This is a genomic window from Tistrella mobilis (assembly GCF_039634785.1).
Classification (GTDB): domain Bacteria; phylum Pseudomonadota; class Alphaproteobacteria; order Tistrellales; family Tistrellaceae; genus Tistrella; species Tistrella mobilis.
In genome coordinates, this window is record NZ_JBBIAB010000003.1 from 115,343 (window position 1) to 171,382 (window position 56,040).

The 56,040-nt window shown below is 67.9% G+C and carries 53 protein-coding genes (2 of these 53 only partly in view); 29 read left to right on the top strand and 24 right to left on the bottom strand.

Going from position 1 to position 56,040, the window contains the following annotated elements:
- The 6 genes from WI697_RS05275 to cyoA form a co-directional block, all read right to left on the bottom strand.
- Positions 1–533 carry the 5' portion of a FadR/GntR family transcriptional regulator gene (locus WI697_RS05275; protein ID WP_345957704.1) on the bottom strand. The gene continues 235 nt to the left of window position 1, outside the view, so the window shows 533 of its 768 coding nt (coding positions 1–533); its start codon is at positions 531–533; the stop codon falls past the left edge of the window.
- A 105-nt stretch (positions 534–638) separates the two neighbouring features.
- Positions 639–1,427 (bottom strand): SURF1 family protein, encoded by a 789-nt coding sequence (locus tag WI697_RS05280; protein ID WP_345957876.1) that lies wholly within the window; start codon positions 1,425–1,427, stop codon positions 639–641.
- Between the two features lie 2 nt (positions 1,428–1,429).
- A complete protein-coding gene (gene cyoD / locus WI697_RS05285) occupies positions 1,430–1,846 on the bottom strand; it encodes a cytochrome o ubiquinol oxidase subunit IV (RefSeq protein WP_062765569.1) in 417 nt (138 codons plus the stop codon).
- Positions 1,843–2,505 carry a cytochrome o ubiquinol oxidase subunit III gene (gene cyoC / locus WI697_RS05290; protein ID WP_345957705.1) on the bottom strand — a complete coding sequence of 221 codons (663 nt, stop codon included), beginning with the start codon at positions 2,503–2,505 and terminating at the stop codon, positions 1,843–1,845. The genes cyoD and cyoC overlap by 4 nt, the downstream gene beginning before the upstream one ends.
- 4 nt (positions 2,506–2,509) lie before the next feature.
- Positions 2,510–4,513 carry a cytochrome o ubiquinol oxidase subunit I gene (gene cyoB, locus WI697_RS05295; protein ID WP_062765572.1) on the bottom strand — a complete coding sequence of 668 codons (2,004 nt, stop codon included), beginning with the start codon at positions 4,511–4,513 and terminating at the stop codon, positions 2,510–2,512.
- Between the two features lie 18 nt (positions 4,514–4,531).
- Positions 4,532–5,707 carry a ubiquinol oxidase subunit II gene (gene cyoA / locus WI697_RS05300; protein ID WP_345957877.1) on the bottom strand — a complete coding sequence of 392 codons (1,176 nt, stop codon included), beginning with the start codon at positions 5,705–5,707 and terminating at the stop codon, positions 4,532–4,534.
- Positions 5,708–6,315: 608 nt separating this feature from the next.
- Here cyoA and WI697_RS05305 point away from each other — a divergent pair.
- Both WI697_RS05305 and WI697_RS05310 read left to right on the top strand, forming a co-directional pair.
- Positions 6,316–6,870, top strand: a complete 555-nt coding sequence (locus WI697_RS05305; RefSeq protein ID WP_345957706.1) for a type III effector protein — start codon at positions 6,316–6,318, stop codon at positions 6,868–6,870.
- Positions 6,871–6,880: 10 nt separating this feature from the next.
- Positions 6,881–7,315, top strand: a complete 435-nt coding sequence (locus tag WI697_RS05310; RefSeq protein WP_345957707.1) for a hypothetical protein — start codon at positions 6,881–6,883, stop codon at positions 7,313–7,315.
- A 122-nt stretch (positions 7,316–7,437) separates the two neighbouring features.
- On the opposite strand, the gene WI697_RS05315 is transcribed toward WI697_RS05310, so the two are convergent.
- The 5 genes from WI697_RS05315 to WI697_RS05335 form a co-directional block, all read right to left on the bottom strand.
- A complete protein-coding gene (locus WI697_RS05315) occupies positions 7,438–9,021 on the bottom strand; it encodes a Fic family protein (protein ID WP_345957708.1) in 1,584 nt (527 codons plus the stop codon).
- A 143-nt stretch (positions 9,022–9,164) separates the two neighbouring features.
- Entirely contained in the window at positions 9,165–9,917 is a 753-nt protein-coding gene (locus WI697_RS05320) for a pyridoxine 5'-phosphate synthase (protein WP_345957709.1), read from the bottom strand.
- Between the two features lie 230 nt (positions 9,918–10,147).
- Positions 10,148–11,668, bottom strand: a complete 1,521-nt coding sequence (ggpS, locus tag WI697_RS05325; protein ID WP_062765593.1) for a glucosylglycerol-phosphate synthase — start codon at positions 11,666–11,668, stop codon at positions 10,148–10,150.
- Positions 11,669–11,746: 78 nt separating this feature from the next.
- Positions 11,747–12,469, bottom strand: coding sequence for an HAD-IIB family hydrolase (locus WI697_RS05330; protein WP_296711061.1), 723 nt, complete (start codon positions 12,467–12,469; stop codon positions 11,747–11,749).
- On the bottom strand, positions 12,469–13,614 hold the full coding sequence (locus WI697_RS05335; RefSeq protein WP_345957710.1) for an NAD(P)H-dependent glycerol-3-phosphate dehydrogenase: 1,146 nt from the start codon (positions 13,612–13,614) through the stop codon (positions 12,469–12,471). Before WI697_RS05335 ends, WI697_RS05330 begins: the two co-directional genes overlap by 1 nt.
- Before the next feature lie 227 nt (positions 13,615–13,841).
- Here WI697_RS05335 and WI697_RS05340 point away from each other — a divergent pair, with 227 nt between their 5' ends.
- The 5 genes from WI697_RS05340 (at position 13,842) to WI697_RS05360 (ending at position 19,410) form a co-directional block, all read left to right on the top strand.
- Complete coding sequence (locus WI697_RS05340) at positions 13,842–15,473, top strand: alpha-amylase family glycosyl hydrolase (RefSeq protein ID WP_345957711.1); 1,632 nt, start codon at positions 13,842–13,844, stop codon at positions 15,471–15,473.
- Positions 15,474–15,508: 35 nt separating this feature from the next.
- Complete coding sequence (locus WI697_RS05345; RefSeq protein ID WP_345957712.1) at positions 15,509–15,967, top strand: GFA family protein; 459 nt, start codon at positions 15,509–15,511, stop codon at positions 15,965–15,967.
- 174 nt (positions 15,968–16,141) lie between these two features.
- The gene (locus tag WI697_RS05350) at positions 16,142–16,786 is read left to right on the top strand and encodes a TetR/AcrR family transcriptional regulator (protein ID WP_345957713.1); all 645 of its coding nucleotides are present in this window, start codon (positions 16,142–16,144) and stop codon (positions 16,784–16,786) included.
- A gap of 3 nt (positions 16,787–16,789) precedes the next feature.
- Positions 16,790–17,740 carry an aminotransferase class IV gene (locus tag WI697_RS05355; protein WP_345957714.1) on the top strand — a complete coding sequence of 317 codons (951 nt, stop codon included), beginning with the start codon at positions 16,790–16,792 and terminating at the stop codon, positions 17,738–17,740.
- On the top strand, positions 17,740–19,410 hold the full coding sequence (locus tag WI697_RS05360) for a N,N-dimethylformamidase beta subunit family domain-containing protein (RefSeq protein ID WP_345957715.1): 1,671 nt from the start codon (positions 17,740–17,742) through the stop codon (positions 19,408–19,410). The genes WI697_RS05355 and WI697_RS05360 overlap by 1 nt, the downstream gene beginning before the upstream one ends.
- Positions 19,411–19,645: 235 nt before the next feature.
- On the opposite strand, the gene WI697_RS05365 is transcribed toward WI697_RS05360, so the two are convergent.
- The gene (locus WI697_RS05365; RefSeq protein WP_345957716.1) at positions 19,646–20,440 is read right to left on the bottom strand and encodes a crotonase/enoyl-CoA hydratase family protein; all 795 of its coding nucleotides are present in this window, start codon (positions 20,438–20,440) and stop codon (positions 19,646–19,648) included.
- A 165-nt stretch (positions 20,441–20,605) separates the two neighbouring features.
- Between WI697_RS05365 and WI697_RS05370 the strand changes: the two genes are divergently transcribed.
- Positions 20,606–21,682, top strand: a complete 1,077-nt coding sequence (locus tag WI697_RS05370) for an AraC family transcriptional regulator (RefSeq protein WP_345957717.1) — start codon at positions 20,606–20,608, stop codon at positions 21,680–21,682.
- On the opposite strand, the gene WI697_RS05375 is transcribed toward WI697_RS05370, so the two are convergent.
- A complete protein-coding gene (locus WI697_RS05375; protein ID WP_345957718.1) occupies positions 21,648–23,075 on the bottom strand; it encodes an FAD-binding oxidoreductase in 1,428 nt (475 codons plus the stop codon). The genes WI697_RS05370 and WI697_RS05375 overlap by 35 nt on opposite strands.
- Positions 23,076–23,327: 252 nt before the next feature.
- Between WI697_RS05375 and WI697_RS05380 the strand changes: the two genes are divergently transcribed.
- From WI697_RS05380 to WI697_RS05400, 5 genes are all read left to right on the top strand, one after another.
- Positions 23,328–24,980: an amidohydrolase family protein gene (locus tag WI697_RS05380; protein ID WP_082828637.1), complete on the top strand. Its 1,653-nt coding sequence runs from the start codon at positions 23,328–23,330 to the stop codon at positions 24,978–24,980.
- Between the two features lie 249 nt (positions 24,981–25,229).
- Complete coding sequence (gene dctP, locus WI697_RS05385) at positions 25,230–26,225, top strand: TRAP transporter substrate-binding protein DctP (protein ID WP_062765625.1); 996 nt, start codon at positions 25,230–25,232, stop codon at positions 26,223–26,225.
- Positions 26,226–26,333: 108 nt separating this feature from the next.
- Positions 26,334–26,840, top strand: coding sequence for a TRAP transporter small permease (locus WI697_RS05390; RefSeq protein ID WP_062765628.1), 507 nt, complete (start codon positions 26,334–26,336; stop codon positions 26,838–26,840).
- Positions 26,837–28,120, top strand: coding sequence for a TRAP transporter large permease (locus WI697_RS05395; protein ID WP_062765631.1), 1,284 nt, complete (start codon positions 26,837–26,839; stop codon positions 28,118–28,120). The genes WI697_RS05390 and WI697_RS05395 overlap by 4 nt, the downstream gene beginning before the upstream one ends.
- Positions 28,121–28,251: 131 nt before the next feature.
- Positions 28,252–29,058: a polysaccharide lyase gene (locus tag WI697_RS05400; protein ID WP_345957719.1), complete on the top strand. Its 807-nt coding sequence runs from the start codon at positions 28,252–28,254 to the stop codon at positions 29,056–29,058.
- 31 nt (positions 29,059–29,089) lie between these two features.
- Here WI697_RS05400 and WI697_RS05405 read toward each other — a convergent pair whose 3' ends face one another.
- Together WI697_RS05405 and WI697_RS05410 are read right to left on the bottom strand one after the other, a co-directional pair.
- A complete protein-coding gene (locus WI697_RS05405; protein ID WP_345957720.1) occupies positions 29,090–30,703 on the bottom strand; it encodes a glycosyltransferase in 1,614 nt (537 codons plus the stop codon).
- On the bottom strand, positions 30,700–32,298 hold the full coding sequence (locus tag WI697_RS05410) for an HlyD family efflux transporter periplasmic adaptor subunit (RefSeq protein WP_345957721.1): 1,599 nt from the start codon (positions 32,296–32,298) through the stop codon (positions 30,700–30,702). The genes WI697_RS05405 and WI697_RS05410 overlap by 4 nt, the downstream gene beginning before the upstream one ends.
- Before the next feature lie 398 nt (positions 32,299–32,696).
- On the opposite strand from WI697_RS05410, the gene WI697_RS05415 reads away from it, so the two are divergent.
- The 4 genes from WI697_RS05415 to WI697_RS05430 all read left to right on the top strand — a co-directional run bounded on the left by WI697_RS05415 (position 32,697) and on the right by WI697_RS05430 (position 36,902).
- The gene (locus WI697_RS05415) at positions 32,697–32,897 is read left to right on the top strand and encodes a TRAP transporter large permease subunit (RefSeq protein WP_345957722.1); all 201 of its coding nucleotides are present in this window, start codon (positions 32,697–32,699) and stop codon (positions 32,895–32,897) included.
- Positions 32,898–33,081: 184 nt separating this feature from the next.
- Entirely contained in the window at positions 33,082–34,368 is a 1,287-nt protein-coding gene (locus WI697_RS05420; RefSeq protein ID WP_345957723.1) for an ATP-grasp domain-containing protein, read from the top strand.
- Positions 34,365–35,609: an MFS transporter gene (locus tag WI697_RS05425; RefSeq protein WP_345957724.1), complete on the top strand. Its 1,245-nt coding sequence runs from the start codon at positions 34,365–34,367 to the stop codon at positions 35,607–35,609. The genes WI697_RS05420 and WI697_RS05425 overlap by 4 nt, the downstream gene beginning before the upstream one ends.
- A 33-nt stretch (positions 35,610–35,642) precedes the next feature.
- A complete protein-coding gene (locus tag WI697_RS05430; protein ID WP_345957725.1) occupies positions 35,643–36,902 on the top strand; it encodes an MFS transporter in 1,260 nt (419 codons plus the stop codon).
- On the opposite strand, the gene WI697_RS05435 is transcribed toward WI697_RS05430, so the two are convergent.
- Entirely contained in the window at positions 36,821–37,618 is a 798-nt protein-coding gene (locus WI697_RS05435) for an SDR family NAD(P)-dependent oxidoreductase (protein ID WP_345957726.1), read from the bottom strand. The genes WI697_RS05430 and WI697_RS05435 overlap by 82 nt on opposite strands.
- Before the next feature lie 77 nt (positions 37,619–37,695).
- A complete protein-coding gene (locus tag WI697_RS05440) occupies positions 37,696–38,607 on the bottom strand; it encodes an SDR family oxidoreductase (protein WP_345957727.1) in 912 nt (303 codons plus the stop codon).
- 104 nt (positions 38,608–38,711) lie between these two features.
- Here WI697_RS05440 and WI697_RS05445 point away from each other — a divergent pair, with 104 nt between their 5' ends.
- On the top strand, positions 38,712–39,293 hold the full coding sequence (locus WI697_RS05445) for a TetR/AcrR family transcriptional regulator (RefSeq protein ID WP_345957728.1): 582 nt from the start codon (positions 38,712–38,714) through the stop codon (positions 39,291–39,293).
- Between the two features lie 58 nt (positions 39,294–39,351).
- Here the strand turns inward: WI697_RS05445 and WI697_RS05450 are convergent, their stop codons facing one another.
- Complete coding sequence (locus tag WI697_RS05450; protein WP_345957729.1) at positions 39,352–40,230, bottom strand: IclR family transcriptional regulator; 879 nt, start codon at positions 40,228–40,230, stop codon at positions 39,352–39,354.
- A gap of 195 nt (positions 40,231–40,425) precedes the next feature.
- Between WI697_RS05450 and WI697_RS05455 the strand changes: the two genes are divergently transcribed.
- From WI697_RS05455 to maiA, 6 genes are all read left to right on the top strand, one after another.
- On the top strand, positions 40,426–41,490 hold the full coding sequence (locus tag WI697_RS05455) for a cupin domain-containing protein (protein ID WP_345957730.1): 1,065 nt from the start codon (positions 40,426–40,428) through the stop codon (positions 41,488–41,490).
- The gene (locus WI697_RS05460) at positions 41,487–42,203 is read left to right on the top strand and encodes a fumarylacetoacetate hydrolase family protein (RefSeq protein WP_345957731.1); all 717 of its coding nucleotides are present in this window, start codon (positions 41,487–41,489) and stop codon (positions 42,201–42,203) included. The genes WI697_RS05455 and WI697_RS05460 overlap by 4 nt, the downstream gene beginning before the upstream one ends.
- Before the next feature lie 78 nt (positions 42,204–42,281).
- Positions 42,282–43,325: a TRAP transporter substrate-binding protein gene (locus WI697_RS05465; protein WP_062765668.1), complete on the top strand. Its 1,044-nt coding sequence runs from the start codon at positions 42,282–42,284 to the stop codon at positions 43,323–43,325.
- A complete protein-coding gene (locus tag WI697_RS05470) occupies positions 43,322–43,888 on the top strand; it encodes a TRAP transporter small permease (RefSeq protein ID WP_014748260.1) in 567 nt (188 codons plus the stop codon). The genes WI697_RS05465 and WI697_RS05470 overlap by 4 nt, the downstream gene beginning before the upstream one ends.
- Positions 43,889–43,894: 6 nt before the next feature.
- Positions 43,895–45,235 (top strand): TRAP transporter large permease, encoded by a 1,341-nt coding sequence (locus WI697_RS05475; RefSeq protein ID WP_345957732.1) that lies wholly within the window; start codon positions 43,895–43,897, stop codon positions 45,233–45,235.
- A gap of 14 nt (positions 45,236–45,249) precedes the next feature.
- Positions 45,250–45,924 (top strand): maleylacetoacetate isomerase, encoded by a 675-nt coding sequence (gene maiA, locus WI697_RS05480; protein ID WP_345957733.1) that lies wholly within the window; start codon positions 45,250–45,252, stop codon positions 45,922–45,924.
- Between the two features lie 12 nt (positions 45,925–45,936).
- On the opposite strand, the gene WI697_RS05485 is transcribed toward maiA, so the two are convergent.
- The 4 genes from WI697_RS05485 to cysE all read right to left on the bottom strand — a co-directional run bounded on the left by WI697_RS05485 (position 45,937) and on the right by cysE (position 49,733).
- A complete protein-coding gene (locus WI697_RS05485; protein WP_345957734.1) occupies positions 45,937–47,139 on the bottom strand; it encodes a cysteine desulfurase family protein in 1,203 nt (400 codons plus the stop codon).
- A gap of 118 nt (positions 47,140–47,257) precedes the next feature.
- On the bottom strand, positions 47,258–48,394 hold the full coding sequence (locus WI697_RS05490; RefSeq protein ID WP_345957735.1) for a cysteine desulfurase family protein: 1,137 nt from the start codon (positions 48,392–48,394) through the stop codon (positions 47,258–47,260).
- On the bottom strand, positions 48,391–48,912 hold the full coding sequence (locus tag WI697_RS05495) for an RrF2 family transcriptional regulator (RefSeq protein WP_345957736.1): 522 nt from the start codon (positions 48,910–48,912) through the stop codon (positions 48,391–48,393). Before WI697_RS05495 ends, WI697_RS05490 begins: the two co-directional genes overlap by 4 nt.
- A 50-nt stretch (positions 48,913–48,962) precedes the next feature.
- The gene (gene cysE, locus WI697_RS05500; RefSeq protein WP_228382373.1) at positions 48,963–49,733 is read right to left on the bottom strand and encodes a serine O-acetyltransferase; all 771 of its coding nucleotides are present in this window, start codon (positions 49,731–49,733) and stop codon (positions 48,963–48,965) included.
- A 167-nt stretch (positions 49,734–49,900) separates the two neighbouring features.
- On the opposite strand from cysE, the gene WI697_RS05505 reads away from it, so the two are divergent.
- From WI697_RS05505 to WI697_RS05515, 3 genes are all read left to right on the top strand, one after another.
- Positions 49,901–50,539: an alpha/beta hydrolase gene (locus WI697_RS05505; RefSeq protein ID WP_062763282.1), complete on the top strand. Its 639-nt coding sequence runs from the start codon at positions 49,901–49,903 to the stop codon at positions 50,537–50,539.
- Positions 50,540–50,693: 154 nt separating this feature from the next.
- Positions 50,694–50,894: a DUF5397 domain-containing protein gene (locus WI697_RS05510; RefSeq protein WP_345957737.1), complete on the top strand. Its 201-nt coding sequence runs from the start codon at positions 50,694–50,696 to the stop codon at positions 50,892–50,894.
- Positions 50,894–51,172 (top strand): virulence factor, encoded by a 279-nt coding sequence (locus tag WI697_RS05515; RefSeq protein ID WP_345957738.1) that lies wholly within the window; start codon positions 50,894–50,896, stop codon positions 51,170–51,172. The genes WI697_RS05510 and WI697_RS05515 overlap by 1 nt, the downstream gene beginning before the upstream one ends.
- 54 nt (positions 51,173–51,226) lie before the next feature.
- Here WI697_RS05515 and WI697_RS05520 read toward each other — a convergent pair whose 3' ends face one another.
- Positions 51,227–53,422, bottom strand: coding sequence for a heavy metal translocating P-type ATPase (locus WI697_RS05520; RefSeq protein WP_345957739.1), 2,196 nt, complete (start codon positions 53,420–53,422; stop codon positions 51,227–51,229).
- A gap of 138 nt (positions 53,423–53,560) precedes the next feature.
- Between WI697_RS05520 and WI697_RS05525 the strand changes: the two genes are divergently transcribed.
- Together WI697_RS05525 and WI697_RS05530 are read left to right on the top strand one after the other, a co-directional pair.
- Positions 53,561–54,061 (top strand): MerR family transcriptional regulator, encoded by a 501-nt coding sequence (locus WI697_RS05525; RefSeq protein WP_345957740.1) that lies wholly within the window; start codon positions 53,561–53,563, stop codon positions 54,059–54,061.
- Between the two features lie 148 nt (positions 54,062–54,209).
- The gene (locus tag WI697_RS05530; protein WP_385997803.1) at positions 54,210–54,845 is read left to right on the top strand and encodes a class I SAM-dependent methyltransferase; all 636 of its coding nucleotides are present in this window, start codon (positions 54,210–54,212) and stop codon (positions 54,843–54,845) included.
- Here WI697_RS05530 and WI697_RS05535 read toward each other — a convergent pair.
- Positions 54,828–56,040: the 3' portion of an anhydro-N-acetylmuramic acid kinase gene (locus tag WI697_RS05535; RefSeq protein WP_345957742.1), read on the bottom strand. The gene runs 917 nt beyond the window's last position; 1,213 of the gene's 2,130 nt are visible here — the last part of the coding sequence; its start codon lies off the right edge, out of view — the gene reads right to left on this strand; the stop codon is at positions 54,828–54,830. The genes WI697_RS05530 and WI697_RS05535 overlap by 18 nt on opposite strands.

Consider the following 56,040-nt stretch of genomic DNA (forward strand, 5'->3'; position numbering starts at 1 on the left):
CGCAGCTGGTCGGTGAACCAGCCGTAGAGCTCGGCAAGCGCCGCATTGCCGGCCGCCTCGGCCACCGAGAGGTGGAAGGCGATGTCGTGTTCCAGATAGGTCTCGAAGGCCGCAGGTTCGGTGGGGGCCGGCTCGACCAGGCCGCGGGTGGCGAGGGCGCGGTCGATGCGGGCGAGGCTGTCGGGCGTGACCCGCATCGCCGCCAGCCGCGCCGCCTCTACCTCCAGCGCCGCGCGCAGCTCCAGATGATCACGCAGCCCGGCATTGGCCACCCGGCGCAGCGCATCCGCCGGCTCGTCGAGCGCCCGGACATAGGTGCCGTCGCCCTGGCGCACCTCCAGCAGGCCGAGATAGGCGAGCGCCCGCACGGCCTCGCGCACCGTGCCGCGGCCCACACCCAGCGCCTGGGCCAGCTCGGGTTCCGGCGGAATCCGATCCCCCGCCCCCCAGCCATCCCGGCCGATCTGGGCACGCAGCCGCTCAATCGCGGCATCGACGAGACTGCGCCGGGCGACGGCGCCGAGGCTGGACATGGAGGGCAGGCTCCGCTGACATCGGTTCAGCCGATCATCCGATGTTTCGGGCCGGGATGCGAGCGGGAATGGGGGCGAAAAACCAGGCGGCCCGACGGGCCGCCCTTAAGCCCGCCGCCGCCGGATCTCGGAGCGGAGGAGAGACACCGCACCCGCCGCCGACATCAGGGCGAGCGTGAACCAGGTGAGCGCATAGACCAGATGGCTGTCGGGGAAGCTGACTTTGGTGAGCCCGCCCACGGGATAGCCGCCGGGGGCGGTTTCCGCGGCGTCCACGAAATATGGTGCGACCTCCGCCAGCCCGCGGGCCCGGGCGATCGCCGCGACGTCGCGGGAATACCAGGCCTCCGCCGCCGGGTCGTTCTCGCGCAGGAAGCCGCCGCCGGGTTCGGTGATCCGCATCAGGCCGGTGACCCTGGTGTCGGTTTCGATCTGGCCGGCGGCACGGCTGGCGGGGTCTTTCCGTTCCGGCGGAACGAAGCCGCGATTGACCAGCACGGTGAAGCCGCGATCGTCGGCGAAGGGCGTCACCACCCAATAGCCGGCGCCGAGATCGGTGGTGGCGCGGACCAGGGTCTCGCGGTCGTTCAGGAAGCGGCCGGCAAGCGCCACACGGCGATATTCGTCGCCGTCGCGGGTGATCCGGGGCCAAGCATCGGGACCCGGGGCAGCGACGGGGTCCTGATGGATGCGGGCATCGACGCGCGCGATCAGATCATGCTTCCAGGCCCGGCGCTCCACCTGCCAGATGCCGAGCGCCAGCCCACCGGCAATGCCAATGAGAAAGAGGACGCCCACCAGAATGAGCGTCCCCGTCCTGCGGCCGCGCCGCCCGCCGGGAGGGGCCCCCTGTTCGGGATGGCCGCCCCCCGGCGTGATGTCGCCTTTCGGCATGGTCACGGCAGCTGGCTCATGTCGTGGACCGGCATCATGTTGGTGTTCAGATGGTACATGACCCACATGGACCCGGCGAGGGTGATCGCCACGATGATGACGGTGAAGGTGAGGGACAGCATGTTCCAGCCGCCCTCGGAACTGACGTTCATGTGCAGGAAGTAGACCATGTGGACCACGATCTGCACGGCTGCGAAGGCCATGATCACCACGGCCGTGGTCTGGGCGTCTTCGATCACGCCGCCCATCACCAGCCAGAAGGGGATCGCCGTCAGGATGACGGAGAGGATGAACCCCTTCATATAGCCGCTGAAAGAGGCGTGGCCCGCGCCGTGGTCGTCTTCATGGGCGTGCCCGTGGGCCTGGGCGCCATGCCCGTGGACGTTGGCGCCGTGCAGGCTGTTCAGCTCCGCGCTCATCGCAGCATCCCCATCAGATAGACGAAGGTGAAGACGCCGATCCAGACGACGTCCAGGAAGTGCCAGAACATGCTGAGGCACATCAGGCGGCGGCGGTTGGCCGGAACCAGGCCGCGCTTCGAGACCTGGACCATCAGCGTGACCAGCCAGATGGTGCCGAAGGTGACGTGCAGGCCATGGGTGCCGACCAGGGTGAAGAAGGCCGACAGGAAGGCGCTGCGCTGCGGCGTGGCACCGATATGGATCAGATGCGCGAACTCGTAAAGTTCGATCGAGAGGAAGGCGAGGCCGAAGAGCCCCGTGATCCCCAGCCACATCTGGGTCTCGGCCACCTTGCGCTTCTCCATCGAGATCATGGCGAAGCCGTAGGTGATGGACGAGAGCAGCAGCATGGTGGTGTTGAGCGCCACCAGCTCCAGGTCGAACAGGTCGCGGGGCGCCGGCCCGGCGGCATAATTGCCACCGAGCACGGCATAGACCGCGAAGAGCGCCGCGAAGATCAGGCAGTCGCTCATCAGGTAGATCCAGAAGCCGAGATACGTGCTGCTGCCTTCGGCGTGCGCGTGCTCTTCTTCCAGGTAGAACGGGCGGGCTTTTGCGGCCCGGCCCGAGGCCAGGCGACCCGAAGCGGAGGGGGCGCCGTGAACGGTTGCAGTCATGTCGTCACCCCTGAACCGCGAGCTGGCGGGTCCGCTCGGCTTCCGTCTTCTCCACGGTTTCGACCGGGATGTGGAAGTCGCGGTTGTAGTTGAAGGTGTGATAGATCGCCGAGCCGATCAGCGCCACGAAGGACACCGCCGCCAGCCACCAGATGTACCAGATGAGCGCCACGCCGAGCACGACGCTGAGCCCCGCCAGGATGATGCCGGCGCCGGTATTCTTGGGCATGTGGATCGACCGGAAGCCCATCTGCGGACGCTGATAGCCGTTCTGCTTCATGTCCCACCAGGCATCACGATCGTAGATGACCGGGGTGAAGGCGAAGTTGTAGTCCGGCGGCGGCGACGAGGTCGCCCATTCCAGCGTGCGGGCATCCCAGGGGTCGCCGGTGGTGTCGCGCAGCTTGTTGCGGTTGCGGACGCTGACCGCGATCTGGATCAGGAAGGCGGCGATGCCACCCGCAATCATCACCGCACCCAGGGCGGCGATCACGAACCAGATCTGCAGCGACGGGTCGTCGAAGACCCGCATGCGGCGGGTGACGCCCATCAGGCCCAGCACGTAGAGCGGCATGAAGGCGAAGTAGAAGCCCACCACCCACAGCCAGAACGAGACCTTGCCCCAGAAGACGTCGAGCTTGAAGCCGAAGGTCTTCGGGAACCAGTAGGCGATGGCGGCGAAGGCGCCGAACAGCACGCCGCCGATGATGACGTTGTGGAAGTGGGCGATCAGGAACAGGCTGTTGTGCAGCGAGAAGTCCGCCGGCGGCACCGCCAGCAGCACGCCGGTCATGCCACCGATGACGAAGGTCAGCATGAAGGCGACCGTCCACATCATCGGCAGCTCGAAGCGGATGCGGCCGTGATACATGGTGAACAGCCAGTTGAACATCTTCGCGCCCGTCGGGATCGAGATGATCATGGTGGTGATGCCGAAGAAGGCATTCACGCTGGCGCCCGAGCCCATCGTGAAGAAGTGATGCAGCCAGACGATGTAGGAGAGGACGGTGATGGCGACGGTCGCATAGACCATCGACTTGTAGCCGAACAGACGCTTGCCGCAGAAGGTCGCGGTGACTTCCGAGAACACGCCGAACATCGGCAGGATCAGGATGTAGACCTCGGGGTGGCCCCAGATCCAGATGAGGTTGACGTACATCATCGGGTTGCCGCCGAAGTCGTTCGTGAAGAAGTTGGTCCCCACGTAACGGTCGAGCGACAGCAGAGCCAGAACGGCGGTCAGGATCGGGAAGGCGGCGACGATCAGCACGTTGGTGCAGAGCGCGGTCCAGGTGAAGACCGGCATCTTCATCATGGTCATGCCGGGCGCGCGCATCTTCACGATGGTGCAGATCAGGTTCACGCCCGACAGCAATGTGCCGACGCCCGCGATCTGCAGGGCCCAGATGTAATAGTCGACGCCGACATTCGGGCTGTAGGCGATGTTCGACAGCGGCGGATAGGCCAGCCAGCCGGTCTGGGCGAATTCACCCACGAACAGCGACATCATGATCAGGACCGCGCCGCCGGCCGTCATCCAGAAGCTGAAATTGTTCAGGAACGGGAACGACACGTCGCGGGCGCCGATCTGCAGCGGCACGATGTAGTTCATGAGACCCGTGACGATGGGCATCGCCACGAAGAAGATCATGATCACGCCGTGGGCCGTGAAGACCTGGTCGTAATGATGGGCGTTGAGATAGCCTTCGCTGCCGTTGAAGGCGATGGCCTGCTGGAGGCGCATCATGATCGCGTCGGCAAAGCCACGCAGCAGCATGATGATGCCCAGCACCATGTACATGATGCCGATGCGCTTGTGGTCCACCGTGGTGAACCACTCCTTCCAGAGGTAGCCCCACAGGCGGTAGCGGGTGAGGACGGCGAAAAGGGCGAGGCCGCCGAGGGCGACCGCGATGAACGTTCCAACCACGATCGGCTCGTGGAGCGGCAGTGAGTCCAGGCTCAGCCGGCCGAGGAGGAACGACGTCCCTGCGGTTTGTTCAGACATGATTACCGGAGTCTCAGGTCAGGAATTGGCGGGGCCGGGCACGCCGGTCTCGGGGGCCGGGGTCAGCAACGACACCGCCTTCGGGGCCGGACTCACGTCCTGGTTATTGTTGGCGTTGATGACCGGCGTCTGGGCGGCAGCGCCGCCGGCACGAACGCCGATCGGGTCGTCGGTGGTGCAGAGCGCGGCCACATAAACCGGCTCGGGGCCGAACACCGCACCGCGGCGACCGGTCTTGTCGTATTCGAGCGAGGCCACCGGGATGACATTGTTGATGCCCGCGATGCCGAGACCGCCGCGGTCGTCGATCGCCATCATCTCCCCCATGCACATCTTGCCCGGCTCGACGCACATGTTGAGGATGCGGTCATAGAGCTTGGGGTCGGCATGGGCGAAGTGCATGACCGGCACGTTCTCGCTCGGCCGCTCCAGGGTCAGATAGGTCGGCCCGTCGAGCGTCTGGCCCGAGGCGCGCACGGTGGAAACCCAGCCCGCGAACTCGTCCTGCGACAGACCGTGGAACTTGAAGCGCATGCCCGAGAAGCCGGCGCCGCTGTAATTGGCCGAGAAGCCGTCGAAGGTGCCCGGCTTGTTGATCACCGCGTGCAGCTTGGTCTGCATGCCCGGCATGGCGTAGATCTGGCCCGCCAGCGCCGGCACGAAGAACGAGTTCATCACCGACGAGGCGGTGATTTTGAAGGTGATCGGCCGGTCGACCGGCGCCGCCATCTCGTTGACGCTGGCGATGCCGTATTCCGGATAGATGAACAGCCACTTCCAGTCGAGCGCGACCACCTCGACCTCCAGCGGCTTCACATCGGCGGCGACCGGCTGGTCGGGGCCGATACGATCGAGCGGCTTGTAGGGGTCGAGCGCGTGGGTGCTGATCCAGGTCACCGTGCCCAGGCACAGGATGATCACCAGCGGTGCGCCCCAGACCGCCAGCTCGATCTTCGTGGAATGGCTCCACTCCGGCTCGTAGCGGGCGTTCCTGTTGGACTGCCGGTATCGCCAGGCGAACAACACGGTCAGAAGCATGACCGGCACGATCACCAGCAACATCAGCACGGTCGACAGAAGGATGAGGTCCCTCTGCTGCGACGCAATGTCACCAGACGGATTGATCAGGACGAGATTACAACCGCCCAACAACGCCATGAGAGGCAGGGTGGACAGGACGCGGATCCGGCTCAAGACAGTACTCATGGGATAGGGTGTCACTTTTGTGCGGCGCAACAACGGACCATTGCGGCGCGCATCATAGGACTCGCCCCTGCCGAAGGCAAAAGCGAAGGTCGGCCATCCTGACCAACCTCTGGTCTCATGGCCTGCTGTGCGGCCTGCAACCTATATGGTTCCCAGGACTCTGGAGGGCCGGTAGATGCAGTGCGACATATTGGCGCATCGCGGATGCGAAGGCGCTCCGGCGGCGTCTGCGTCTCTTATGGATAAGTTATTTATCGCAGAATGAAATTTGAGTGCGGGTACCGCCCCGCATAACCACAGACCGCACAGACGCGCCCCGGCATGCGGCACCGGGGGCACTTGACCGGCGACGGGCGCCACCCTTTCGCCGGGGGTGCGGGCGGGTTGGGCGGGGCGTGGTCAACCGGTGGGAGGGTGATGGGTCATCGGATGGGTCGGTGTGTTCGCTATTCGAATGTTGATGGCCCGTGGTCCTGGGGTGTAAATATCCAAAATCGACCACAGGACATCAGAAATTCATCCCATGATTGTAGGATCTCTACTAAGACAAATTGCAGCTGTATCGATTGATCGTCAGTGTCTCCCGGAGACCATGTATGTCGCTGGATGATCTGTTCGGAGCAGCACTGACGGCGGCACGGCAAGGCGTCGTCGGCCTCGAAAACCGATGCAAGCCGAAGAGTTTACGCCGGCTGGATAGAAACACAGTCAGATTCCTTGAGATCTATACCCGATCGATTGCGGAGAGAGTCAAATATGGAGATGTCATCGCGGCAGATGTTTATCTGCTCTGGCTGGTCGATGAAGCGGGAAAGATATGGCTGGCTTTCGAAGAGGTGTTTGACGAAAATGATGAGACGTTCCGCTTTGTGCTGAACCGTGAAACGCTGGGCGGTAGCATGCATGATTTGCCCAAACCGCTGGCAAAGCTTGGACATCCGTCTCTGGTCGGCGGGGGCAAGGCACGTATCGGGGGCGAACTGATCTTTGATCCGGATGCGACGCCTCCCATATGGTATCTGAACAACAAGTCCGGTCGCTACGGTCTCCGGGCTGATCGGACGGTGGCACATTTACAGAATGTGCAGAAGCTGTTCCGCGACCACGGGCTGGAGTTCCACATCGACTTCCGGCCTCCGGGACAATCTTGAGGATGGGCCGATGCCGGGCGAAGCAAGCATGCTGACACCTGAAGACGTCGTGAACAGGCTGGCACGCCTGAGCTTTGCCCGCCTGCGCCCCAGCGAACGGCGCAAGCTCGCCGAGGCCCTGGATACCCCCGAACTGAGGGGGCAGGTGTTCGATCGGTTCGGGGCGTTCCTGCGCGACCTGCCGCTGGAGACGGCCGACGGGCAGGATGAGTTGCTGGTGGCCGTCGCAGATCTGAACATGACCGGTTTCTGGGATCGCCTGCCGGAAGAGGCGATTCGCAGATGGTACATCGTCGGCTGCACCCCCAAACGGCTTCAATATCTCGCCAGTCTGGTTCAGGGATATGAAAGCTCTGCCGCAAACAGGATTCAGCACGTTCTTAACCCGCAGAGGCAGCGCGACGAGATCACCCGATCCACTACGGATATTCCCTTGATCATTTAGCGATCACAGAGTGCAGAGCCGATGAGGCATGGGGCAGCCTGACAGGTCGCGAGCAGTACCACGATCACCCCATCTTGCATGCCAGTCTCATTACAGACTGCGCCGAGGCCTCCACACGCCCCCTAAACACGCCTGCTCGCGGCCGGGCTATTCTCCTCCTCCCAAACCCGCTTCACCGCCGCCACCAATTCGTCCCACAGCCCCGGCTCGCCCAGCACCGGCATCTCGCGGACAAGGGCGTTGCTGAGCCGGCCCTGGTTCTGCTCGATCGCACGCAGCACGCGGTCCGCCTGGGGATCGGGCATCTCCACCACCTCCTTCAGCGCCGCGCGCGACCGGGCGTGGCGGCGGAGGTCGCGGGCTTCCGCCCGCATCCGTTCCCTGATCGTGCGGTCCAGGATCCGGGCCAGGAACACGACATGCGGGGCCAGATCCGGGTAGCGCCAGGAGGGCCGGGCCATGTCGGGATCATTGATTTCGATATCCGAGACGATGCCATCCGGATACATGGCCCCGGTCGGCCGGAAGCTGATCTGATCGCGCATCGCCTGCATCAGCGGCGCCGAAACCTCGTCCAGCACCTGATCATAGGCGCGTCGTTCGCCGGGATCATCGGTGATCACGGCAGAGACCGGCAGGATAACCGGAGCGGGGATCGTGCCGTCGCGCCGCAGCAGGTCGTTGATCAGGAAGCGATGAACCCGGCCGTTGCCGTCGGCGAGCGGATGGATATAGACGAAGCCGAAGGCGGCCACCGCCGCCCGCATCACCGGCGACTGACCCGCGGTCTTCACCAGGAAACTGCGCAGCCCGTCGAGCATCGGGACCAGGTCTTCGGCGGGCGGGGCCACATAGTGGACGAGGTTCTGATAGTGCAAGGTCTCGCCGATGAAGACCGGGGACTGGCGCAGGCCGAAGCGGCCGATCACGGTCTTCTCTCCCAGGATGTCGCGCTGCAACAGAGCCAGGGCGGAATCGTCGAGCGGCACACCCCCTTGCCCCGTGCGCCGGGCCATGACATCCGCAAAGCGCTGGATCCGCGTCGCCTGATCGGCCTCGCCCTCGATCGCAAAACTCGACCGGCTTTCCCTGAGAGTCAGCCAGGCAGCGGCACGCAACAGCAGGTCTTCGCCGAATTCGGCCGCCAGATCTTTGAAAAGTGCCGAAACGTCCAGCGCCGCCGCCTGCACCATGGCAGGCGTCCGGACCAGGATCGGGCAGAAATGTCGCGTGCCCGGCAGGTTGTCGTTCACCCGCCAGCGCGCCACCTTCTGTACTTGATCGGGCGATGCCGCGACCAGGCCCGCCGCATCGATCGCATCGACATAATTGCCGCCGGATCGAGGCGGGACCTGCAGCATACGCCCGGTCAGCCACTCGTAGAGAAAGGCCGCGCGACGCGCATAGCGCCCGGTCGGCTGTTCCGCCACCCAGTTCTGGACGATGTCGGGCCCGCTTGCCGCGAACAGCCGCGCCAGAAAGTCCAGATGAGGCACCTCGTGGCGCAGATGAAACTGAAGATGAGCGGCCGGATGGGGCGCCGGCCGCATCGCCTCGACCCAGGTTTCGCGGGACACGACGCCGTCAGTCTGCGTCATCCGCCGCCCGCCGATCCGGCTGGTCACCCGAAGCCGGCCCGGCAGGGCGACGCCGTAATGCCGCATCAGCCAGGCAGCGCCGACAGGATCATCCACGACATCAGGCATAGCAGACCTCCAGCCGGTGCGGCGGCAGGCTGCGCTGGAACAGCGATGCCCCGACCCGGAATCCTATCCGCCGTTTACGCCTGCGCAAAATCGTTTATACCGCGGGCCTTCTGCGCAAATCTGATGATGCCATGGGTGTCCGCTCACCCTATCCCATCAATGATGTCCAGATACCGCCGCACCGTCTCGTCCCAGCCATAGTCCAGCGCTTCGGCGGTGATGGCGTGGCCGATCGAGACTTCCAGGCAGGCGGGCGCGCGCGACAGGAAGTCGGCGAGGTTGACCAGGTTCAGGTCGTGGCCGGCATTGAGGCCGATCCCGGCTTCGGCGGCGGCCTGGGCGGTGGCGGCCACATAGGCGGCGGCGGGTTCGAAATCCGGGCGGTCCCAGGCCATGGCGTAGATGCCGGTATACATCTCCACCCGGTCGGCCCCCAGCGCCTTCGCCGCGGCCGGGGCCTTGGGGTCGGGGTTGATGAACACGGCGATGCGCGCGCCCGAGGGCCGCACCAGATCGATGCCGCGGGCGAGTTCTTCGGCCCGGCTGTCGAAATCCCAGCCCTCTTCCGACGTGCGCGCCCCCGGCGCGTCGGGGACCAGCGTCACCTGATGCGGGCGGACCTGGTTGACCAGCTCGGCGAAATCTTCCGACGGGTAGCCTTCGATGTTGAACTCGGCGCCGATCACCTCGGGCAGGTCGGTCGCGAACAGCCCGGCCAGGTCCATCACATCGCTGCGCCGGATATGGCGCTCGTCCGGTCGGGGATGGATGGTGATGCCGTGGGCGCCGGCGCGCAGCACGCGCTTCGCCGTCGCCAGCACGTCGGGATAGCCGTTGTCGCGCTGATTGCGGAGCAGCGCCACCTTGTTGAGATTGACGCTGAGCTTGGTGGTCATCGGCCGCCGTCCCCTGTCGTTCGCACATGCACCCCATGCCGGTCACCCGGGCGAAAACATGCACCCGGGCGAAAACACGCCCCGCCTGCCCTGGCAGCAAAAGCGCCGGGCCGGCGGGGCGGGGGACAGGATATATCCGGAAGGCCGGCGCCCGCGACCGATTGTTCAGCGAAATTTCTTCAGCCTGAACCGCAGCCGTCAGCACCTGCCCGCGCAGGCATGACGCCCGGTCACACCGCCTTCAGCGCCGGCGGTTCGTCGGGCGTGCCGATTTCGTCGAACCGCTCGAAAGTATGATCGGCCCAGCGGGCGACGTCGTAGCGGCGCACGGTTTCGTACATCGAAGCCATGCGCGCCCGCGCCTCGTCGGGCGCCATGTCGAGCGCCTGGTCGAGGGCGGCATCCATCGCCCGGTCCGAATAGGGGTTGGTCAGGATCGCCTGCGGGAATTCCACCGCGCAGCCGGTGAATTCCGACAGCACCAGCGCGCCCTCCTGGCCGCGCTTGGCCGCCACATATTCCTTGGCGACCAGGTTCAGCCCGTCACGCAGCGGCGTGATCACGCAGACATCGGCGCGGCGGTAATAGGCGATCAGCTTGTCGAAGGGGATGGCGTTCGAGAACAGCAGGATCGGTGTCCAGCCAAGGGTCGAGAAGCGGCCGTTGATCCGCCCGACCAGGGCCTCCACCTCGCGCTGGGTATCGCGATAGATGCGCATGCCGGTGGCGGCCTGAACCGACACCACCATCAGCTTGACCTTGGTGTGCAGCTCCGGCCGGCGTTCCAGCAGGCGTTCGAAGGCCTGCAGGGTCTCGCGGATGCCCTTGGTATAGTCGGTGCGGCCCACCGCCACGATCAGCCGGCGGTCGCGGAGTTCCTCCTCGATTTCCGACTGAAGCGTCTGGTTGGCCTCGGTGTCGAGCACCTTGGCGACGAAATTCGGGTTGGTGCCCACCGGGAAGGCGTCGATGCCGACCTTGTGGCCCTTGTGGCGCACCGCCACCGGCACCTCGGGTTCCGACAGCGCCAGACCCGAAGGCGACATACCATCCTCCACCCGCGTGGTGGCATCCACCTGCACGTCGCGCAGCGCACGCGCGACATCGGCGAAGTTCTTGGCATAGCGCGGAATGTGGAAGCCGACCAGATCGCAGGCCAGCAGGCTGTCCACGATCTCTTCGCGCCAGGGCAGAATGTTGAACACATCCGGCCCCGGGAAGGGGGTGTGGTGGAAGAAGGCGATCTTCAGGCTGGGCTTGATCCGGCGCAGATAGCCGGGCACCAGCCAGAGATTGTAGTCGTGCACCCAGACCAGCGCATCATCCTCGGCCTGGGCGGCCGCCGCCTCGGCGAACAGCCAGTTCACCTCGCGGAAGGTGTTCCAGTCGGTGGTGTCGTAGCGGAACAGCCAGGGGAAGGAATGCAGGATCGGCCACAGCGCCTCTTTCGAGGTGACGTGGTAGAACATCCTGACCTGGTCGGCGGTCAGCGGCAGCCGCGAGACCGAATACCGGCCATAGCTGTCCTCGATATCGATCACCCGCTCGAAGCTTTCCTTGCGCTTGGGGCTGACCTGTTTCCAGGCCACCCACGCGCCCTTGCCTTCGGGCACGCGGCCGAAAAAGCTCTTCAGCGTCGGAACGATCCCGTTCGGGCTTTTGTTTTCACGATAGACGACGCGGTCGCCGACCACCTCTTCCTCATAGGGCTGACGGTGATAGACGATCACGAGCGATGACTTGCGGTTCATCCCTGTCCCTTTCGATCTCGGTTGCGGTCCCGGCTGGGGGCGGGCGGGTTCTGCCGGTACCGGCAGGCACCCGCGGGCTCAGTCGAGGCCGAAATGGCGGATCGCCTCGGCGATGCCGGCGGCACCGTGGCCGGTGCTCCGGTAAACCCAGGGCTTGTCGGTCAGCTGCTCAACGAGGCGCGGCTCGGAATTGCCGACCGCCACCCCTTTCAGTCCGGTTTCGAACAGCGAGAGGTCGTTCAGCGTGTCGCCGGCGACCAGAACCCGATCGGCCGGCAGGTTGAGGGTTTCGACCAGCTGCAGCAGGGTCGGCCCCTTGGCCACCCCCTTGGGCAGCACGTCCAGAAAGGTATCGGCCGAGAGCAGCCAGTCGAACCCGGCGGCCGCGATCTTGTCGAGGGTGGCGGTTTCAAGCTCGGCCGGCTCGTACCAATAACTCACCCGCCGCTCGAACGGCGTGGGCTGCAGCCGGATGCCGGGCTCCCCCGACAGCATGGCCTTGACCCGCTCGCCCGCATCGTTCCAGGCCCGGGCGATCGGCGCCTGTACCTCGTCGACCACCCGGAAATCGCGGCCGGCGACCACGGTGGTCCCCACATCGCCGATCACGAAATCGGGATGCGGCATGCCGGGTTCGGCGACCAGTTCGCGGATGAAGCCCAGATCGCGGCCGGTCACGAAGATCAGCAGCGCGTCGTTCCGGGCCTGAAGCGCCTGATAGAGCGCGCGCCGGTCTTCGTCCGAGCCCCCGAGGAAGGTGCCATCGAGGTCGGTTGCGAGTATCAGCTTGTGTTCGGTCATCAGGCGTCCGTCGTCTCGAGATCGCTCGCGCGGGTGGCGGGGTGGTCGATCGCGACCACCGGCTCCAGCGCGCGGCTTTCGGCCCGGATCGGGCGGGTGAGCAGGGCGGTCATTGCGGCATCGATATCGAGCCGGCCCCGGATGATGGCGTGTACCGCTTCCGAGATCGGCATCTCGACGCCCAGCCTGCGGGCCAGCGCGGTGACGGTCTCGGCATTCACGGCCCCTTCGACCACGGCCGACTTGCCGGCCAGCGCCTCGTCGGGCGTGGCGCCGCGGCCCAGCGCCAGGCCGAAGGTGAAATTGCGCGACTGCTCGCTGGAGCAGGTGAGCGTCAGATCGCCGATGCCGGCAAGACCGGTGACGGTCTCGCGCCGGCCGCCCAGCGCCTGGGCCAGCCGCTTCAGCTCGGCCAGCCCGCGGGTGATGATCGCCGCGCGCGGATTGGAGCCCAGCCCCCGCCCGGCGGCGATGCCGCAGGCGATGGCGAGCACGTTCTTGACCGCGCCGCCGACCTCGACCCCGGTCAGGTCGTCGGAGAGATAGGGCCGGAAACTGGTGGTCCCAAGCGTCACCGCCACCCGCGCCGCCAGCGAGGCGACCAGCGCCGCCCCCATGCTTTCAGGGTCGAGCGGCCCGTCCTCGTCATCGTCCAGCGGCTGAACATCGGCCGAGGCGATGGTGACGGCGGTGGGCTGGCCCTCGGCCACCTCGGCCGCGAAACTGGGGCCGGAGAGCACCGCCTGGGGGCGGCCGGGCATGACCTCGGCGATCACCTGGGTCATCAGCAGGCCGGTGTCGCGTTCGATCCCCTTGCTGCAGATCACGACCGGCATGCCCGGTGCGGCATGGCGCTCCACCTCTGCCGCCATCGCCCGCAGGAATTGCGAGGGGATGACCAGCAGGGCCAGATCGGCGCCGTCGAGCGCCTGCCCCATGTCGCCGGTGACGGAAATCCCGGCCGGCATGTCGTGGTCTGGAAGAAAGGGATTGCGGCCGCCGGCGCGGATCGCCGCCACGGCCTCGGCTTCGCGGATCCACAGACGGGTCTCACGCCCTGCCCGTTCCGCCACCATTGCGAGCGCGCTGCCCCAGGCGCCGCCGCCGATCACCGCCACCCGCCGGAACGGGGTGATGACGGGCACGGGCTCCGGAGCGTTGCTGCTCTCCTCGATACTCACCGCGATGATGCTCCCTCGTTGTTGTCGGTCGCGCCGATCGAACCGGCACGTTGGTCATAGATATATGCTGCGCTGCAGCGGAATGAAGGGTGTCCCGCGGAAAACCGCCAAAGGACGCGTGAAACGCACGCATCAAACGCTATGATCATATCACGATGCGCCAGCGGGCGCGACAGCGAAGGGACGAGCCTATGCAATGGTGGCGAGGTGCGGTGATCTATCAGGTGTATCCGCGCAGCTTCCAGGATACGAACGGGGATGGTGTCGGTGATCTTCCGGGTGTTACCAGGCGATTGGGGCACCTGGCGGCATTGGGCGTGGACGCCGTCTGGATTTCGCCCTTCTTCAAGTCCCCGATGGCTGATTTCGGCTATGACGTCGAGAACTATCGGGAAGTCGACCCGCTATTCGGAACGCTCGACGATTTCGATGTGATGCTGGCAGAGGCGCACCGGCTGGGGCTCAAGGTCGTGATCGACATGGTGTTGAGCCACACCTCGCAGCGCCACCGCTGGTTTCAGGAAAGCCGGCGCAGCCGCGAAAATGCCCGCGCCGACTGGTATGTCTGGGCCGATCCGCGCCCCGACGGTACGCCACCCAACAACTGGCTGTCGATGTTCGGCGGCAGTGCCTGGACCTGGGAACCGCGGCGGCGGCAATACTATCTGCACAACTTCCTGACCGATCAGCCCGATCTGAACCTGCACCTGCCCGCGGTGCAGGATGCCCTGCTCGACGAATGTCGCTTCTGGCTGAACCGCGGCGTCGACGGCTTCCGACTGGATGCCTGCAACTGCCTGACCCATGACCCGCAATTGCGGAACAACCCGCCGCGCCCCGACGACATGCCGCCGACCGAGGCGGTGACGCCCTCCAATCCGTACAACTATCAGCGGCATCTTTATAATAAATCACAACCGGAAACCCTTGGGTTCCTCAGGCGCCTGCGCGCGCTCACCGATGAATACGGCGATATTCTGCTGATCGCAGAGATCGCCGACGACGACAGCCTGAAGGTGATGCGCGACTATGCCGGGCCGAAGGCGCCGCTTCATACCGCCTATTCCTTCGCCCTGCTCGGCCCGGAATTCGATCCGCGCCATGTGACCGGTGCGGTCGACGCCTTTCATGCCGACGGCATCGACGGCCGGCCGGGGCGCGACGGCTGGCCCAGCTGGGCGTTCAGCAACCATGATGTCGAGCGGGTGGTCTCGCGCTGGGGCGGGCGGGATGCGCCGCCGGAATTCGCCAAGGCCCTGATCGCGCTGCTCTGTTCGCTGCGCGGCACGGTCTTCCTCTATCAGGGCGAGGAACTGGGCCTGCCCGAGGCGGACGTGCCCTATGAACAGCTGAAGGATCCCTACGGGCTCAACTTCTTTCCCGATTTCGCCGGCCGCGACGGCTGCCGCACGCCGATGCCCTGGGAGGATGGCGACCGCCATGCCGGCTTTTCCACCGTCGACGGCTGGCTGCCGATCCCCAACGACCATCTGCTGAGGGCGGTGGCGGCCCAGGCGGCCGACCCGCAATCGGTGCTGTCCTTCACCCGCCATTTCCTGCGCTGGCGCAAGGCCCGGCCCGAGCTTGTGACCGGCGACATCGACATCGTCGAGGCCACCGAGCACATGATCTGCCTGGTGCGCAGCCTGAACGGCCGCCGGCTGATGGTGGCGATCGAACTGGCCGGCCGCGGCGGATCGGTGGCACTGGCGGGCGAGGTGGACGAGGTGGACGAGGATCACCGCCTGGCGCTGGGCTGGGTGGAGGGTGACCGCGTCACCCTGCCGCCCTATGGTGCGGTTTTCGCCTGGCTGCGCGACTGAGCCTGCCCCCCCACCCCCGAAACGGGAGATGCGAGATGGATGATAAAATTCCCGGAACCTGCCGCTGCGGCGCGGTGACCTTCGAGGTCGAAGGCCGGCCGCTGATCACCATGGCCTGCCATTGCCATGAATGCCAGCACATGACCGGCAGCGCCTTTTCGCTCAGCAGCCTTTATCTTTCCGACCGCTTCCGGGTGACCTCGGGCACGCCGGTGGCGCGGCGGGTGGGGCAGATGGCCACGCATCATTTCTGCCCGGACTGCGCCAGCTGGCTGTTCACCCGCCCCGACGGCATGGACGAGCTGGTGAACGTGCGCGCCACCCTGCTGGCCGACGCGGCCGGCTTCCGCCCGTTCATGGAAACCTGGACCGCGGACAAACTGCCCTGGGCCACCACCCCCGCCACCCACAGCTATCCGGGCTTCCCGCCGATGGACGCCTGGCCGGCCCTGCTGGCCGAATTCGCCGGTACGCCAGCGACGCCCGGATCCTGACGGCCGCCACCGGCAGCTTCAAGGCGGCCCGGCGGGGGCCGCCTTTTTTATGGCCCCGGCACCCGCGCCACAAAACTCGAATCAATTCGAATTTACCGGCTTGAGTGCCTCAGGATCTCACGCTAGGCTCTTCTTCACATGGAATCGGATCGACTTCAGTTCGGGGGGAGCCGGATGACGTCGACGGTCGCAGACGCGCCCAGACAACGGCGTGGAAGGCTGCGTTTCGAGAGCATTCTCGACGCGGCGGAAAGCGTGCTCCAGCAGCGGGGCACCACCGAAATCAGCCTGCCCGAAGTGGCGGCGGCGGCAGGCGTGCCGCCGGCCTCTCTCTACCACTACTTTCCCAACACGCGGGTGCTGCTGTTCGAGCTGGCCCGGCGGTACATGGAGAAGTTCGAGGTTCTGGCCGAAGAGGAGGTCGATCACGACCGGCTCGAAGCCTGGACCGATCTGTTCCGCATTCATTGCGACCGGGCGCTCGATTTCTATCGCAGCCATCCGGTGGCGATGCGGCTGCTGCTGGGGCCGGAAAGCGGCTGGCAGATCCGATCGGCCGATCTGTCCGCCAACCGGCAGATCGGCGAAATCCAGTATGACCGGCTGCTGCGCCATTTCGTGGTGCCCGACAGCGACGAGCTGGCCCGCGCCCTGCCCGTCTCCATGACCATCGGCGATGCGATCTGGGCGCTGTCTTTCGCCCGCGACGGCGATGTGATGCCCGAGATGGCCGCGGAATCGCTCCGCGCCCGCATCGCCTATCTGCGCCTCTACATTGCCGAGAACACGCCCAAGCGCGTCCATCCCCTGGGGGGTTGAGCCATGACTGATCAGAACGAGACCGGGACCGGCCGCTTCGCCGGCGGCGCCGCCTGGGTCCGCGGCCGTTTCGTGCCGATGGACGAGGCCGTCCTGCCCGTCACCGACTGGGGCTTCACCCGGTCGGACGTGGTCTATGACGTGGTCCATGTCCATGACGGCGCCTTTTTCCGCCTGCAGGACCATCTGGACCGCTTCGAGCGGGCCATGGCCCGCCGCCGGCTGAAGCCGGCCGAGGACCGGGCGGCGATCGAGGCGATCCTGCATCGCTGTGTGGCGCTGGCGGGGCTGTCCCATGCCTATGTCGCCATGGCCTGTTCGCGCGGCCGGCCGCGGGTTGCGGGCTCGCGCCGCCCGGAAGACTGCGACAACCATCTGATCGCCTATGCCATCCCCTGGATCGACGTGATCCCCAAGGACGTTCAGGCCCGCGGCGCGCATCTGTGGATCGCCGGCACACCGCGCGTGCCCGATGCCTCGGTCGACCCCACGGTCAAGAACTACCAGTGGAGCGACCTGACCTCGGGCCTGCTGGAGGCCCATGACGAGGGGTACGACACCGCGATCCTGTTCGACCGCGACGGCTTCCTGACCGAGGGGCCGGGCTTCAACGTGTTCATCGTCTCGGGCGACCGGGTGCTGACCCCCGATCGCGGCGCGCTCCAGGGCATCACCCGCAAGACGGTGCTGGAACTGTGCGACGGGCTGGGCCTTGAGGGCCGGGTGGCGCCGATCACGCGCGAGATGCTGGACGAGGCCGACGAGGTCTTCACCACCACCACCGCCGGCGGGGTGATGCCGGTGTCGCGGGTGGGTGGCCGGATCCTGGGCAATGACCGGCCGGGCCCCGTGACCATGCGGCTCTACGACGCCTATTGGGCGGCCCATGCCGATCCGCGCTATGCAACGCCGGTGCTGCCGCTGGACGCGACCGCCGGGCTGGAGGCCGCCTGATGAGCACGGCAACCGGTTCCGGATCCGCACGGGGCGACCGCCCCGGCGGTGACCTGAGGGCAAAGCCGTTGTCAGGGCCGCGCAACGGCGCCCGGGAACTCTGGGCAGAGCGTCCGGAACCCGACGGGCCGGCGGCCGCCTGGTGCTATTCCGACCGGCGGAGCTACCGGCCGGGAGAAACGGTGCGGTTGCACCTGTCGTCGACCCTGAAAGCGGTGCGCCTGCGCATCCTGCGCGAGGGGGCGACGCCACGGCTCGCGGCCGAAATCGGGCCGCTGGAAACCGGGTTCCATGCGGTGCCCGAACGGGCCTGGGAAACCGGCTGTGGCTGGCCGGTGGCCCATGACTGGACCATCCCTGCCGATCTGGCCCCCGGCGGCTATCTGATCGAGATCCGCGATGCCGCAGACCCGGCCGCCCTGCCCCTGGGTCACCATCTGGTGGTGATCCGCAATCCGGAACCGGCGGGCGGCATCGCCCTGGTCGCCGCCACCGGCACCTGGTCGGCCTATAACGACTGGGGCGGCGCCAATCACTATTACGGCATGGACCCGGAGCGTCCGCGCGGCCGCTCCCCCATCCTCTCGACCCAGAGACCCTGGGCGCGCGGCCAGATCCAGCTGCCCGAGGGGGCGCCCCGGTCGGTGAACGCGATCCGCCCCCGCGGCCCCGGTCCGGCACGCTATGACTGCGTCGAATGGGCCTTCCTGCACGGCTTCACCAAATATTACGCGCTCGCCGGCTGGGCCTCCTACGAACGGCCCTTCCTGATCTGGGCGGAACAGGCCGGCTATCGGGTCGAGGTATTGACCCAGGAAGACCTCCATGCCGACCCGGCGGCGCTGGACGGCTATGACTGCGCGGTCTTCGTCGGCCATGACGAATACTGGTCGGCCGAAATGCGCGACACGGTGGACGGCTATGTCGCGCGTGGCGGCAGGGTGGCGCGCTTCGCCGGCAATTTCCTCTGGCAGATCCGGCTGGAGGACGATCTCCGCCGCCAGGTCTCGTACAAATACGATGCCCGCACCCATGATCCGATCCGGCTGTCGGGCGACACCACCCGCCTCACCAGCGCCTGGGAAGACCCGCTGGTCGGCCGGCCGGGGGCGGAAACCTTCGGCGTGAATGCGCTCCGTGGCATCTATGCCGCCTTCGGCGGCATGGCGCGGCGGGCACCGCGCGGCTTCACCGTGTTCCGGCCGGAACACTGGGCCTTTGCCGGCACGGGGCTCTGCTATGCCGACATGTTCGGCGACGAGGCCAATATCTTCGGCTTCGAAATGGACGGGCTGGACTACACCTTCACCGACGGCCTGCCGGAACCCCGCTTCACCGACGGCGCGCCGGATGGTCTTCAGATCCTGGCCATGGGCTGGGCGACCCTGGCCGAAGGCGGCCGGCCCGAAGACGGCTGGTCACTGATGCTGGGCGATGCCGATGCCCGCTTCCGCGCCGCGCTGCTGACCGACGATCAATCAGACGAGAGCATCCGCAAACACGCCCGCGGCAGCGGCATGGTGGTGCATTTCACCAAGGGCGCCGGCGAGGTGTTCACCGCCGGCACCTGCGAATGGGTCAACGGGCTGATCACCCGCGACCCCTATACCGAGCGGGTGACGCGCAACGTGCTGGACCGGTTTTGTGGGGGGCGGGTGCACGGAGGTTGATTGCCCCCCCAGGAACACTCCCCGTCTCTAAACCGTATTGCAGGGGCCCTTATCCTGCGTACTTTCCGAGGCCCGCGCTTAGCGCGGGTCTTCGTGTATCCGGGGTATGCGATGATGTACATTGCCGCCGCAAGCTTCCGGGAGTGCTGCACCCGAAGAAATCGTCGCAGCACTCCCGGACGTGACCGGGCAGAAATGACGCCCGGATATACAGGCAGTCAGGAGCCGACAGCCGTTACAGCTGCACCTTCTCCGTCCGCTTGCCGACGAAATCGCCCAGCCGGCCCTGGACGTCGTCGATGGCGGTCTGGACCATGCACATGATCAGGCCTTCGGTGTAAAGGCCGTCGGTGGCCGACATGTCCGAGATCTTGTTGATCGCAGTGACGATGGCGTAATTCGACAGCCGGGCATTGCCGGCGATCTTGCGGGCGAGGTCCAGCGCCGTCGCGCGGGCGTCGTCGGCGATGTAATGGGCAAGGCCCAGGCGCCGGCCCTCTTCCACATCGATCACGCGGCCGGTGAGCATCAGCTCGATCATGCGGCCGGGGGTGATGATGCGGGCGACGCGGACGGTGGCGCCGCCGCCGGTGAAGATGCCGCGCTGGCCCTCGGGCAGGGCGAAATAGGCGGTGCGGTCGGCGACGCGGACATGGGCGGCGGCGGCCAGTTCAAGCCCGCCGCCGACCACCGCACCCTGCATGGCCGCCACGATCGGGATGCCGCCATGCTGCATCTTGTCGAAGGCGCGGTGCCAGCCCTGGCAGACCCGCATGAATTCGGTCGGCGAGCGGCGCTTGGCGTGATGTTCCTTCAGATCCAGGCCGGCGCAGAAATGCGGGCCTTCGGTCTGAAGCACGATCGCGCCCACCTCGGGCGGCACGTTGGAGAAAAAGGCGTCGATCTTCGCCACCGCGGCCTCGTCGAGCGCGTTGCGCATCTCGGGCCGGTTGATGGTGACGATCGCGACATTGCCGTCGATCTCGATCTTGAGCACGTCGTCGGATGACGGGGCGGGAATGGTGGTCATGCTGGCTCTCCGGATCTGCTGGCGGATTACGCCGCGCACGGCACGCGGTGCCGGCGCCTTATCGGCAGGCATACGCTGAAATCCCGCCGGAAAAAATCCCACGACCCGCCGCCCGATATGCATAATCCGCCAAACTTCATCCCCCCATGCCAGGAGGGCGGAGACATGCACACCGATGCCGGCGACACGCTCTCCACCGGTTTCGTGCACGGGCTGCTGGAGGCGGCGGCCGGCATCACCACGCCTGACCGGCTGCGCGGTTTCGTGGCCGCGGCCGGCATCGCCCCCGACCTGCTGGATGCCCCGGCGGCACGCGTGACCCGCGACCAGATGGTGGCGCTGTACCGACAGGTGGCGATCGGCACCGGCGACGAGATGATGGGGCTGTGGTCGCGGCGGATCCGCACCGGATCCCTGAAGCTGCTGTGCACCGCCATCCTGGATGCACCATCCATCCTGACCGCGCTCTATCGCTTCACCCGGGTCTGGAACCTGCTGCTCGACGACTGGCGGCTGGAGTGCCACCGCCTGGGCGAGACCATCGAGGTGACGCTTGAGAGGGCGGCCGACGACGCCGTCACCCGCCCCTTCGGCCATGCGCTGATGATGAAGCTGCATCACGGCGTGACGTCATGGCTGGCCGGCCGCGAAACCCCGGTGACCGGGGTGGACTTCGCCTTTCCGGCCCCGGCCCATGCCGCCGATCATGCCCTGCTCTTCCCCTGCCCCGTGCGCTTCGACGCGCCGGTCACCCGGCTGTGCATGCCGGCCGCGATCGGGCGGGAGAGCTTTCGGCGCAGCCGGCAGGAGATGCTGCCCTTCCTGCATGCCGCCCCCAGGCAGTGGCTGTTCACCACGCTGCGCGAGCCGCAGATGGCCGACCGGGTGCGCGACGAACTGGCCCGCGATCGGGCCGGGCCCGCCGATCTGGCCGCGGTCGCCGCGGCCCTCGGCCAGTCCACCCGCAGCCTGTCGCGCCGGCTGGCCGAGGAAGGCACCTGTTTCCGGGCGGTGAAGGAAGCGCTGCGCCGCGACATCGCGATCCGCGAGCTGACCCGCACCGACCGGCCGATCGCGGCGATCGCAGCCGAGCTGGGCTTCGATTCCGCCGCGGTCTTCCATCGCGCCTTCAAAGCCTGGACCGGCAGCACGCCGGGGGCCTATCGCCAGCCCGGCGGCGGCGCGGCCGGCGGGGAGAGCGCCGCCCCTATTTCCCGGCGCGGAACACGAGCGGGTTCATGAGCCCCTTGGGATCCACCGCCTTGCGCAGCCGGGCGATCAGCTCGGCGCGCGGCTTCGGGCAGCGTTTGGCATAAGAGGCGGCCTTCAGCCGGCCGATGCCGTGCTCGGCGCTGATCGAGCCCGAGAACCGATCGACCACCCGATAGGTGATGTCCGACACGCCGTCGACCGCTTCCCTGGACGCACCGGCCGCCAGCTGGACGTTGAAGTGGATGTTGCCGTCGCCCAGATGGCCGAAGGGGTTGATCAGCGCATCCGGATGCACCCGCCAGATCGCTTCCGAGGCCGCATGGACGAAGGCCGGCACGTCTGACACCTGGACCGAGACGTCGTGCTTGATCTGGATGCCCGGCGCCAGACGCTGGCCTTCGACGATGGCTTCACGCAGCAGCCAGAGCGCCTTGGCCTGGGCCTCGCTTTGGGCAATCGTGCCGTCGGTGACGAGCCCGGCCGAGAAGGCCTCTTCGACCAGCCGGTCCAGATCCTCCTGCAGGCGTTCATCGGAGCGGCCGGAGATTTCGGTCAGCACCGTCCATTCCGGCCGCCCCTCCAGCGGATCGACCACGCCCGCCACATGGGCGGTGGCGAAATCGATGCCCTGGCGCGGGATCAGCTCGAAGCTTTCCACCGCATCGCCGGTGAACTCGCGGCAGAGCGACAGCAGCTTCGGCCCGTCGGCGAGCGAGGGCAGCGCGAAGAACAGGGTGCGGCTGGCGCGCAGCTGCGGGAACAGCTTGAGCGAGGCGGCCGTCACGATGCCGAGCGTGCCTTCCGCACCGATGAACAGCTGCTTCAGATCATAGCCGACATTGTTTTTGCGCAGGGTGGTCAGCTCCGACAGCACCGAGCCGTCGGGCAGAACCACCTCCAGCCCCAGCACCAGATCGCGCATCATGCCATAGCGCATGACATGGATGCCGCCGGCATTGGTGGCGATCAGCCCGCCGATCTGGGCGGTGCCTTCGGCCCCAAGGCTGAGCGGGAATTTGCGCCCGGCATCGGCGGCGGCACGCTGCACCGTCTCCAGCACGCAGCCCGCTTCCACCACCATCGAGAAATCGAGCGTGTCGAGCGTGCGGATCCGGTTCATCCGGCCCAGCTGCAGCAGGATCGAGGCGCCGTCGAGCCCCGGCACCGCCCCGCCGACCAGGCCGGTATTGCCGCCCTGGGGCACGATCGCGATCCCGGCCTCGGCACAAAGCCGCACCACGCCCGCGACCTCTTCGGTCGATTGCGGGCGCACCACGGCGATCGCCCGGCCCCTGTAAAGCTTCCGCCAGTCCTCGAGAAACGGCGCCATGTCGCCGTCATCGGTGATCAGACCGCGCGGGCCGGTGATCCCGCGCAGGCGGTCGATCAGGGTATCGGGCGCGATGGTGGCGGCGGCAGGCATGGGTCCGGTTCCTCCGAATGATTGGCCGCGGCGCGCATGCCCGAGGTGACGAGCGGGCCGGCGGCGGGGCGAGGATGGCAGGCTTGCGGGGCGCTGCCCAGGGCTAAATTCATACATCGGATTTCAGTTGTCAGACAACTGACGTCATGCTAGTCGTGACAACAGGCCGCGCCACTGGCATCAAGACCCCAAGGGGGCCCGCTTGCGGGACCCGTATCCAAGGACAAGGCGCGACAGACGGGGATGAAACACGTGACCGACCGCAGCGGAAAGGCGCCGGAACGTCAGTTCCAGGCACTCAATCGTCCGAAAAGACTGTCCGACGAGATTGCCCGGCAGATTTCCGAGCGGATCGCGACCGGCGTCTTCGCCCCGGGCGAACGCATGCCGACCGAGGCCGAACTCGCCGTCGAGTTCGCCGTGGGCCGCAGCGCCATCCGCGAGGCGATCGCGAAACTGAGGCAGGAAGGCCTGGTCACCACCCGCCAGGGTGTGGGCGCCTTCGTGACCGAGGATCCGGGTGCCGCCTCGTTCCAGATCGACACCGACGGGCTCAGGACCATCGAGGATTTCCGCCATGTGATGGAACTCCGCATGGAACTGGAGGTCAGCGTCGCGGCCATGGCCGCACGCCGGCGCAGCCGTGCCCAGCTGGAGAAGGTCGAAGAGGCGTTCCAGGCCCTCAAATCCCGGCTGGAGCGCGGGGAAGCGGCGGTCGACGAACAGCACGCCTTTCACCGCGCGATCGCCATCGCGAGCAACAACCCGCATTTCCGCGACTTCATGCAGTTCCTGGCCTCGCGCATCCGCGTGGCGCTGTCGGTGGAAACCGAACGCGCGACCGGCGGCCGCGATGCCGCGCGCAAGCTGCTGCGTGAATTCGAGGGGATCCTGACGGCCGTCCGCCTGGGCGATCCGGACAAGGCCCGCCGCGCGGCCTGGTTCCATCTGCTCAGATCCGCCGACCGCCTGGGCCTCCGCGGCCTGCAGGGTTGGGAAGAAAGCAGGATGACCTTGATCGGAGAGAATCTCATACCGGTCTGCGCGCCCGCAGATCCGCAGCCGCGCAAGCCGCGCTTCACCCCGCCGCCGGGCGCCTGCGACTGTCATGCGCATATTTTCGGCCCCGAAAGCCGCTACCCCTACACGCGGCACCGCACCTACACCCCGCCGGATGCCCTGCTGCCGGCCTATAAGCACATGCTCGCCACGCTGGGCATCCAGCGCGCGGTGATCGTGCAGCCCAGCGTCTACGGCACCGACAACCGCGCAACGCTGGATGCGATCCGCGCCGGCGGCCCGGATTTCCGCGGCGTGGTGGTGGTGGACGAGAACATCGACACCGCCGAGATGGAACGGATGCACGAGGCCGGCGTGCGCGGCGTGCGCATCAACCTGCTGTTCAAGAGCGGGATCGAGGTCTCGGACGTCCGCCGCCTGGCCGAGAAGATCGCCCCCTTCGGCTGGCATATGCAGATGCTGATCGACGTGTCGGAATTCGCCGACATCCGCGAGACCCTGGGCCGCCTGCCGGTCGATGTGGTCTTCGATCATCTGGGCCATATGCCGACCTCGATCGGCACCGACCATCCGGGCTTTCAGGAGATGCTGTCGCTGCTGGCCGACGGCCGCGCCTGGGCCAAGATCTCAGGCGCCTATCGCATCACCTCGGCCAGCCGCACGCCCTATGACGACGTGGCGCCCTATGCCCGCGCGATCATCGCGGCCAATCCGGAACGGGTGGTCTGGGCCAGCGACTGGCCGCACCCTTACGTGAACATCCCGATGCCGAATGACGGCGACCTGCTCGACATGCTCGACGACTGGGCGCCCGACGCCGCCACGCGCGACCGCATTCTGGCAACCAACCCCGCCAGGCTCTACGGCTTCGAGGAGTCGTTTTAGCCCCTCGCCGGGCGGCCACTCCGTGGCCTTGGCCCCCGCCTCAATGGCGGGAGTCTGTTAGTCCCTCGGCCCAAGCGGCCACTACCGTGGCCTTGGCCGCCGCCTCAATGGCGGGAGTCTGTTAGTCCCTCGCCGGGCGGCCACTCCGTGGCCTTGGCCGCCGCCTCAATGGCGGCCTGGAACGGCTTTGGTAAGCCGTTCCCCCGCCCCCGTCTCGCGAACTGCCTGAAAAGCAAGAGGAACGCACCCATGGGTTTCACCCGACGCACCCTTCTCGGCGCAGCACTCGGCCTTGGCGCGCTGGTCGCCACCGTGCCGGCGATGGCCGCCGACGTGACCCTGAAGCTGGGCTGGACCACCTCTGACGGTGCGACCGACCCCTATGCGATCGCGGCGCGCGACTTCGCCGCGGCGCTGGAAGCCGAGATGCCCGGCGTGTTCGAGGTGAAGTACTTCCCGAACCGCCAGCTGGGCGACGAGAAGGAAATGATCGAAGGCATGTCCTTCGGCACCATCGACGGCGGCATCATCACCAATGCCGTGATCGCCAATGTCGAGCCGGCCTTCCAGCTGCTGGACCTGCCCTTCCTGTTCGCGAACGAGGCCCAGGCCCACAAGGTGCTGGACGGCGATGTCGGCCAGGAGCTGATGGGCAAGCTGCGCAATCGCGGCATCATCGGCCTGGGCTTCGCCGAGGGCGGCTTCCGCCACATGATCAACAACACCCGCCCGGTGGCCCAGCCCGACGACGTGTCGGGCGTGAAATACCGGGTGATGCAGAACCCGGTCTTCCTGGAAATGTTCAGCTCGCTGGGCGGCAACCCGGTGCCGATGGCCTGGGGCGAGACCTTCACCGCCGTGCAGCAGGGCACGATCGACGGGCTGGAAATTCCGGTCGCGGTCATCCAGGCCAACAAGTTCGCCGAGGTCACCAAGTATCTTTCGCTCACCCGCCATACCTATTCGGCGCTGGGCGTGCTGATCTCGAAGCGCAGCTTCGAGAAGATGACCAGGGAACAGCAGGAAGCGGTGCTTCGCGCAGCCCCCAAGGCGATCGCCGCCCAGCGCGCGCAGGTGGCCGAGAACACCACCAGGATCATCGAAGAGCTGAAGGCCGCCGGCATGACGGTCAACGAGATCAATGATCCCGCCGCCTTCCGCGCCAAGGTGACCGGCGTCTACGACCGCTTCAAGCCGCGGATCGGCGCCGAGCTGATGGACAAGGCCCTCGCCGAGGTCAACTGACCCCGGTGACGGACCGTCCGGCCGGCAGTGCGCCCCCCGCGCTGCCGGCCGGATGCCATTCCGGACCAGCGCATCCCCCCGACCCTGACGGCAGACGGTAGCTCCCCCATGTCGGCTTTGCTCCAGACCCTCTCGCGCGGGCTTGCCCGGGTGACCGGCTGGGTGATCGTGGCCATCACCACCGTGATGATGGTGAGCCTGATCCTCCAGGTGTTCTCGCGCTATGTGCTCGGCCAGGGCTTCACCTGGACCGAGGAACTCGCCCTGTTCCTGTTCACCTGGGTGGTGCTGCTCGCCGCCACGACCGCGATCCGCGACGACGGCCATGTCCGCCTGCAGCTGGTCATCGACCTGCTGCCCCAGGCGGCCCGGCGGATCTGGATGCGCGTCCTGACCCTCGCCGTGCTGATCTTCTGCGTGGTCTTCGCCGTGACCGGGGCCGAATACGTCTCGGCGACGCTGGGCCAGGTTTCGGCCGCGGTGCAATACCCGATCGAGGCGCTGCACATGGCGGCCCCGGTGACCGGCGTGCTGGGCGCGATCCACGCCCTGGCCCGGCTGCTGGCCCCGCAATCGGTGATCGACGGCACGCCCGAAACCGGAGGCATGGTATGAGCACCGCCGCAGCCGTTCTGCTGATCGCCTTCGCCGTCTGCCTGTTCAGCGGCGTGCCGATCGTCTTCTCGCTGGGCCTTGCCGCCATCGCCGGGCTCTGGGCCGCCGATTTCGACCTGATCGTGCTGGCCCAGCGGACGATTTCGGGCACCCAGGTCTTCACCCTGCTCGCCATTCCGGGCTTCGTGCTGGCCGGCGATCTGATGATGCATGGCGGGCTGTCGCGCCGCCTGGTCCGGCTCTGCCAGGTGCTGGTGCAGCATGTGACCGGCGGGCTCGGCATGGTGACCGTGCTCTCGGCCACCTTCTTCGCCGCGATCTCGGGCTCGGCACCGGCCACCACCGCCGCCATCGGCGGCATCATGGTGCCCGAGATGGAGCGCCACGGCTGGAGCCGCCGCTTCGCCGCGGCACTCTCGACCGCCGCCGGGCCGATCGGGCAGATGATCCCGCCCTCGATCCCAATGGTCATCTGGGGCGTGGTCGCCGAACAGTCGATCACCAAACTGTTCCTGGCGGGCATCGTGCCCGGCATCCTGATCGCCATCGGGCTGATGACGGTGTGCTGGTTCGCCGCCCGCGCCCAGGGCATCCCCAAGGCGACCCGCCGGGCGACCGCCCGCGAACTGCTGGTGGCGCTGAATGACGGCAAATGGGCACTGGCGGCGCCGCTGGTCATTCTGGGCGGCATCTATGGCGGCATCTTCACCCCCACCGAGGCCTCGGCGATCGGCGTCGCCTATGCCTTCGTGGTCGGCATGTTCATCTATCGCGAGCTGAAGGTCCGCGACCTGCCGGGCATTCTGCTCCAGTCGATGCGCACCACCACCATCGTCTGCAGCATCATCGCCGTCGCCTCGGCCTTCGGCTGGCTGGTCGCCATCGAACAGCTGCCGACGGTGATCGCCGAGGCCATCCTGTCGGTCTCGTCGAACCCGATCGTCATCCTGATGATGATCAACGTGCTGCTGCTGTTCATCGGCGCGATCATGGACAATGTGGCGGCGATGATCATCCTGGGCGGCGTGCTGACCAGCATCGGCACCAGCCTGGGGCTGGACCCGATCCATCTGGGCGCGATCGTGGTGATCAACTTCGCGATCGGCATGGCCACCCCGCCCTTCGGCTATTCGCTGTTCGTCGGCGCCGCGATCAGCAGGCTGTCGGTCGAAGAGGTCTCCAAGGCGCTCTGGCCGATGCTGCTGGTCAAGATCCTGGTGCTGGCGCTGATCACCTATGTCCCGTGGGTGGTGCTGGCCCTGCCGCGCCTGCTGGGGTGACCATCTTCAACCATCGTCCCTGACGGCGGCTGGCATCGCGTCGCGGTGATGAAATGCCTGATGATGGTTGGCTTTTGTCGTTGCCGGCGGTATTCCAGGCGAGACACCCCGGATGACAGAGATGGTCCGCGATGACAATCACCCGCTCTATCCTCATCGTGGCCGTCACTGCCGGCGCCATGATGTCCATCGCCACGCCGGCACGGGCCGGAACCGCGCCGGCCCCATGCGGCCCTGGCTTTGCGGCACCACTCCAGCTCGGCCCTCTCGCCAATGGCAACCCCGACCAGGCCTGGATGGCGCTGCCGGTCGTCCATCTCTGGGGGCTCGACAATGCTGGCATGGTGCAGGAAGACGGCCGGGCGATCCTTCAGGTCCGCTACCCCGAAGGATCGATAAACCCCGGCCGGCGGGATGCACCCAGAGGCGGGCTGGGATTCTTTCTGCCCGTCCCGGGCGCGCATGACGCCCGAGAGATCTGTTTGAGCTATGAGGTCCGCTTTCCCGACAGCTTCGCATTCGCACGCGGCGGGAAACTGCCCGGCCTCTATGGTGGGGATGCGCCACGCGGTGGCGCCACAGACCGTACGGAGGGATTTTCCGCCCGGCTCATGTGGCGCGAGGCTGGGGCCGGCGAACTCTATCTCTATGCACCGGATCAGGCGCAGCCCTATGGCCAGAGCCTGGGGCGCGCGCATTTCCACTTTAGGCCCGGGCATTGGACCCAAGTCGTCGAGCATCTGCGCCCGGGTGTGGATGGCCATCTGCGCCTGCTTATCGACGGTATCGAAATGACCTCGTTCCAGGGCCGGCTGCCCGTGGGCAGCGGCGCCGGACTGATGATGTCGACCTTCTTCGGCGGCAGCAGCCCAGACTGGGCGTCACCGCGCGACCAGTCTGCATCCTTCGCGGATATCACGATCTGGCTTCGGCCCTGACAGCGCGGGGCCGCCCTGCCAGCCAACCCGCTCAGCGCCCGCCGAATTGCATCATCGGTGTTTCAGCGGCCATCAGATCAATGTCGGAGCCCGAAGCCCGACCAAGCTGGCGGTCGGCTTGGCTGGCCACGTCGCCGATATAGGCGACGAACAGCACGAAGGCGATGACAGCGGCAATGTTGTAGACATACGACGTCAGACTGTTCAACACGGCGAGGCCGGTCGATCCTGAGCCAGCGGCCAGCTTCTGCCGGGTCCATTTCTGACGATAGGGATGAAAGCTCATGAACACCTTCACCACCGAGCCGACGAACTGAGTGTAATAGAGCAGCGCCGGGAACCAGGGGTGAAACCGCCCCCCATGCAGGCCGATGACTACACTGTTGAAGCTTCGGGTCAGGACGATCCAGAAGACATAGATCAGCAGAAACACCGGTGCATGGAGAAGGCCGAGGAGGCCCGCAAAGGTGGGGCCGATGAGCGTCGTCCACATCGACAGCCGCTGATCCAGCAGACACATCCACAGAAACCAGCCTGTACGATGTGGTCCCAGAGCCAGGGCGCGGCCATTGGCCCGGATCATGTTGCCATACCAGCGCGACATGAGCGAGAGACTGGCCGGCACGAAACCGCCTGCGGGCAGTTCTTCCAGCGGGTGAGCCACCGCATCCGGAACATAGAGCATGTTCCAACCGCTCCGCAACACCGCATACCAAGTGCTTTTGTCATCGCCGGTGAGCAGCGCAATCCGCCCCAGCCGCCAATGGTGTATCACATCGGAGCGCACGGCGACGATGAAGTCGGGGCGTGTAGCGATCTCCGCACGAAACAGCGACAATCGGCCGGTCAACACCATCACCTTGCGCGACAGCGACACCGAGCACATCAGCACACTGCGCTGTGCCATGCGCAGGCGATACCATTCACGCTGCAACGCGCTGCCCTTCACCAGCGGTACATTTTCAGTGGTCACGGCGCCGACATCAGGGTTCGTCTGTATGATTGATGCGGCCCTGGCAAGACAGCCCTCGCCGAGCAAAGTGTCACCATCCATCAGGATCACCTGTGAACCGGGCTTCGGATGGCGCGCCGCGATCAGTTCAAGGGCATCCGCCATGGCGTGACGCTTGCCCTTGCCCGCCTGGAACACCGGCAGCAGCACCACGCGCGCCGACTCGGCATGACGCCGCACCACGCGGCGCAGCACCTCAATGTCGGCGGGATCGGTTACACCGGCAATGATGGTGGCACCGCTGCCACAGGCTGCAATCTCGTCGATCAGGCGCCCATAGACCGCCGCGTTCATCTGCGCCGACATCCGGAAGCTGGTGACGAGGATATAAAAATAGGGAAGAGGCAGACGAGCGGCATCGGCGGCGGCGCGGATACGGGGAAACACGAAGAATTTGTAGCGGAATGCCCTGACGTAATGCATCGCCGCCCAGGAATACCGCCAGATCCCGATGATGCCGATCGTCGCAATGAACACCGTGGTGCCCGGGGTTAGCACGGCCGTTGGCACGATGCTGGCCAGGAAGATGATCAGCATGATCCAGAACGCGATACCGGCCCACATAGAGAAGCGTGGCGACGTCTCCTCATAGCCAGGCAGCAAAACCTTGAACCGATCCACCGGCCGCTTCATGTCGTTGGCTCACCCGGATTGGCGTCGGAGGTGAACCAGCCGATCCCTGTCAATTTGAACAGAAGATCGCCCGGATGGATCCGCATGGCGACAATCGCCGGCACGCCGCTCACGGGTCTCGGCATCGATGGCGGCAACGTCACTGTGACCAGCGCGAAACGGCTGACAGCCCGCAATTGCTCGGGCAGACCGGTTCTGCCGGTGCTGCGCGGGTTAAAATTGATCCGAGCGATCCGTCCGTCGATCTCTTCGGCCTGATCCGACAGAAGAACGCGCGCCTCACCACCGATACGGAGATAGCGGACCTGATCGATCGGCAGCAGCACATCAACCTCGGTGCCCTGATCGTGGCCATCGCCCAGCCCGTAAACGGCGGTGCCAGCTTCCACATATTCGCCGTCCCTGGCGCCCTGCATCTCGACCACGCAGTCGCATGGGCTGCGGACCACAAACCGCGCCTGTCGGGCACGCAGGGTCGCCTCTTTGGCTGAGAGTTGTTCGCGCCTCTCGGCAAGACTGCGGCGCACATCGCCGGGAGTCTGGCGGGTGGCGCGGGTGTCGCCGAGATAGAGACCGGCACCGGCAAGCTTCAGTTCATCCCGCAACCGCTGGAGGGTTGCCTTTTCGTCGGCCAGAGCAATCTGGGCCTGACGCAAGGCCACCTCTGCCTCGTCGACCTGCACGGCAGCTGCGCGGCCATCTTTCGCAAGGCCGGCCCGGCGATCAAACAGGCGCTGACGAACCGCGACCTCAGACGTCATCAGACGCACACGTGTATCGGCGGCGGCAATGTCGGCCTGCAACTGGCCCACCCAGGAGCCGAAGGCGGCCTCCACGTCAGACAGATGTTCTACCTCAAGCTCGATCTGTTTCTGCGCTGAAACGATCTCCTGTTCCAGCGCCGCAATATCCTGCGGATTGACCGGCGCGCTGATCTCGAAGAGAACGCTGTCGCGCGTAACCGTCTCACCGGTCGTCGCGGTTGCCGCCAGCAGAAAGCCTGCCTGCGGCGCCCGCATCACGATTCGGTCCGACGCCACCGCCGCATATTCGGATTGAACGGTCAGGAAACTCGACAGCAACGAGACGGCACCGAAGGCTGCCACGCCAATCGTCACCACCAGAATCGCCCCAAGCCGCAGCGCGGCCGACACTGCCCGCATCCGTCGGGTTGTTTCGTCGGAGAAACTGATCTCCGGAGGCATCCCGTGCGATGCCAGCCCAGCGACAGTGACAATGTCGCCCGCCAGGTAATTGTCGACGATGTAGGACAGTGCCTCGGCCTGATCCGCCGTCATGTCGACGAACTGAAAGCCACGCCCCTTGCCATCGACGACCCGCACTGCTTTCGCCAGCAGTGTCAGCGTCGCTTCGACATGCGGGAAGATAAAGATGAGGCGGCACTTGAAGACATCACCGGCCTCGCAGTCCGGTGCGGAGGCTTCGAGCCCGAATCCACCCAGGCTCCAATCCGCCACCACATGCCGAACACCGTTGATCTCGACGGTCAGGGGGATATCGATCCGCGGATGGACCCGCTGCCCACTCTTGCTGGTGATCGGCGAAGGGCGAGAGGTTGGGTCGGACGCACTCATGATATCCTCAATATCCTCGGCACTGCTTCAAGGTCGCTCGAATGGGTCATGGTCTGCAACGTCATGTCCCAAGGGTATACGCCCCATAAATGAAAACTTCCATACGATGCGGCATCGGATTGGCAGCCTTAATGACCGTCGGAAAGCTGCACGCAGGACATTACTCGATACTGCCGTCGGGCGTCCCTTGATAGGTCCTCGCGATTGCCCAGGCTCTCGACTGGCCGGTCGCAGTGGAATGCCCCACGCCCACCCTCGTTGACATCATCCTGTCAGCAGGATCGAAAACACTCTTCCCCCCCGCCTGTTCGGAAGATTTTTGCCCGCATGGGCAGGATCTTCGCCGGGTTCATCGCACAACGCATCCGACAGACAGGGTCGGTTCGGGCAGGATGGCGTTGGCGACGATCAACTTCGCGATCGGCATGGCCACCCCGCTCTTCGGCTATTCTCTGTTCGTCGGCGCCGCGATCAGCAGGCTGTCGGTCGAAGAGGTCCGCAAGGCGCTCTGGCTGATGCTGCGGGTCAAGATCCTGGTGCTGGCGCTGATCACCTATGTCCCCTGGGTGGTGCTGGCCCTGCCGCGACTGCTCGGCTGAAACCGGTCCCCGGGGTAGTTCTGCATGCCGGGGAAAACGCGGACACCATTAACCTCAGGTTTTTTTAACGGCCAGAAACTTTCTTGACGCGATCAATCCGCCTGCTACCGTCACCTCCGTGACCGGAAAGACCGCCCCGAGGCGCGGGATCCGGACGACCTGTGGTTCCGGATGAGGTACGGCCATGGCGCATATGGTCTTTGTGGAAACCACCCGCCCCGCCACGCGGGCGATCGATCATGCGCTGGCCATGGGGCACGAGGTGACGCTGATCCGATCCGGGCGCTTCGACTGGTTGTTACCGCCCGCCGAGCATGAGCGGATCCGCGCGCTCGACATCCGCAGGGTGGAGATCGCCGACACGCGCTCCGATGTGCTGATCGAGGCGGCGCTGCGGGATCTGATGGCCGGCGGGCCGGTGGATGCGGTGCTGACCGCCCTGCAGCCGGCCGCCACCCCGGCCGCGATCGCCGCCGGCCGGCTGGGCATCCGGGCGACGGCGGCACGGGGCATGATCAATGCCCGCGACAAGGCGCTGACGCGGGCGGCACTCGACCGCGCGGGGCTACCCTCGGTCGCCCATGCCACCGTCCGCACGCTGGAAGATGCCCTCGACGCCGCGGCGCGCATCGGCTATCCGGTGATCGTGAAGCCGGTGAACGGTCTGGGAAAGGCACTGACCACCTGGGCGAAGACGCCCGACGACATCCACCGCCATTTCGCCACCCTGGCCGGGCGCCGCGAGGTGCTGCAGACCGGTCTTGCCGACGAACTGGCCGATGCCGCCTTCATCGTCGAAGAGATCGCCCGCGGCCCGCTGCATTCGCTGGAACTGGCGGGCCTCGCCTCGGGCGCGAAGGTGCCGCTGATCCTGGTGCGGCGGAAGACCGGCCGTGACGATCCGGTGCTGGAGATGGGCTCCACCGTCCCCGCCCCGCTTTCCGCCGAAGACCGCCGGGCGGCGGGGGATTATGCGGTGGCGGTGGCCGAGGCGCTGGGCCTCGACATCGGCATCTTTCATATCGAGCTGATCATGACCGACAGGGGTCCGCGGCTGGTGGAGGTGAACCCGCGGATTGCCGGCGGCGCCATCCCCGATCTGATCCGCACCGCCACCGGCATCGACCCGTTCGAGCTGCTGGTGCGCGTCCATGCCGGCGAAAGCCCGGTTTCGGACTGGCTGCCCGAGACCTGTGCCGCCAGCCACAGCTTCATCACCATGGCCGAAGACTGCACCGTGCGCGCCGATCTGGCCCCCGACTGGTTCGAAGCCTTCCGGCCGCGCATGGCCTCGGGCGGTTGCGACATCCGCCCGGGGGCCAGCTACCGGCGCATGGATGGCAACCAAGCCGTGTTGGGCGTTGTCCGAATGGTTGCACCAACCATCGGCGAGGCGGCCGCCGCCTGCGAGGCGCTGCGGGCCGAGATCGCCGAAACACTGGGCGTGAAACTGGTGGAGCTGGTGGAATGAGCGGCACCACCCATCCCCTGCCCTCGCGGCTTGCGCTCTTCGCCGACCGGCGGTTCCTGCTGCTCTGGGCGGCGATGCTGGTCAGCGCCACCGGCACCTTCATGCTGCTGCTTGCGGTTTCGGCGGAATTGCTGAAGCGCCACGGCTCGGGGCTGGGTGCCGCCTCGGTCTTCGCCTTTCAGTGGATCCTGCCGGTGGTGGCGGTGTCGCTGGTCCGCCGGCTGGCGGAAAGCCGGCGGCTGCGCCGCACGGTGATCCTGGCCGAAATCGCCGGGGCCGTGATCTCTCTGGCGATCGGCCTGCTGCTGACCGCCGATCTGACCGTGGCGGTGCTCGCCTGCTTCCTGATCCGGGGCCTGGCCGAAGCGGTGACCAAGACCTCGCGGGTGGTGCTGGTCAAGCTGATGTTCCAGGGGCCGGCGCTGACCCTCGCCTCGTCCACCTTCAATCTGTCCTTTTATGTCGGCGGGGCGCTGGGCGGGCTGGCGGGCGCGGTGGCGGTAGAACATCTGCCGCTGATCGGCGTCTGCGCGGTCGACGCCATGACCTTCCTGATCTCGGCCGCCTGCTACCGGGCGCTGCCCGATCTGAGGCCGGCCGAAGACGCAGCCCCCCGCGCGCCCGGCCGGCGCCGGGGCGCGATCGCCGAAGCCCTGACGCTGATGCGCGCCGATCGGCGGCTCTGGCTGGCGGCAGGCTATGTGGTGGCGGCCACCGGCGTGCTGCAGGGGTTCCACAACACCGCCCGGGTGGTGCTGCCCATGCGCCATCTGGGGCTGGATGAAAGCGCGGTGATGCATCTGCAGATCACCAGCGGCCTCGCCATCATCCTGGGGGCGGTGGCGATCCCGGTGCTGGGGGCGCTGGCCCGTCATCGCAGCTTCGCGCCGCTTACCCATCTGGGGGCCTGCGTGATGCTTTGGGCGGTGACGCTGGTCGCCGGCGAGACGGGGCTGCATCTCGGCTATTTCGTCTATATCTTCCTGTTCGAAGCCGCCTTCACCGCCGCCCAGGCCCAGCTGATCCAGGCCACGCCCAGCCGCGACATGGCCACGATGCAGGCGGCGGTGGGGGCGCTGGGCACCAGCCTGCTGATCGGCTGCACGCTGTTGAGCGGCGCGCTCGCCGATCTGATGCCGCTGCCGGTGGTCGCCGCGATCACGGCCGGGATCGGGGTCGTCATCCTGCTGGGTATCGAGGCGGGCAGCCGCCACGGCATCCGCAAGGCGGCCGGTATCTGATGAAGGCCCATATCTGGTGAAGGCCCATATCTGGTGAAGGGACTGCTGCACGACCGCAACTTCCTGCTGATCCAGGCGGCGACGCTGATCAGCGCCACCGGCAGCTTCATGCTGCTGCTGGCGGTTTCGGCCGAGCTGTTGCGGCGGTCGGGATCGGGGCTGGGGGCGGCGTCGGTCTTCGCCTTTCAGTGGATCCTGCCGGTGCTGGCGGTGTCGGCCGTGCGCCGGATTGCCGATCTGCCGGGGCTGCGGCGGGTGCTGATCCTGGCGGAACTGGCCGGCGGCGCGCTGTCGCTCGCCATCGGCCTGCTGCTCACGGCCGATCTGCTGCCTGCCGTGCTCGGCTGTTTCCTGCTGCGCGGCTTCGGCGAGGCGGTGACCCGCACCGGCCGCGTGGTGCTGTTGCGCCGGCTGTTCGACGGCCCGCGTCTCGCCGCGGCCGCGTCCAGCTTCAACATCGCCTTCTATACCGGGGCGACGCTGGGCGGCGTGGCGGGCGGGCTGGTCGTCGGGCGGCTGTCGCTGACCGAAATCTGCGCCGTTAACACCGCAAGCTTCGTGGTGGCGGCGCTGTGCTGGCGGGCACTGCCGGATGCGCGCGCTGCGGCCGATGCCGCCGGAAGAGGTGGCGGCGCCCTGCGTGACGCCCTGCGGATGATGGCCGGCAACCCTGCCCTGCTGCGCCAGGCCGGCTATGTCGTGCTCTCGACCGGCGTGTTCCAGGGCTTCCACAATGCCGCCCGCACCCTGTTGCCCATGCGCGGGCTGGGGCTGGACGACCGGGCGGTGATGCATCTGCAGGTGGCAAGCGGGCTTGCCATCATCCTGGGGGCGGTGCTGGTGCCGCTGCTGGGCGGGCTCTCCCGCCGCCGCTGGCTGACGCCCTGCGCCTCGACGCTTGCCTGCCTGCTGCTGGCGGCCGCCAGCCGCGCCCCCGGGCTCGGTCTGCTGATCGCCGCCTATCTGGCCTTCCTGGTCGCCTTCGAACTGGCATTCACCGCCGCCCAGGCCGGGCTGATCCAGGCCGCGACCACCGGCCAGATGGCGACCATGCAGGCCGCCGCCAATGCCGGCGGCACGGCCCTGGTCATCCTGGTGACGCTGGCGACCGGCGGCCTGGCCGATCTGATGCCGATGGCGGCCGTGGGCCCGGTGATCGGCATTCTGGGGCTGATGCTGATCGCCGGGCTGGAGCTGGCCGCGCGGCGGGCTCAGGCGATGCTGTCGACCACGCCGCCATCCACCCGCAGGGCGGCGCCGGTGGTGGCGGACGACAGCGGCGAGGCCAGATAGACCGCCAGATTGGCGACCTCGTCGACCGAGGCGGCGCGCCGGATGAGCGAGCCCGGCCGGTTGTCGGCCACGAAATTCGCAGCACTGTCTTCGATCACATCCCCGTCCACCGGCCGGCCATCCGCCTCCAGCATGCGCCGGAGCCCGCGGGAGAGGGTCGGGCCGGGCAGAATGGCATTGGCGGTGACGCCGGTGCCGGCCAGCCGCTTGGCAAGCCCCCGCGACAGGGCCAGACAGGCGGTTTTGGTGACGCCGTAATGGATCATGTCGGCGGGGATGTTGAGCGCCGATTCCGAGGACAGGAAGATCACCCGCCCCCAGCCGCGATCGACCATGCCCGGCACCAGCGCCCGCGACAGGCGCATGCCCGACAGGAAGTTGACCGCCAGGATCTGCTGCCAGAGGTCGTCATCGGCCTCGAAGAAATCGGCCGGGCCGAAGAAGCCGACATTGTTGACCAGAATGTCCGGATGCGCGACCGCCCCGGCCAGGGTGTCGCAGCCGGCTTCGGTGCCGAGATCGGCGGCGACACCGCGCACCTCCGCCCCGGGCACGGCCTGCTTCAGCGCCGCCACTGCCTGGTCGACATCCGGCTGGTGCCGGCCGTTCAGCACCACGGACGCCCCCGCCCCGGCCAGGCCGCGGGCGATGGCATGGCCGATGCCGGCTGTGGAACCGGTGACGACGGCCGAGCGGTCGGTGAGATCGATCTTCATCGGGTTTGCCTCCAAACGACTGCGGGATCGTCAGAGGTGCGAACGCCGTGGCAGGCGATGCGTTCCGGCCGGACCGATCAGCGATAGCCGGTGGGATCGGCGGCCAGGCCCGCCTCCTGCACCTCCACCAGATAGCGGAAGCAGTCGGGGCGCGACCCGTCGAGATCGTCGATGCCATAGACCCGGGCCAGTTCGCCGCTGGAGGTCGAGCCGCCGTTCCAGCGCATCCGCCGGGGGTCTGCCGCCAGCGCCGCAATGCCGCGGCCAAGGAAACGGGGGGTTTCCGAGATGCAGAAATGCGGTTCCCGCGCAATCGCCTCGCGCCAGCCGGCCTCGGTCACGCCGTAATGGTCGAGCATCATCTCGGACCGCATCCAGCCCGGCGTCACCGCGACCGAACAGCAGCCATGGGGCTCAAGATCGCGGCCATGGGCCCAGGCCATGCGGATCACCGACATCTTGGCCAGATCGTAGAAGGGCGACAGCCGGTAGCGGCCGGCATTGTAATCGGCGGTGCCGTCGGTCACCTCGACCAGAACCCCGCCGGGCCGGCGGATCATCAGCGGCAGCAGGTGATGGGCGGCGATCAGATGGGTGTCGACCGCGTTGTGCAGCAGCCGCAACCCTCTGTCGAGATCGTGCCCCCAGACCGGGACATTCCATTCGGTCAGCAATTCGCCGCCCCAGACATCGTTGACCAGCAGGTCGAGCCGGCCATGGGCCGCGTCGATCCGGGCGGCCAGCGCGGCCACCGCCGCCGGGTCCAGATGGTCGAGCACGACCGGAATGCCGCAGCCGCCGGCCGCCGTGACCAGGGAAGCCGTTTCCTCGATCGTCTCGGGCCGGTTGTAATCCGAACGGCGGCCGGCGGTGGAGCGGCCGGTGACGTAGACCGTGGCCCCGGCGGCGCCCAGTTCGACCGCGATCCCGCGCCCGGCGCCGCGCGTCGCGCCGGCGACCACGGCAATCCTGTCCGAAAGAGCCGTCATGAACCCTGTCTCCCTGGAGAGGGCGCTTCCATCTGCGCCCCGGATAATTTATAAACGAATATTCATTTATAATGAAAGCCCGAGATCTGCAAGGGGAGGACCACATGGCCCGCCGACGCAGCCTGCCCGACGACCGGATTCTGGAGATCACCCTCGCCCTGATGCACCGGCTGGGGCCGCAGGCGGTCACCTTTGCAGCGGTGGCGGCGGAAACCGGACTGTCCGGCGCCACCCTGGTCCAGCGCTTCGGCAGCAAGCCGGCGATGATCCGGGCCGCGCTCGATCTTGCCTGGACGCGGCTGGAGACCGCCACGGCCGAGGCGATCGCCGCCTGCCCGCCGACGCCGGACGGTGCGGTCGCCCTGCTCGCCGGGCTCTCGCAGAGCTATGGCGACATCGACAGCTATGCCGACGGGCTGATGGTGCTGCGCGAGGATCTGCGCGACCCGGAGCTGCGCGCCCGCGGCACCCGCTGGGGCAACGGCCTGGCCGCGGCGATCGACCGCTGCTTTCCCGGCCAGCCGGGTGCCGGCCGGCTGATGATCACCCAATGGCAGGGCGCGCTGATCTGGTGGGGCTTCGCCCCCGACCGGCCGATCGACCGGGTGGTGGCGGAAAGCCTGGGCAGCCTGGCAGGGCTGCTCGCCGGACGGCCGGTCCCGGCGGAACCGGCCGGCGGCGGCTGAGCGCGCGCGCCAACGCCTCCCCCCTCAACGCCTCGCCACCGCCTCACACGGGGCGGCGTCAGGCGGTGGCGCCCAGATCTTCCGAGATGATCCGGCAGCGTTCGGCCAGCAGCAGGGCGGCCGGGTGGTCGGGGTCGGCGAGCGCGCGGTCGGTGCCGATCAGGGTCAGCACGCATTGCGCCTCGTTCTGCCAGTCGAGCACCGGGCTCGAAGCGGCGGCAAGGCCCGGCACCACCGAACCGTCGACGGTGGCGACCCGGCGGGCGCGGATCTCCTCCACCAGCGCATCGACATCGACCGGCGGCAGATCCCGGCCGGCGGCACGGGTTTCGGTGGCGAGCACCGGCGCGGTGACGCTTTCGGGCAGCCAGGCCAGAAAGGTGCGGCCGGTGGCCGACCGCAGCAGCGGCATCACCGATCCCAGGCTGAGCGCGCCCACGAAGGGCACCCGGCTGCGATGCAGCCGGACGACGACGGCGCCGTGCAGGCTCCAGACCGCCAGATGGGCGGTGAACCCCGAGGCCTCGGCCAGTGCCGGCAGTTCGGCCGCGGCCCGCGCCACCGGATCGAGCCGGCCCATGGCGGCCAGCCCCAGCTGCAAGGCGATCGGCCCCAGATCATAGCGGCCGCCATCGCCATCCTGCACCACCAGCCCGTCGCGGACATAGCTCGCCAGATAGCGATGGGCATTGCTGGCCGAGATGCCGGCCGCCTGGGCGATGGCCTTCAGCGGCAGCGGCCCGCCGGCGCGCATCAGCACCATCAGCACGCGGTTGCCGATCTCCACCGACTGAATGCCGCGCGATCCGGCGGCCGCGCCGATCGCGCCCCCCTCTTCCAGCTCGATCGCTGCCATGGCGGGGTCCTGTCCTCCCAGTGTTTCCGACGCCTTGCGGCAGATCGCCGCCGCGGCGATCGACCGCATGGGCGCCTGCATTGGCGTTTGCTTCTGAGCAATCGTTTTGCTAATAGAGAATACAGAGCCCGAAGACGGGTGACAACATGTCGCACCGACGGCCGGCGATCTTCAGTGTCGCCCCGGCCCAACGGTCGCAAAGCAGAGGCCGGGTCATCAGCGGGTCGCGTGGGAAACGCCGCCGTCCTCCCGGCATGTGCCCATGGAGGAATTCAGATGACCGCTCCCACCGCTTCAGGCCCCACCGCTTCCGGCCTCCCTGAAAGCTACGCCGCCGAACTCGACCGGCTGGACATGGCGCCGCTCTGGACGGTGCTGGCCGATCTGGTGCCCGAACATCCGCGCCCGAAGGCCGTGCCCCATCTCTGGCCCTATGCGACCGCGCGCGAGGTGCTGCTGGAAAGCGGCCGGCTGATTTCGGCCGAAAAGGCCGAGCGCCGGGTGCTGGTGCTGGAAAATCCCGGCCATCGCGGCGAGCACCGCGCCACGGCGTCGATCTATGCCGGCCTGCAGCTGATCCTGCCCGGGGAACGGGCGCCCGAACACCGCCACACCCAGTCGGCGCTGCGCTTCGTGATCGAAAGCGACGGCGCCTATACCACGGTCGAAGGGGCGCGGGTCGACATGGCCCTCTTCGATCTGGTGCTGACGCCGCGCTGGCGCTGGCATGCCCATGGCCATGACGGCCGGCAGCCGGGGGTGTGGCTGGACGGGCTCGACATCCCGATGATCAGCCTGTTCCAGGGCGGTTTTGCCGAGCGGATCGGCGACAACGAGGCCCCCGCCCGCCGCCCGGACGTGTCGCCCGCCATGCATGCCGCGGGGCTGCGGCCGGCGGCCGGCACTGCCGCCGCCGCCCATGGCCTGCTGCATTATCCCTTCGCCAGCTGGCGCCCGGCGCTGGATGCCGCACGTGCCGCAGGCGGCGTGGAGCCCCATGACGGCGTGCGGCTGGAATTCACCGACCCGGCCACCGGCGGCCCGGTGCTGCCGACGCTGTCGGCCTTCGCGCAGCTGGTGCCGGCCGGGACCGCCACCCGGGCCGTGCGCCGCACCGAAAGCGCGATCGTGGTCGGTGTCGAAGGTCGCGGCACGCTGGAAATGAGCCGCGCCGACGGCAGCCGCGTGGCGCTTGCCATCGGCCCGCGCGACGTGGCCGTGATACCCTCCTGGTCCGATCTGTCGATCACCGCCGAAGCCGGCGAGGACCTGGTTCTGTTCAGCCTGTCGGACCGGGCGGCGCAGAGCGCGCTCGGCCTCTATCGCGAGGAACGTGCATGACCACCGCTGCCACCAGCCCGGAGATCACCGCCGGCGGCACCGCCCCCACCGTCGTCGTGCCCGTCGAGGGCGGCGGCGGCTTCGCGGTGCGCCGGGTGTTCTGCGTCGGCCGCAACTATGCCGCCCATGCCCGCGAGATGGGTCGCGACCCGGATCGCGAGCCGCCCTTCTTCTTCACCAAATGGGCCGAAAGCGTGGTGCCCGGCAGCGGCACCATCACCTATCCGCCGCGCACCGCCAATTATCACCACGAGGTCGAACTGGTGGTGGCGATTGCCGAAGGCGGCGCCAACATCCCGCAGGACCGGGCGCTGGATCATGTGTTCGGCTATGCGGTCGGCCTGGACATGACCCGCCGCGACCTGCAGCTGGCCGCCCGCGATCTGGGCCGGCCCTGGGACGAGGGCAAGAATGTCGAGCAGAGCTGCCCGATGGCGGCGCTGGTGCCGGCGGCCCGCATCGGCCACCCCGATCGGGGCCGGATCGTGCTGACGGTGGACGGCGCCGTGCGCCAGGAGGCGGACCTTGCCGACCTGATCTGGAGCGTGCCCGAGATCGTGTCGATCCTGTCGGAGAGCTGGAGCCTTCAGCCCGGCGACCTGATCTTCACCGGTACGCCCGCGGGCGTGGGGGCGGTGGTGCCGGGTGCGGTGATGCATGCCGAGATCGACGGCCTGCCGGCGCTGGACGTGACGGTGGCGGCGGCCGGCTGACGGGCGCCGGAAGAAAGACGGGTGCGGCCGGCGGGGAATGACCGGCCGCCCCTCCATGACATTGGGGAGGAGACGACCATGCGCGGTTTTATCGCGGCGGCCTTCGGGGCCGCCCTCACCCTCGCCGGTCTGGGCGGCGGTGTGGCGCCGGCCGCGGCGCAGGAGACGGTGACGCTGAAGATCAGCCACTATCTGCCGGCCAGCCACGGCTTCCAGGCCGATTTCCTGGGCCCCTGGGCGGAAGAGCTGGAGCGGCGCACCAACGGCAAGGTGAAGGCAGAGATCTATCCCGGCACCAGCAGCTTCGGCAATGCCGCCCGCCAGGCCGATCAGGTCCGCGCCGGGGTGATCGACATCGCGCTTGGTCTGCGCGGCATTCCGCGCGGCCGGTTCGAGCGCAGCTCGGTCTTCGAACTGCCCTTCGTCGTCAGCGAGGCCGGTGCCGGCACCAGGGCGATGTGGGAGATGTACAAATCCGGCGCGCTGGCCGACGACTACAAGGATTACAAGGTTCTGGCGCTGTTCGTGCACAATGGCGGCCTGTTCCACACCACCTCTGTCCCCGTCCATGAACTGTCGGATCTGAAGGGTCTGCGCCTGCGCACGCCGAGCGAGGCGGTGTCGGTGATGCTGCAGTCGCTGGGCGCGAGCGCCGTGGGCCTGCCGCCGAGCGAGATTTACGAGAACCTGCAGAAGGGCACGCTGGACGGGCTGGTCACCACCTGGGACCTGGTCGGCGCCACCCGGCTGAACGAGGTGGTCAAGTACCACACCGACGGCCGGGTCTATACCGCGGCCTTCTACGTGCTGATGAACAAGCGCAAGTATGAGAGCCTGCCCGCCGACGTGAAGCAGGCGATCGACGAGACCACCGGCGATGCGCTGGTCGCGAAGTTCGGCGACTGGTGGGCGAAGTGGGACAAGGCCGGCCGCGAGGACGCGGTCGCGCGCGGCCACGAGATCATCGAGATCGACGAGGCCACCCGCAACCGCTGGCGCGAAGAGCTGACGCCGATGATCAACGCCTATATCGAGCGGCTGCAGAACAACGGCGTCGCCGATGCCCGCGCGCTCTACGACCAGGCCCGCGACCTCACCGCCCGCTACGAGGCCGCGGAATGACCAAAAGCCCTTCGGCATCGCCCCGGCCCGCACGCGGCGGTGCCGTCCGGCTGATCGACGGCCTGATCGAGGCGGCGGCGCTGTTCGGCGTCGCCTGCCTCGGCATCGGGATCGTCGCCACGGTGGCCGATGTTCTCGGCCGCCAGGTTCTCGGCTTTCAGGTGACCGGCACCGTCGACCTCACCCAGCTGGCGGTGGTTACCTGCGCCTTTCTCTCCCTGCCCTTCGGCTTCCGTCGCGGCGCCCATGTCGCGGTCGAACTTCTGGACGACCGGCTGCCGCCCGCGGCCCTGCGTGCGCTGGATCTGCTGGCCGGCATCGCCGGGCTGGCGGTCATGTTCGTGATCGCCTGGCGCGGCTGGGGCGAGCTGGAGCTGGCGCTCGACTATGGTTCGATCTCGCAGGATCTGGGCCTGCCGCTCTGGATCCATCGCGGCCTGGTCGTGGCCGGCGGCGCGCTCGGCGTGCTCGCCTGCCTGATGAACATGGCCGAGGCCCTCGGCCTCTGGTCACGCCCCGCGCCCGCCCCTGCCGGCGCCTCCGTCTCCGTCAACGAGGGCTGAGTTCCCATGGATCTGACGATCGGCGTGCTCGGCTTCGTGGCCGTGCTCGTGCTGGGCATCCTGCGCGTGCCCGTGGCCGTGGCGATGGCCGTGGTCGGCCTGGCCGGCGGTGCGGCTCTGGGCGGGCTCGACGGCATTCTCTATCTGTCGGGCACGCTGCCCTATGACGCGGTCTCGCCCTATGGCCTGTCGGTCGTGCCGCTTTTCGTGATGATGGGCGTGTTCGCCGGCCGTGCCGGGCTGTCGCGGGCGCTTTACGACGTGGCGGATCTTCTGGTCGGCCGCTTCCGCGGCGGCCTCGCCATGGCGACGATCGGCGCCAGCGCCGGCTTCGGTGCGATCTGCGGGTCCAGCCTCGCCACCTGTGCGACCATCGGCAAGGTGGCACTGCCCGAAATGCGCCGCCACGGCTATCCCGACGATCTGGCGGCGGGCGCGGTTGCAGCCGGCGGCACGCTGGGCGTGCTGATCCCGCCCTCGGTGATCATCGTGCTTTATGCGCTGATCACCGAACAGTCGATCGGCGCACTGTTCGCCGCCGCCCTGGTCCCCGGGCTGATCGCCACCCTCTATTACATGATCGCCGCCCGGATCTCGGCCCGCCGGCTGCCGCGGCGGGGCGAGCGCCCGCAGGAAGCCGCGCGTAAACGCGGCGACTATACGGAAGAAGAAGCCGCGCAAAAGCGCGGTGGGGGCCTGCGCCTGCTCGCCATCGCCGATATCGTGGTGCTGTTCGGCCTGGTGATCGGCGGCATCTATGCCGGCCTGTTCTCCCCCACCGAAGCGGCCGCGATCGGTGCCGGCGGTGCCGCCCTGCTCGCCTGGGTGCGCGGCGGGCTGAAGGGCGGCGAGCTGCGCGGCGCGATGGTGGAAACCGCGCTCACCTCGGGCATGATCTTCCTGATCCTGATCGGCGCGGCGCTGTTCAACTATTTCGTCGAGACCTCGGGCCTGCCCCAGGCATTGGTGGGCGCGATCGCGGCCGCCGGCCTCGGCCAGCTGGAAGTCATCCTGCTGCTGGTCGCCTTCTATCTGGTGCTCGGCTGCTTCATGGACAGCATGTCGATGGTGCTGCTGACGGTGCCCGCGGTCTTCCCGCTGATCCAGGCCAGCGGTATCGATCCGATCTGGTTCGGCATCCTGCTGGTGACGGTGGTCGAACTCGGCCTGATCACGCCGCCGATCGGCATGAACCTGTTCGTTCTGAAGGGCATCGATGCCCGGCTCGATCTGGGTGTGGTGATCCGCGGCGTGCTGCCCTTCATCGGCGCCGATGTGGTGCGGGTGGTGACGCTGATCGCCCTGCCCCAGGTCGTGCTGTTCCTGCCCCATCTGCTCGGCTTCTGAGGACCCTGCCCCCCATGACCATCGAACCCGATACCGCCGGAACCGATACCGTCTTCCACGGCTATTTCCGCTCCTCCGCCGCCTATCGCTGCCGGATCGCCTTCAACCTGAAGGGCTTTGCGCCCGCGCAGCGCTTCGTGCATCTGCGCAAGGGCGAACAGAAGAGCGCGGCCTACAAGGCGCTCTCACCCGCAGGGCTGGTGCCGGCGCTGGAAACGCCGCGCGGCGTACTCACCCAGTCGCTCGCGATCATCGAATGGCTGGACGAGACCATGCCCGATCCGGCGCTGCTGCCGGCGGATGCCTGGACGCGTGCCAAGGCCCGCGCCTTCGCCCAGACCATCGCCTGCGACATCCACCCGGTGAACAATCTGCGGATCCTGGGCTATCTCAAGACCCCGCTCGGCCACGACCAGGCGACGGTCGACACCTGGTACCGCCACTGGATCGCCGAGGGCCTGAGTGCCGCGGAAGCCCTGGCGCAGGATGCCGGCGGAGGCGGCCGCTTCCTGTTCGGCGACCGGCCGGGCCTCGCCGAAATCTGCCTGGTGCCCCAGCTCTACAATGCCCGCCGCTTCGCCTGCCCGCTGGAGGCCTATCCGCGGCTGCTGGCGGTGGAAGCGGCCTGCAACGCCCTGCCCGCCTTCGCAGACGCCGCCCCCGATCGCCAGCCGGACGCCGAGGGCTGAAGCGGCAGCCCCTCAACCCCGGGCGCCGGCAGCCTTCGCGAGCATGGCCACGGCGCGGTCGACCTCTGCCTCGGTGGTGAAGCGGCCGAGGCCCAGGCGCAGGGCCGCCGTCACCCGCGCCTCGGCGAGTTTCAGCGCCCGAAGCACGTAGGACGGCTCCACCGCCGCCGAGGAACAGGCCGAACCGGCCGACATGGCGATGTCGGGCAGCGCCCGGATGATCCGGTCGGCCTCGGTGCCGGGGATCGAGAGATTAAGGTTGTGCGGCACGCGCGGCATATGGCCGGGGGCTTCGCTTCCGGTGAAGGCGGCGCCGTTGATTTCGGGCGTGAGCCCGGCGGCGGTCAACCCCGCCAGCAGGCGCAGATGCAGCCGGCCGATGCGCTGCGTTTCTTCCGGCCCTTCCTGACGCGCCAGACGGGCCGCCTCTCCCAGGCCGACGACCAGGGGGGTCGGCAGGGTGCCGGCCCGCAGGCCGCGTTCCTGACGGCCGCCGTCGAACAGCGGCTGGATGCGGTCCTCGATCCCCCGGCGCACGAACAATGCGCCCACGCCCTTGGGGCCGTAGATCTTGTGGCCCGACAGGCTGAGCATGTCGACGGGGGCACGGCGCAGGTCGAGCGGGATGCGCCCTGCCGCCTGGGCGGCGTCGGTATGGACCAGGGCGCCCCGCTCATGGGCGCGGGCGGCGATGTCGGCGACCGGCTGGACGGTGCCGATCTCGTTGTTCACCGCCATCACCGAGACCAGCAGCGTGTCGTCGCGCAGCACCGCCGCGACCGCATCGGCCCGCACGATGCCGTCGGGGCCGGGCGGCACCACCGTCACCTCGAAGCCATGGGCTGCTGCCATGCGCTCGGCCGCCGCCAGCACGCAGCGATGCTCGATCGCGCTCACCACCAGATGGCGGCGCGGATCGCCGGCCGCCACCGCCGCCAGCGCCACGCCCTTGATCGCGAGGTTGTTCGATTCGGTGGCGCCCGAGGTGAAGACGATCTCGCCCTGATCGGCCCCGATCAGGGTCGCGACCTGGCGCCGCGCCTTGACCACCGCGGCATCGGCATCCCAGCCCCAGCGATGGGTGGCGGAATGCGGATTGCCGAACTGGGTGGTGAGATAGGGCATCATCGCCTCAAGCACCCGCGGGTCCATGGGCGTGGTCGCCTGGTTGTCCAGATAGATCGGCGCCGCCGGACAGTCGGTATCGTCGCTCATGCGGCCGGGAGCCTCCATAGCGGTCATCGCATCACGTCTCCGTCACCGGCCCGATCGGGCCCCCGGTTGTCGTTCCGTCGCAGCCGGCACCCGCCAGATGACGCGCGCGCCGCAGATCTCATTCGGCGGCCGCCCGGTTCCGCCGGGCCGCCATGCGGCACCAGGCGGCGATGAAGGCCTCGGCATCATCGACCGTGCTGCCGGCCCCCAGGCTGACCCTGATCGCCTGGCCGGCCAGATCCCCCAGCCCCATCGCGGCCAGCACCGGGCTTGCCGCCACCTTGCCCGAGGAGCAGGCGGAGCCGGCCGAAACCGCGATCCCGGCCAGATCCATCCGCATCACCTGGGTTTCGGAGGCGATGCCCGGCAGCACCACCGACAGGGTGTTGGCGACCCGGCCAAAGGCGGCATCCCGCCCCGGGAACAGGACATCCGGCGCCGCATCGGCAAGTGCCGCCTGGATCCGATCGCGCAGCGCCGCCAGACGCAGCGCCTCGGCCGCCCGATCCGTGGCGCACAGCACCGCGGCCGCCGCCCCGAAACCGGCAATGCCGGCCAGGTTCTCGGTACCGCCGCGGCGGCGGTATTCCTGCCCGCCGGGGATCAGCGCCGCAGGTTCGATCTCCGGCCCCGCGACCAGCACGCCCACACCCTTGGGGCCGCCGATCTTATGGGCGGAGAGTGACAGGAAATCGACGGCACCGCACAAGGTTCCGAGGTCGAGCCGTCCGGCGGCCTGCACCGCATCGCAGGCGACGCGCCCGCCCCGGGCATGGACCAGCGCCGCGATCTCCGCCACCGGCTGGATGACCCCGGTCTCGTTGTTGACCGCCATCACCGCGACGAGCGCACCGGCGCCGCCATCCGGCAGCCGATCCAGCGCGGCCGCGACCGCATGCGGGTGGACGACGCCCTGATCGTCGACCGGAATGCGCGGGGCATGGGGCGCCGCCGCCAGCACGCTGTCATGCTCCACGGCCGACACCGCAAGCGGGCCCACCGCGGCCTGATGCAGCATCCAGGCATTGGATTCGCTGCCGCCCGAGGTGAACAGCACCCGGTCGGGCCGGGTGCCGCAGAGTGCGGCGATCTCGGCCCGGGCCTGTTCCACCACCGCCCGCGCGGCGCGGCCCTCGGCATGAACCGAGGACGGGTTGCCGGCCAGATCCAGCACCTCGATCATCCGCGCCCGCGCCGCCGGCAGCAGCGGCGCACCGGCATTGTGATCCAGGAAATGACGCACGGCACCGGTCATGGGTGATCATCCCGATGCGCCGCGGCCAGATCGGCGATGCTGACCCGGGCGAGCCTGTCGCGGACCCCGGCATCGACCGCCTGCCAGAGGGCGACCACGCCGCAGCCGAAACGGCCTTCCACCCCCCGCAGCCGGCCATCGCCGCCTTCGACCGCGGCCACCACATCGGCGACGCTGATCGCCTCGGGCGCGCGGGTCAGGCAGTAGCCGCCGGCAGCCCCCCGGGCGCTGCGCACCAGGCCGCGCCGGCGCAGCTTGCGGAACAGCTGCTCCAGATAGGCGGGCGGAATATCGGCACAGGTCGCGATGTCGGAAATACAGGTCGGCGTGGCGCAGCGCCGCCGGGCCAGTTCGACCATGGCCACCACGGCGTAATGCGCGCGGGCGCCCACCCGGACCACACCCGACCCGCCCGCCGCCTCCCGCGCGGCCGGGCGTGCATGCCGGGGCAGATCGGCGGTCCCGGAACAGTCGGGGTCGGCGGTTTCGATCGCGGCACTGTCGAAGCTGTCGGGCATGGGGCGCAGCCTGGCGTTTGTGGGGCGGGTGGGGCGCAGATCCGGAAAGGTCAGCGCCGGTCGGCGGCGCCGGGCAGGCGATGGATACGGGCTTCGGCATCGGTGACCGCCCGGGCATGGGCGTCGGGGTCGAGCCCGGCCTCCAGCTCGCTCACCCGCGCCGACAGGCGCTGCACCTCGCTCAACAGCCCGTCGACGATCCGCGACATCGGGTCCGGCAGGTCGGGAGTACCGATCGCATAGGCGTCGAAACGGCGCATCTCTTCGTCCAGCCCGCCGCGGGCCTTGACGATCCGGCCCGGGATGCCGACCACGGTGGCGCCCGGCGGAACGTCCTTGACCACCACGGCGTTGGAGCCGATGCGAGCATCGGCGCCGACCGTGATCGGCCCCAGAACCTTGGCACCCGCCCCCACGATGGTGCCTTCCAGCACGGTGGGATGGCGCTTGCCCTTCTCCCAGCTGGTGCCGCCCAGGGTCACGCCCTGATACAGCGTGACGTTGTCGGCGATCTCGGTGGTTTCGCCGATCACCACGCCCATGCCGTGGTCGATGAAGAAGCCATGGCCGATGGTGGCGCCGGGATGAATTTCGATGGCGGTCAGGAAGCGCCCCAGATGCGACACCCAGCGCCCGAGCAGCTTGAAATTCCGCCGCCACAGCCAGTTCGCGACCCGGTAGATCATGATCGCGTGGAAGCCGGGATAGCAGAGAATCACCTCCAGCCGGCTGCGCACCGCGGGGTCACGATCGAACACCACGTCGATCTCGCGTTTCAGGCTCTTGAACATGGCCTCGCACCGTGTGATATCATCCGCCACCCTGCGTCCGGCGACGGACTCCGTTATGGCGCCCCGACCGCTGCGCGCGACCCGACGTCGTTTCGACGGACTCTACGGATATCCGACCGAAACAGTCAAGATTGTCCGTCATCACCGGCCCCCGCCCGGGCGCTTAGACGTCGGCAACGACAATACTGGGAGCAGCAATGCCCGAAGTGATCATCAACGGACCCGAAGGACGCCTTGAAGGCCGGTATCACCACGGGACGGCGAAAAACGCGCCGATCGCGCTGATCCTGCATCCGCATCCGCAGCATGGCGGCACGATGAACAACAAGGTGGCCTACACCTTGTTCCAGACGTTCAAGGCCCGCGGCTTTTCGGTGCTCCGCTTCAACTTCCGCGGCGTCGGCCGGTCCCAGGGCAGTTTCGACAACGGCCAGGGCGAGCTGTCGGATGCGGCATCGGCCCTCGACTGGATGCAGAACTACAACCCGAACGCCACCGGCTGCTGGATCGCCGGCTTCTCGTTCGGGGCCTGGATCGCCATGCAGCTGCTGATGCGCCGGCCCGAGATCGACGGCTTCATCTCGGTCGCGCCGCCGGCGAACATGTATGATTTCACCTTCCTCGCCCCCTGCCCGTCTTCGGGGCTGATCATCCATGGCGACCGCGACGACATCGTCTCGCCCGATTCGGTGACCAAGCTGGCGGCGAAGCTGAACAGCCAGAAGGGCATCACCATCGAGCACAAGGTGGTACCGGGCGCCGACCATTTCTTCGGCCAGCAGCTGGAGACGGTGGCGGCGCTCAGCGACGATTATCTGACCCGCGCGGGGCTTTGAGGCGCGGAAAGCGGAACCCGGATGATGGGGATAAGCGGCAAAGAGCCACGGACGGATTAATTTCGGCCCAGGTATAACGTAGGGGGCCGATTTTGATTGTCGCCGTCCACTATCTCAGCCACGATTCCCCGCATCTTTTCATGGGAGAAACATCATGCATGCTACCGTTGCTCCCCCATTCGTTCCGGTCGGGAAGATCAAATGCTTCGGGCCTTTCGGGCCGAAATACGAGGTCGGCCATGTTCTTCGTCAGTTGGACGATGGCGATTGGATGGTCGAAGTCACAATGGTCGAGACTGGCGAGACGGCCGAGTACCGCTTGACGCACCTGTCGGATGATCCTGAGGCAAGCTGATGTACGCGGTGGCTTTCGATCTGGTGGTCGCCGATACCGAGAAACATCATCCCAAGGGTGTCACCCAGGCATACACCGAAATTGGAGCGGCACTCGCAGATCACGGCTTCCGCCGTGTGCAAGGCAGCCTGTACGTTACCGACGACGAGGACATGGCAAACCTGTTCCTGGCAATACAGTCGCTGCGATCAAAAGCATGGTTTCCAAGATCTGTGCGAGACATCCGCGCATTCCGCATTGAACAGTGGTCCGACTTTACTTCAGTGGTGAAGGCATAAACACAGGGCCTGGCTGTTTCGGCCCCCACCTGCCTTCACATAGAACACGCCCCCTCAGCTGCGCCTCAACAGGCGCAGCGCATTGGCGGTGACCAGCACGGTGGCGCCGGTATCGGCCAGGATCGCCGGCCACATGCCGGTCAGTCCGGCGATGGTGGTGACCAGGAAGACCAGCTTCAGGCCGATCGCGATCGCGACGTTCTGACGGATCACGCCCATGGTCCGGCGCGACAAGTCGATCAGCGCCGGCACGCCGGTGACGCGGTCGTCGAGCAGGGCCGCATCGGCGGTTTCCAGCGCCACATCGGTGCCGCCGCCCATGGCGATGCCGACCGAGGCCGCCGCCAGCGCCGGGGCGTCGTTGATGCCGTCGCCGAGTTTGGCGACCGGGCCGCGGCCGGTGCGGGTCAGATCCTGCACGATCCGGGCCTTGTCTTCGGGCATCAGCCCGCCATGGCCCTCGATGCCGAGACGGGCGGCCATGGCCGATGCGGTGGCCGGGGTGTCGCCGGTCAGCATCACCGCGCCGATGCCGCGGCGCTTCAGCGCCGCCAGCCCGTCCAGCGCATCGCCGCGCGGGGCATCCTCCATCGCGATCAGGCCCAGCGGCCGGCCGGCCTCGGCCAAGACCGCGATGCTGTGGCCGGCCTCCCCCGCACGCGCGATCGCCGCGGCCAGGTCCGCATCATTCTGTCCGCGGCCATTGCCGAGCAGAAGGCTGCGTCCCTCGACCACCCCGCTCAACCCCTCCCCCGGGATCGCACGAACATCGCGCGCCGGCGGCAGGATCAGGCCGCGGGTGCCGGCCTCGTCCAGGATCGCCCGGGCGATGGGGTGGGCGGCGCCGGTCTCCAGCGCCGCCGCCAGGCGGACGACATCATCGGCCGCCAGCGTGCCGAAACCTTCGACCGTCACCACCCGCGGCCGGCCCTCGGTCAGGGTACCGGTCTTGTCGAAGGCGACGGTGCGGATGGCCGCCAGCTTTTCCAGCACCGCACCGCCCTTGATCAGCAGCCCCCGGCGGGCGCCGGCTGCAAGCCCCGAGGCGATCGCCGCCGGGGTCGAGATCACCAGCGCGCAGGGGCAGGCGATCAGCAGCAAAGCGAGGCCGCGATAGATCCAGACCGACCAGTCGGCGCCGGCCAGCAGCGGCGGCAGCACGGCGGTGGCGAGCGCCAGCCCCACCGCAATCGGCATGTAGATCCGGGCGAAGCGGTCGATGAAGCGGGCGACCGGGGCCTTGGCCTCCTGCGCCTCTTCCACCAGCCGCACCACCCGGGCGATGGTGTTGTCGGCGGCGGCGGCCGTCACCCGGATGGTGATCGCACGATCCTGGACGACGGTGCCGGCGAAGACGTCGTCGCCGGTCAGCTTCTCGCGCGGGACCGATTCGCCGTTGACCGGGCTTTCATCGATCAGCGCCGCCCCCTCGATGACCGCACCGTCGGCCGGCACCCGGTCGCCCGGGCGGACCAGGACATGATCGCCGACGGCAAGATCGGCCGCCGGCACGTCATGCACACGGCCATCGGCCGCAACGCGCCGGGCCGTGCGCGGCACCAGATCGGCCAGCGCCTTGATGCCCTTGCGCGCCCGGGCGGCGGCAACGCCTTCCAGCAGTTCGCCCACCGCGAACAGGAAGACCACCGTCGCGGCTTCGCCGGCGGCCCCGATCGCCAGCGCGCCGAGCGCCGCGATGGTCATCAGCATCTCGATGGTCAGAACGGATCCGCCGCGCGCCGCACGAAACGCCTGGCGCGCAACCGGCGCCAGCCCGATCAGCGCCGCGATCACGAAGGGCCAGGGATCGGCCACCGGCCAGGTCACCTCCAGCACCATCGCCACGGCCAGCATCAGCCCGGCGATGCCGACCAGCCGCGCCTTGGGGGTCTGCCACCAGGGGCCATCGATCGCGGCGCCATGGGCGTGCCCCTGGTCATGATCATGGTCATGGTCGTGATCGGTGCCGCAGCCCGCCGCCGGCGGGCCACCGATGGTGTAGCCGAGCGCCGTGATCGCCGCCTCCACCGCCGGCCGGTCCGGGGGCGTGGCGCCGGCGGGCGTCTCCACCCGCACCGTGCCGCCGGTCACGTTGACGCTGACATCCGACTGCGGTGCGACCCGGCCGACCGCCCGCTCGATCTTGAGCGCGCAGGAGGCGCAGTCCATGCCGCCGACCGACAGGCGGAGCACGGGGGCGGCACCGCCTTCGATGGCGGCTTCGGGGTCGTGAGGGCTGGCACGTCGCATCGCAGGGCCTCGCAGTTCGGGGGGAACGTCCTTGGATGCCCCCGATCCTGAGACCTACAGCGACTGTAGCTTCAAGCCCTTTTTTGCGAGCCGGTCGCACCCCACATGTCGAACAGCATTCCCGAGGGGAGACCCGGCATGACCGGCGGCAGGGCCGCGGCCCTTTCCATCGGATCCCTGGCGCGCGAGACCGGCGCCAAGGTCCAGACCATCCGCTATTACGAACAGATCGGCCTGCTGCCGGAACCGGCGCGCACCGCCGGCAATCAGCGGGTCTATGGCAAGAGCCATCGCGACCGGCTGGCCTTCATCCGCCATGCCCGCGAACTGGGCTTCCCGCTGGATGCGATCCGCGAACTGCTGTCGCTTTCGGACGACCCGGCCGCCCCTTGTGCGACCGCCGACCATATCGCCCGCGACCAGCTGGCGGCGGTGGAAGCGCGCATCCGCCGGCTGGAGGCGCTGAAGATCGAACTCGAACGCATGCTTTGCGATCATGCCCGCACCGGCACGATCGCCGATTGCCGGGTGATCGAGGTGCTGGCCGATCACAGCCATGGGCATTGCGTGGTTCATCACGAAGAAGCGGAGGCCGGGGCGGAGCCGGCCGACATGGCCGCTGCCGTGAAAACTTCGTGAGGCATCAGGAAGCCCGCGTCAGAGGCGTGGGAGTGTGATATCCAAAAGCGTCGGGTCGCATGAACAGGCCTGATGCAGTGTGACGGACGGGCAGTCAGGCGGACGGGCAGTCAGGCAGACGGGACGGGCGGGCATGGTGACGTTTTCGATGAAGCGGGCGGGCTGTGCGGAGCATCGCCGGACCGCACGTGGCCGGGGCAGCGATTTTGTCGCCTTCTTTCGCGCCTGGATGGGCGATCCGCTCCGGGTCGCCTCGGTCATGCCCTCGGGCGAAGGGCTGGCACGGCTGATCACGTCGGAAGTGACGCCTGCAACCGGCCCGGTCCTGGAGCTCGGCCCCGGCACCGGCGTGTTCACCCGGGCCCTGCTGGCGCGCGGCGTGGCCGAACGCGACCTGACCCTGATCGAATTCGGCGCCGAATTTGCCGGCATGCTGACCCGCCGCTTCCCCGAGGCGCGCATCGTGCAGGCCGATGCAGCGAAGCTGAAGCAGTGCCGGCTGTATGACGGCGCCCCGGCCGGCGCGGTGATCAGCGGCCTGCCGGTGCTGTCGATGCCCGCCCGCAAGGTGATGGCGATCCTGACCGGCGCCTTCGGCTATCTGAAGCCGGGCGGCGCCTTCTACCAGTTCACCTATGGGCCGCGCTGCCCGATTTCGCGCCGGATTCTGGACCGGCTGGGGCTGAAGGCGGTCAAGATCGGCTCCACCCGCCGCAATCTGCCGCCGGCCTCGGTCTATCGGATCACCCGGCGGCCGGCGCTGAAATCAGTGGTTGCGGCCTGATACCTGACCCACCACCTGCGCCCGGTGCAGCGCCCCGCCGGTGACCGCACCGTCGGTGGCGGTGGTCGAGGCGTAGGAGAGGGCGAGCCCGTCGGCCGCCCGAACCGCCAGCACCGCGAAGGCCTGGGCTTCAAGCGCATCGCCGTCGAGACCGACCTCGTCCACCGGCGCGACCGGCAGGTTGGACCGCGCGGCGATGGCGGCGCGCAAGGTGCGGTTGTGGCGGCCGCCACCCGCCAGCAGCACCCGTTCCGGCGGTTCGGCACCGGCGGCGACCGCCAGGCTGAGGCCGCGGGCGACCGCACGGGCGGTGAACTGCGTCAGCGTTGCGGCCGCATCGGCCAGCGGCAGATCCGCCACCAGGTCGAGTGCCGCGGCGAAGCGGTCGCGATCGAGCGATTTGGGCGGCGGCCGGTCGAAGAAGGGATCGGCAAGCAGCCGGCCCAGAATCGCCTCGTCGGCATGACCGCCCGCAGCCGTGCCGCCATCCTGATCGAAGGCCTGGCCGGTGCGGCGGCGCATCAGATCGTCGATCAGCGCCCCGCCCGGCCCGCAATCGAAGGCGAGCAGCCCGCCATCGGCACCGATGAAGGTGAGATTGGCGACGCCGCCGATGTTCAGCACCGCAACCGGCGGCGCCACCCCCGCCCAGGCCATCATCGCCCGATGGACCACCGGCACCAGCGGCGCACCCTCCCCGCCCCGGGCCATGTCGGCGCGGCGGAAATCGGAGACCGTGTCGATGCCGGTCAGGGCGGCGAGCCTTGCGCCATCGGCCAGCTGCACGGTGATGCCCTCGTCCGGCAGATGCAGCACGGTCTGGCCATGAAAGCCGATCAGCCGGACATGGGGGGCGATCTCAGGCACCGTTTCCAGCAGCGCGGTTACGGCGTCGGCCTGGGCGCGGGTCAACGCCGCCTCGGCCCGGGCGGCATCGACGAGCGGCGCCCGGCCGCCCAGCAGCCGGGACAGCGCCTCGCGCAGATCCGCCGGATAGGGCCGGAACAGGGTCGGCCCGAAGCCGGTGATGTCGACCCCGTCGGTTTCGACCAGGGCGGCATCGATGCCGTCGAGCGAGGTGCCGCTCATCAGCCCCACCGCCCAGACCGGCCGGCGGCGCGGCGCGCCGTCATCGGCAGAGGCGGCAATGACGGTGGGGTCGGGATCGGCCGGCACCGGCCGGCCGGCCATGCGG

Excerpts from the sequence above, each read along its gene's own strand:
- WI697_RS05280 (WP_345957876.1), bottom strand. The coding sequence starts at position 1,427 with ATGCCGAAAGGCGACATCACGCCGGGGGGCGGCCATCCCGAACAGGGG.
- cyoD (WP_062765569.1), bottom strand. The coding sequence starts at position 1,846 with ATGAGCGCGGAGCTGAACAGCCTGCACGGCGCCAACGTCCACGGGCAT.
- cyoC (WP_345957705.1), bottom strand. The coding sequence starts at position 2,505 with ATGACTGCAACCGTTCACGGCGCCCCCTCCGCTTCGGGTCGCCTGGCC.
- cyoB (WP_062765572.1), bottom strand. The coding sequence starts at position 4,513 with ATGTCTGAACAAACCGCAGGGACGTCGTTCCTCCTCGGCCGGCTGAGC.
- WI697_RS05305 (WP_345957706.1), top strand. The coding sequence starts at position 6,316 with ATGTCGCTGGATGATCTGTTCGGAGCAGCACTGACGGCGGCACGGCAA.
- WI697_RS05310 (WP_345957707.1), top strand. The coding sequence starts at position 6,881 with ATGCCGGGCGAAGCAAGCATGCTGACACCTGAAGACGTCGTGAACAGG.
- WI697_RS05315 (WP_345957708.1), bottom strand. The coding sequence starts at position 9,021 with ATGCCTGATGTCGTGGATGATCCTGTCGGCGCTGCCTGGCTGATGCGG.
- WI697_RS05320 (WP_345957709.1), bottom strand. The coding sequence starts at position 9,917 with ATGACCACCAAGCTCAGCGTCAATCTCAACAAGGTGGCGCTGCTCCGC.
- ggpS (WP_062765593.1), bottom strand. The coding sequence starts at position 11,668 with ATGAACCGCAAGTCATCGCTCGTGATCGTCTATCACCGTCAGCCCTAT.
- WI697_RS05330 (WP_296711061.1), bottom strand. The coding sequence starts at position 12,469 with ATGACCGAACACAAGCTGATACTCGCAACCGACCTCGATGGCACCTTC.
- WI697_RS05340 (WP_345957711.1), top strand. The coding sequence starts at position 13,842 with ATGCAATGGTGGCGAGGTGCGGTGATCTATCAGGTGTATCCGCGCAGC.
- WI697_RS05345 (WP_345957712.1), top strand. The coding sequence starts at position 15,509 with ATGGATGATAAAATTCCCGGAACCTGCCGCTGCGGCGCGGTGACCTTC.
- WI697_RS05350 (WP_345957713.1), top strand. The coding sequence starts at position 16,142 with ATGACGTCGACGGTCGCAGACGCGCCCAGACAACGGCGTGGAAGGCTG.
- WI697_RS05355 (WP_345957714.1), top strand. The coding sequence starts at position 16,790 with ATGACTGATCAGAACGAGACCGGGACCGGCCGCTTCGCCGGCGGCGCC.
- WI697_RS05360 (WP_345957715.1), top strand. The coding sequence starts at position 17,740 with ATGAGCACGGCAACCGGTTCCGGATCCGCACGGGGCGACCGCCCCGGC.
- WI697_RS05365 (WP_345957716.1), bottom strand. The coding sequence starts at position 20,440 with ATGACCACCATTCCCGCCCCGTCATCCGACGACGTGCTCAAGATCGAG.
- WI697_RS05370 (WP_345957717.1), top strand. The coding sequence starts at position 20,606 with ATGCACACCGATGCCGGCGACACGCTCTCCACCGGTTTCGTGCACGGG.
- WI697_RS05375 (WP_345957718.1), bottom strand. The coding sequence starts at position 23,075 with ATGCCTGCCGCCGCCACCATCGCGCCCGATACCCTGATCGACCGCCTG.
- dctP (WP_062765625.1), top strand. The coding sequence starts at position 25,230 with ATGGGTTTCACCCGACGCACCCTTCTCGGCGCAGCACTCGGCCTTGGC.
- WI697_RS05390 (WP_062765628.1), top strand. The coding sequence starts at position 26,334 with ATGTCGGCTTTGCTCCAGACCCTCTCGCGCGGGCTTGCCCGGGTGACC.
- WI697_RS05395 (WP_062765631.1), top strand. The coding sequence starts at position 26,837 with ATGAGCACCGCCGCAGCCGTTCTGCTGATCGCCTTCGCCGTCTGCCTG.
- WI697_RS05400 (WP_345957719.1), top strand. The coding sequence starts at position 28,252 with ATGACAATCACCCGCTCTATCCTCATCGTGGCCGTCACTGCCGGCGCC.
- WI697_RS05405 (WP_345957720.1), bottom strand. The coding sequence starts at position 30,703 with ATGAAGCGGCCGGTGGATCGGTTCAAGGTTTTGCTGCCTGGCTATGAG.
- WI697_RS05410 (WP_345957721.1), bottom strand. The coding sequence starts at position 32,298 with ATGAGTGCGTCCGACCCAACCTCTCGCCCTTCGCCGATCACCAGCAAG.
- WI697_RS05420 (WP_345957723.1), top strand. The coding sequence starts at position 33,082 with ATGGCGCATATGGTCTTTGTGGAAACCACCCGCCCCGCCACGCGGGCG.
- WI697_RS05425 (WP_345957724.1), top strand. The coding sequence starts at position 34,365 with ATGAGCGGCACCACCCATCCCCTGCCCTCGCGGCTTGCGCTCTTCGCC.
- WI697_RS05435 (WP_345957726.1), bottom strand. The coding sequence starts at position 37,618 with ATGAAGATCGATCTCACCGACCGCTCGGCCGTCGTCACCGGTTCCACA.
- WI697_RS05440 (WP_345957727.1), bottom strand. The coding sequence starts at position 38,607 with ATGACGGCTCTTTCGGACAGGATTGCCGTGGTCGCCGGCGCGACGCGC.
- WI697_RS05445 (WP_345957728.1), top strand. The coding sequence starts at position 38,712 with ATGGCCCGCCGACGCAGCCTGCCCGACGACCGGATTCTGGAGATCACC.
- WI697_RS05450 (WP_345957729.1), bottom strand. The coding sequence starts at position 40,230 with ATGCAGGCGCCCATGCGGTCGATCGCCGCGGCGGCGATCTGCCGCAAG.
- WI697_RS05455 (WP_345957730.1), top strand. The coding sequence starts at position 40,426 with ATGACCGCTCCCACCGCTTCAGGCCCCACCGCTTCCGGCCTCCCTGAA.
- WI697_RS05460 (WP_345957731.1), top strand. The coding sequence starts at position 41,487 with ATGACCACCGCTGCCACCAGCCCGGAGATCACCGCCGGCGGCACCGCC.
- WI697_RS05465 (WP_062765668.1), top strand. The coding sequence starts at position 42,282 with ATGCGCGGTTTTATCGCGGCGGCCTTCGGGGCCGCCCTCACCCTCGCC.
- WI697_RS05470 (WP_014748260.1), top strand. The coding sequence starts at position 43,322 with ATGACCAAAAGCCCTTCGGCATCGCCCCGGCCCGCACGCGGCGGTGCC.
- WI697_RS05475 (WP_345957732.1), top strand. The coding sequence starts at position 43,895 with ATGGATCTGACGATCGGCGTGCTCGGCTTCGTGGCCGTGCTCGTGCTG.
- maiA (WP_345957733.1), top strand. The coding sequence starts at position 45,250 with ATGACCATCGAACCCGATACCGCCGGAACCGATACCGTCTTCCACGGC.
- WI697_RS05485 (WP_345957734.1), bottom strand. The coding sequence starts at position 47,139 with ATGAGCGACGATACCGACTGTCCGGCGGCGCCGATCTATCTGGACAAC.
- WI697_RS05490 (WP_345957735.1), bottom strand. The coding sequence starts at position 48,394 with ATGACCGGTGCCGTGCGTCATTTCCTGGATCACAATGCCGGTGCGCCG.
- WI697_RS05495 (WP_345957736.1), bottom strand. The coding sequence starts at position 48,912 with ATGCCCGACAGCTTCGACAGTGCCGCGATCGAAACCGCCGACCCCGAC.
- WI697_RS05505 (WP_062763282.1), top strand. The coding sequence starts at position 49,901 with ATGCCCGAAGTGATCATCAACGGACCCGAAGGACGCCTTGAAGGCCGG.
- WI697_RS05510 (WP_345957737.1), top strand. The coding sequence starts at position 50,694 with ATGCATGCTACCGTTGCTCCCCCATTCGTTCCGGTCGGGAAGATCAAA.
- WI697_RS05515 (WP_345957738.1), top strand. The coding sequence starts at position 50,894 with ATGTACGCGGTGGCTTTCGATCTGGTGGTCGCCGATACCGAGAAACAT.
- WI697_RS05520 (WP_345957739.1), bottom strand. The coding sequence starts at position 53,422 with ATGCGACGTGCCAGCCCTCACGACCCCGAAGCCGCCATCGAAGGCGGT.
- WI697_RS05525 (WP_345957740.1), top strand. The coding sequence starts at position 53,561 with ATGACCGGCGGCAGGGCCGCGGCCCTTTCCATCGGATCCCTGGCGCGC.
- WI697_RS05530 (WP_385997803.1), top strand. The coding sequence starts at position 54,210 with ATGAAGCGGGCGGGCTGTGCGGAGCATCGCCGGACCGCACGTGGCCGG.